The sequence below is a fragment of the Pedobacter sp. MC2016-05 genome (assembly GCF_026239735.1).
Lineage (GTDB): Bacteria > Bacteroidota > Bacteroidia > Sphingobacteriales > Sphingobacteriaceae > Pedobacter.
On record NZ_JAPIVT010000019.1, the window covers coordinates 1 to 57,671 of the forward strand.

General features: G+C 38.2%; 42 protein-coding genes (1 of these 42 running past the window's edge). 27 read left to right on the forward strand and 15 right to left on the reverse strand.

The window, feature by feature from the left end:
• The 8 genes from OQZ33_RS19430 to OQZ33_RS19465 all read left to right on the forward strand — a co-directional run.
• Window positions 1–403 (forward strand): DUF2264 domain-containing protein (locus OQZ33_RS19430; protein ID WP_265800995.1); only part of this gene is annotated, 403 nt, incomplete at its 5' end.
• A gap of 15 nt (window positions 404–418) precedes the next feature.
• Entirely contained in the window at window positions 419–1,774 is a 1,356-nt protein-coding gene (locus OQZ33_RS19435) for a BNR repeat-containing protein (RefSeq protein ID WP_265800996.1), read from the forward strand.
• A 359-nt stretch (window positions 1,775–2,133) separates the two neighbouring features.
• Window positions 2,134–2,394: a hypothetical protein gene (locus OQZ33_RS19440; protein ID WP_265800997.1), complete on the forward strand. Its 261-nt coding sequence runs from the start codon at window positions 2,134–2,136 to the stop codon at window positions 2,392–2,394.
• Between the two features lie 437 nt (window positions 2,395–2,831).
• Window positions 2,832–3,074, forward strand: coding sequence for a hypothetical protein (locus tag OQZ33_RS19445; RefSeq protein WP_265800998.1), 243 nt, complete (start codon window positions 2,832–2,834; stop codon window positions 3,072–3,074).
• A gap of 66 nt (window positions 3,075–3,140) precedes the next feature.
• Window positions 3,141–3,983, forward strand: coding sequence for a cyanophycinase (locus tag OQZ33_RS19450; RefSeq protein WP_265801000.1), 843 nt, complete (start codon window positions 3,141–3,143; stop codon window positions 3,981–3,983).
• A gap of 260 nt (window positions 3,984–4,243) precedes the next feature.
• The gene (locus tag OQZ33_RS19455) at window positions 4,244–4,885 is read left to right on the forward strand and encodes a DUF6766 family protein (RefSeq protein ID WP_265801001.1); all 642 of its coding nucleotides are present in this window, start codon (window positions 4,244–4,246) and stop codon (window positions 4,883–4,885) included.
• A 366-nt stretch (window positions 4,886–5,251) separates the two neighbouring features.
• A complete protein-coding gene (locus tag OQZ33_RS19460) occupies window positions 5,252–5,788 on the forward strand; it encodes a DUF4142 domain-containing protein (protein WP_265801002.1) in 537 nt (178 codons plus the stop codon).
• A gap of 71 nt (window positions 5,789–5,859) precedes the next feature.
• Window positions 5,860–6,048, forward strand: coding sequence for a hypothetical protein (locus OQZ33_RS19465; RefSeq protein WP_265801003.1), 189 nt, complete (start codon window positions 5,860–5,862; stop codon window positions 6,046–6,048).
• 147 nt (window positions 6,049–6,195) lie between these two features.
• On the opposite strand, the gene OQZ33_RS19470 is transcribed toward OQZ33_RS19465, so the two are convergent.
• Together OQZ33_RS19470 and OQZ33_RS19475 are read right to left on the reverse strand one after the other, a co-directional pair.
• Window positions 6,196–8,280, reverse strand: a complete 2,085-nt coding sequence (locus tag OQZ33_RS19470) for a hypothetical protein (protein WP_265801004.1) — start codon at window positions 8,278–8,280, stop codon at window positions 6,196–6,198.
• A 157-nt stretch (window positions 8,281–8,437) separates the two neighbouring features.
• A complete protein-coding gene (locus tag OQZ33_RS19475) occupies window positions 8,438–8,689 on the reverse strand; it encodes a hypothetical protein (RefSeq protein WP_265801005.1) in 252 nt (83 codons plus the stop codon).
• A 176-nt stretch (window positions 8,690–8,865) separates the two neighbouring features.
• On the opposite strand from OQZ33_RS19475, the gene katG reads away from it, so the two are divergent.
• The 3 genes from katG to OQZ33_RS19490 all read left to right on the forward strand — a co-directional run bounded on the left by katG (window position 8,866) and on the right by OQZ33_RS19490 (window position 12,028).
• On the forward strand, window positions 8,866–11,139 hold the full coding sequence (katG, locus tag OQZ33_RS19480; protein WP_265801006.1) for a catalase/peroxidase HPI: 2,274 nt from the start codon (window positions 8,866–8,868) through the stop codon (window positions 11,137–11,139).
• 145 nt (window positions 11,140–11,284) lie between these two features.
• On the forward strand, window positions 11,285–11,500 hold the full coding sequence (locus tag OQZ33_RS19485; protein ID WP_056850074.1) for a hypothetical protein: 216 nt from the start codon (window positions 11,285–11,287) through the stop codon (window positions 11,498–11,500).
• 18 nt (window positions 11,501–11,518) lie between these two features.
• Window positions 11,519–12,028 (forward strand): DUF421 domain-containing protein, encoded by a 510-nt coding sequence (locus OQZ33_RS19490; RefSeq protein WP_265801007.1) that lies wholly within the window; start codon window positions 11,519–11,521, stop codon window positions 12,026–12,028.
• A gap of 11 nt (window positions 12,029–12,039) precedes the next feature.
• Here the strand turns inward: OQZ33_RS19490 and OQZ33_RS19495 are convergent, their stop codons facing one another.
• The gene (locus OQZ33_RS19495; RefSeq protein WP_265801008.1) at window positions 12,040–16,866 is read right to left on the reverse strand and encodes a chemotaxis protein CheB; all 4,827 of its coding nucleotides are present in this window, start codon (window positions 16,864–16,866) and stop codon (window positions 12,040–12,042) included.
• Between the two features lie 5 nt (window positions 16,867–16,871).
• Window positions 16,872–18,401, reverse strand: coding sequence for a GAF domain-containing protein (locus OQZ33_RS19500; RefSeq protein WP_265801009.1), 1,530 nt, complete (start codon window positions 18,399–18,401; stop codon window positions 16,872–16,874).
• Between the two features lie 295 nt (window positions 18,402–18,696).
• On the opposite strand from OQZ33_RS19500, the gene OQZ33_RS19505 reads away from it, so the two are divergent.
• Window positions 18,697–19,470: an SDR family NAD(P)-dependent oxidoreductase gene (locus OQZ33_RS19505; protein WP_265801010.1), complete on the forward strand. Its 774-nt coding sequence runs from the start codon at window positions 18,697–18,699 to the stop codon at window positions 19,468–19,470.
• Between the two features lies 1 nt (window position 19,471).
• Here OQZ33_RS19505 and OQZ33_RS19510 read toward each other — a convergent pair whose 3' ends face one another.
• Both OQZ33_RS19510 and mnmA read right to left on the reverse strand, forming a co-directional pair.
• A complete protein-coding gene (locus tag OQZ33_RS19510; protein WP_265801011.1) occupies window positions 19,472–21,289 on the reverse strand; it encodes a glycoside hydrolase family 15 protein in 1,818 nt (605 codons plus the stop codon).
• Between the two features lie 157 nt (window positions 21,290–21,446).
• Entirely contained in the window at window positions 21,447–22,538 is a 1,092-nt protein-coding gene (mnmA, locus tag OQZ33_RS19515) for a tRNA 2-thiouridine(34) synthase MnmA (protein WP_056850069.1), read from the reverse strand.
• A 448-nt stretch (window positions 22,539–22,986) separates the two neighbouring features.
• Between mnmA and OQZ33_RS19520 the strand changes: the two genes are divergently transcribed.
• The 9 genes from OQZ33_RS19520 to OQZ33_RS19560 all read left to right on the forward strand — a co-directional run bounded on the left by OQZ33_RS19520 (window position 22,987) and on the right by OQZ33_RS19560 (window position 34,740).
• On the forward strand, window positions 22,987–25,272 hold the full coding sequence (locus OQZ33_RS19520) for a GH92 family glycosyl hydrolase (RefSeq protein WP_265801012.1): 2,286 nt from the start codon (window positions 22,987–22,989) through the stop codon (window positions 25,270–25,272).
• A gap of 344 nt (window positions 25,273–25,616) precedes the next feature.
• Complete coding sequence (locus OQZ33_RS19525; RefSeq protein WP_265801013.1) at window positions 25,617–26,156, forward strand: DUF4255 domain-containing protein; 540 nt, start codon at window positions 25,617–25,619, stop codon at window positions 26,154–26,156.
• Window positions 26,157–26,280: 124 nt separating this feature from the next.
• Window positions 26,281–28,065 (forward strand): phage tail sheath family protein, encoded by a 1,785-nt coding sequence (locus OQZ33_RS19530; protein WP_265801014.1) that lies wholly within the window; start codon window positions 26,281–26,283, stop codon window positions 28,063–28,065.
• Window positions 28,066–28,482: 417 nt separating this feature from the next.
• Complete coding sequence (locus OQZ33_RS19535) at window positions 28,483–29,559, forward strand: glycoside hydrolase family 76 protein (protein ID WP_265801015.1); 1,077 nt, start codon at window positions 28,483–28,485, stop codon at window positions 29,557–29,559.
• Window positions 29,560–29,571: 12 nt separating this feature from the next.
• Window positions 29,572–30,996 carry a glycoside hydrolase family 125 protein gene (locus OQZ33_RS19540; protein ID WP_265801016.1) on the forward strand — a complete coding sequence of 475 codons (1,425 nt, stop codon included), beginning with the start codon at window positions 29,572–29,574 and terminating at the stop codon, window positions 30,994–30,996.
• 157 nt (window positions 30,997–31,153) lie between these two features.
• Window positions 31,154–32,341, forward strand: coding sequence for a GAF domain-containing sensor histidine kinase (locus OQZ33_RS19545; protein WP_265801017.1), 1,188 nt, complete (start codon window positions 31,154–31,156; stop codon window positions 32,339–32,341).
• Complete coding sequence (locus OQZ33_RS19550) at window positions 32,338–32,529, forward strand: hypothetical protein (protein WP_265801019.1); 192 nt, start codon at window positions 32,338–32,340, stop codon at window positions 32,527–32,529. Before OQZ33_RS19545 ends, OQZ33_RS19550 begins: the two co-directional genes overlap by 4 nt.
• A gap of 311 nt (window positions 32,530–32,840) precedes the next feature.
• Window positions 32,841–34,058 (forward strand): sterol desaturase family protein, encoded by a 1,218-nt coding sequence (locus tag OQZ33_RS19555; RefSeq protein WP_265801020.1) that lies wholly within the window; start codon window positions 32,841–32,843, stop codon window positions 34,056–34,058.
• Window positions 34,048–34,740 carry a lysoplasmalogenase gene (locus OQZ33_RS19560; protein WP_265801022.1) on the forward strand — a complete coding sequence of 231 codons (693 nt, stop codon included), beginning with the start codon at window positions 34,048–34,050 and terminating at the stop codon, window positions 34,738–34,740. The genes OQZ33_RS19555 and OQZ33_RS19560 overlap by 11 nt, the downstream gene beginning before the upstream one ends.
• A gap of 248 nt (window positions 34,741–34,988) precedes the next feature.
• Here the strand turns inward: OQZ33_RS19560 and pbpC are convergent, their stop codons facing one another.
• A complete protein-coding gene (gene pbpC / locus OQZ33_RS19565) occupies window positions 34,989–37,361 on the reverse strand; it encodes a penicillin-binding protein 1C (RefSeq protein ID WP_265801023.1) in 2,373 nt (790 codons plus the stop codon).
• Between the two features lie 237 nt (window positions 37,362–37,598).
• Window positions 37,599–43,190 (reverse strand): alpha-2-macroglobulin family protein, encoded by a 5,592-nt coding sequence (locus OQZ33_RS19570; protein WP_265801024.1) that lies wholly within the window; start codon window positions 43,188–43,190, stop codon window positions 37,599–37,601.
• 345 nt (window positions 43,191–43,535) lie between these two features.
• On the opposite strand from OQZ33_RS19570, the gene OQZ33_RS19575 reads away from it, so the two are divergent.
• Window positions 43,536–43,922, forward strand: a complete 387-nt coding sequence (locus tag OQZ33_RS19575; RefSeq protein ID WP_265801025.1) for a nuclear transport factor 2 family protein — start codon at window positions 43,536–43,538, stop codon at window positions 43,920–43,922.
• 103 nt (window positions 43,923–44,025) lie between these two features.
• Here the strand turns inward: OQZ33_RS19575 and OQZ33_RS19580 are convergent, their stop codons facing one another.
• The 3 genes from OQZ33_RS19580 to OQZ33_RS19590 form a co-directional block, all read right to left on the reverse strand.
• Complete coding sequence (locus tag OQZ33_RS19580; protein WP_265801027.1) at window positions 44,026–44,430, reverse strand: hypothetical protein; 405 nt, start codon at window positions 44,428–44,430, stop codon at window positions 44,026–44,028.
• 175 nt (window positions 44,431–44,605) lie between these two features.
• Window positions 44,606–47,167, reverse strand: coding sequence for a type I DNA topoisomerase (gene topA, locus OQZ33_RS19585; RefSeq protein ID WP_265801028.1), 2,562 nt, complete (start codon window positions 47,165–47,167; stop codon window positions 44,606–44,608).
• A gap of 133 nt (window positions 47,168–47,300) precedes the next feature.
• On the reverse strand, window positions 47,301–48,371 hold the full coding sequence (locus tag OQZ33_RS19590) for a serine hydrolase domain-containing protein (protein WP_265801029.1): 1,071 nt from the start codon (window positions 48,369–48,371) through the stop codon (window positions 47,301–47,303).
• Window positions 48,372–48,509: 138 nt separating this feature from the next.
• On the opposite strand from OQZ33_RS19590, the gene OQZ33_RS19595 reads away from it, so the two are divergent.
• The gene (locus OQZ33_RS19595) at window positions 48,510–49,025 is read left to right on the forward strand and encodes a glutathione peroxidase (RefSeq protein WP_056850054.1); all 516 of its coding nucleotides are present in this window, start codon (window positions 48,510–48,512) and stop codon (window positions 49,023–49,025) included.
• Between the two features lie 46 nt (window positions 49,026–49,071).
• Here the strand turns inward: OQZ33_RS19595 and OQZ33_RS19600 are convergent, their stop codons facing one another.
• The 4 genes from OQZ33_RS19600 to OQZ33_RS19615 all read right to left on the reverse strand — a co-directional run bounded on the left by OQZ33_RS19600 (window position 49,072) and on the right by OQZ33_RS19615 (window position 51,891).
• Complete coding sequence (locus OQZ33_RS19600; protein ID WP_265801030.1) at window positions 49,072–49,578, reverse strand: hypothetical protein; 507 nt, start codon at window positions 49,576–49,578, stop codon at window positions 49,072–49,074.
• Between the two features lie 3 nt (window positions 49,579–49,581).
• Window positions 49,582–50,289, reverse strand: a complete 708-nt coding sequence (aqpZ, locus tag OQZ33_RS19605) for an aquaporin Z (RefSeq protein WP_265801031.1) — start codon at window positions 50,287–50,289, stop codon at window positions 49,582–49,584.
• Window positions 50,290–50,562: 273 nt separating this feature from the next.
• Window positions 50,563–51,402: an MBL fold metallo-hydrolase gene (locus tag OQZ33_RS19610; protein WP_265801032.1), complete on the reverse strand. Its 840-nt coding sequence runs from the start codon at window positions 51,400–51,402 to the stop codon at window positions 50,563–50,565.
• 45 nt (window positions 51,403–51,447) lie between these two features.
• Window positions 51,448–51,891: a MarR family winged helix-turn-helix transcriptional regulator gene (locus tag OQZ33_RS19615; RefSeq protein WP_056850051.1), complete on the reverse strand. Its 444-nt coding sequence runs from the start codon at window positions 51,889–51,891 to the stop codon at window positions 51,448–51,450.
• A 168-nt stretch (window positions 51,892–52,059) separates the two neighbouring features.
• On the opposite strand from OQZ33_RS19615, the gene OQZ33_RS19620 reads away from it, so the two are divergent.
• The 4 genes from OQZ33_RS19620 to uxuA all read left to right on the forward strand — a co-directional run.
• Entirely contained in the window at window positions 52,060–53,289 is a 1,230-nt protein-coding gene (locus tag OQZ33_RS19620; RefSeq protein ID WP_265801034.1) for an MFS transporter, read from the forward strand.
• 204 nt (window positions 53,290–53,493) lie between these two features.
• Window positions 53,494–55,323: a glycoside hydrolase family 2 protein gene (locus tag OQZ33_RS19625; protein WP_265801036.1), complete on the forward strand. Its 1,830-nt coding sequence runs from the start codon at window positions 53,494–53,496 to the stop codon at window positions 55,321–55,323.
• A gap of 170 nt (window positions 55,324–55,493) precedes the next feature.
• On the forward strand, window positions 55,494–56,960 hold the full coding sequence (locus OQZ33_RS19630; RefSeq protein ID WP_265801037.1) for a glycoside hydrolase family 30 protein: 1,467 nt from the start codon (window positions 55,494–55,496) through the stop codon (window positions 56,958–56,960).
• A gap of 171 nt (window positions 56,961–57,131) precedes the next feature.
• Window positions 57,132–57,671, forward strand: partial view of a mannonate dehydratase gene (uxuA, locus tag OQZ33_RS19635; protein ID WP_265801038.1) — the 5' portion only. 630 nt of this gene lie beyond the right edge of the window; the window shows 540 of its 1,170 coding nt (coding positions 1–540); the start codon lies at window positions 57,132–57,134; its stop codon lies beyond the right edge, outside the window.

Below are 57,671 nucleotides of genomic sequence, written 5' to 3' on the forward strand. Positions count from 1 at the left end.
ATTAATTAATGCAGATGGAAGTTATCCTGCTACGGGTCGATCTATTATTTATCGTGGTGCAGCTTTTCATCATCTGGCCGATGTTGCGCTAAGAAAGGCTTTGCCGAAACAGCTTAGTCCTGCGCAAGTTAGAGGTGCATTAACGGCGGTTATCAAGAAAACTCTAGAAAGCCCAACGACCTACAAAGCAGGCTGGTTAACTATCGGACTGTATGGAGCACAGCCATCGTTAGGCGATTTTTATAACAATCAAGGTAGCCCTTATATCGCTACTAACATATTTCTTCCATTAGGATTATCTGAAGATGATCCATTTTGGGCAAGTCCTGCAGAAAAATGGTCGGCACAAAAGATTTGGGGTGGAGAAGACTTTCAGAATGATCATAGTGCGAGTTTGAAGTAATATATATACAGTAACATGGATTTAAATTTCACTTTTCCTGCTTGCTTGAAGACCTTAATGAACAAACAATTGTTTATCTGTGTTTTAATGCTGTCTCTATTGGCGAGTTTTGCTGGTGCACACGCACAAGAAATCAGCACGATTGCTTCCAATGGTTGGGCAAATAACTCTATCAATGCAGTGATTTTTAGGAAAAATTCGCTGGTAACATTCAAGGGAAATCAATATGCCGCTTATTACGATGACGAACAATTTTTGGTTCTAGCTAAAAGAAAATCCGGAGGTCAAAACTGGACTATCGAAAAAACGCAATACAAGGGCGATGCTACAGATGCTCATAAATCCATTAGTATAATGGTTGATGGTGCGGGTTTTTTACATGTAGCCTGGGATCAGCATAACAATGCCTTAAATTATGCAAAGGGTATTTCGTCAGGTTCGATCAAGCTTGGAGAGAAGCAAAGCATGGTTTCGAAAAAAGAAGGAAAGGTGAGTTATCCTGAGTTTTACAATTTGCGTAATGGCGATCTTCTCTTTTTTTACAGAGATGGCGGTTCTGGGAATGGGAATTTGATGATTAACCGATATAGTGTTAAGGATAGAACCTGGAAGCGTATTCAGGATGGAATGATAGATGGCGAGGGCAAGCGAAATGCATATTGGCAGGTAGCCATCGATGAGGCTGGCACCATACATTTATCCTGGGTATGGCGAGAAAGGCCGGACGTGGCCAGTAACCACGATCTCTGCTACGCAAGATCGAGAGATGGGGGAGTAACCTGGCAGAAATCGACAGGTGAGTTGTATACCTTACCGATAAAGGCAACGAATGCCGAATATGCGGTTAAAATTCCTCAGAAGAGTGAATTGATTAATCAAACGTCAATGTTCGCCGATGATGCCGGCAGAGTTTTTATTGCCAGTTACTGGCGCAATGCAGCAGATAAAGTTCCTCAATATCACATCGTATTTAACAATGGAAAACGCTGGGCAGTGAACGACCTAGACTTCAGAAAAACAGCGTTCAGTTTGAGTGGAGGTGGAACAAAAAAGATTCCGATTTCACGTCCCCAAATTATCACCTGGAAAAATGGTAAACATCACGCTGCCGGCCTCCTTTTTCGAGACGTGGAAAGAGGAAATAAAGTTTCGATGGCGGTAAATAATGATATCATGAGCCGAAGCTGGAAAATTAATGACTTAAGCACCCAGGCGGTTGGAGATTGGGAACCCAGTTACGATACTGAGCTCTGGAAAAGTAAAAAAGTGCTCAACCTGTTTTTGCAAAACGTGGTACAGGTTGATGGAGAAGGTAAAACAAAAGCGGCGCCAACTGCTATACAAGTTTTGCAGTGGAAACCTGATAGATAACTAACTATAATTGGCTTGGGTCTCATATCTTTATTGATTATCGCTTTCCCGATAAATAAAAACCTGATGCATTAGCATCAGGTCAATCTCAACCAGAAAGTGTCATCCGTCTAAATTAAGGCTGGTTCAAAATAGCATAATTAATTATGCGCTAAATACCGAAAATACTTTTTCTATACTGCGCTAAATACCTGGCCTAACCAATTATAAAGTAATTTTATCTAGAGATTTGCCGCGATGATTTGTAAATAGGCAATTGTGCTTTTAATGCTGTTTTAGAGCAGTTTATAGGGTAGGAAAAACCACAATTATTAGGTGTTTGGCACGGTTTTGGGTTTAAGTATATAAACAAATTAATTATGGAAAGAATCTTAAATGCTGAAAAGGTTTTGTTTAATCAATTACACCTTTTATCAACTAGTTTTCCAAACATAAACTTAGAATTGAACAGCGATGCGATTAATGGGTTAATATCAGCAATGAACATCCATACTTTGCAATACCTAAATCCTGTAAAAGATTTACTAAAGCAATTATCGAAGTTGAAGCATATTGATTTGCCAATAGATGAAATAAATCATTTGCAGGATACAATTGCGACGTTTTTTAATAAGCTATAATAGCTAGAACCAATTAGGCACAATCGCTCATTTCGAAATTTCAATATCCAGGCGCCCTTTGAAGGGCGTTTTTCAGTTAACACAAAAGCCTTCAATATTATTGAAGGCTTTCTAACGTAAACTAACCAAAGTATATGTTTGTCATAGGTAATGACGTGTTAATAACCATTAATTTATCTTTTTGTTTGAGAATTTCTCATTTCCCGATAAAAAATTTTTAGAAGTCGAGGTTTGATGCTCTTTTTCAGCATTTTGATTTACAATCAAGCAAGCTGTCGACTGACTTTATATGTATTCCAATCTATTTTTTCTTGTAAAAATATGCTTGTGGTAGTTATTTCATCTCAGACCTTCATTTACCATTAGCCAACAATTTTTTTTCTGACAAAACCGGGCGACCTTTTCTAATGTTGTTATCATGACCAAAAAAAAGGAGCATGATGAACAGCGCAGAAGGATGGTTTGCGGATTCCACACAACATCAAGAGTTGCTTCATACGGAGGTTAATAAGATTTTAAAATTAACTCCTGTTACGAAGAAAAATCCGTCTTTGGCCAGGGAAAACGCCCTAACCCAGACAAAGTGTCTAAACAAAGAGACCAGCAGCAAGATGATCAGCGGTAAGTTTAAACCATTGATCACTTTGGCAACAGTAAATGGTCTTCGAGGGCTACTTTAAAGGCGTGGGCGGCAAGACTGCCCATGTTTTTTATTAACTGCAAATTGATTTTCTAACCAAATGCGTATGAAGAATAATGCTACTTCGGCCCCGGTTCCTAATGGCAAGCTGATGGTCATCGGCGGTGCAGAGCAAAAAGAAAGTAATAATCGACCGGAATCACACAAGGATCTTTTACTCCAGTTTTTAGAGTTGTGTGGAAAATCCAAACACATTGAAATTATTACTACGGCTGGTACAGAAGAAATAGATGAAACATACAAGCAATACGATGACTGTTTTCGGAAACTAAGTGCAAAATCAACCGGCCACATTCATCATGATTTCAGAGAGCAGGTTAGTGATGACCTATTGGAACGCATAAACCTTGCAAACGGGTTCTTTTTTACCAGTGGAGATCAGTTAAAATTGACCTCGATTTACGGAGGAACTAAAATGATGAGTCAGCTTAAGCAACGCTATATCGAAGATAAAATCATTATTGGGGGAACTAGTGCAGGCGCTATGGCCATGTCGACACCCATGATTTTTGCAGGAAGTGGTGAAACTGAAATGGTGGCAGGGGAAGTCAAAATTACAACTGGTTTCGAATTTTTGAAAGATGTTTGCATTGATACTCATTTTGTACATCGAGGTCGTTTTGTTAGAATGGCTCAGGTAATTGCAACTAATCCGGCCTGCATTGGGATAGGGATAGAAGAAAATACCGCAATTATCATCAGCGAAGGGTTGAAGGCACAGGTAATGGGCTGTGGTGTGGTCATTAGTATCGATGGCGAAAGGAGCCGGGGTAGTAATATTACCAGGTTTGATGAAAACAGAAAAATAACCATCCGCGATCTGAGGGTTTCCATCCTTTCCGATGGCGAAACATTTGAGCTACCGGTAAGAAATCCTCCGCATTTGTAAATAGTTGGAGATCTTTCAACTAGGCGATTATGTCCATTCGCTTTTTAGCAAAATCTAAACTCAACATTTACACATCAAAAATTTAATAGAGATGTTCAGAAAAAAAACAAATCACAAAAAATCCGGAAATAAAAAGAGTGATACAGGGGCGGTTTTGGCAGCGAAAAGTTCAAGCGTGTCTTTTCCAGTTTTTGATCTTAAACAATTACTCAACTTAAGCCAAAACTCGAATTACGATGGCCAATAAACGCAGGTCTTTTTTGTACAAGAACGGTCTTAGTATCGTTTTTATATCGCTTTTTTTAATTACACTGGTTGCACAAGCATTAACCGGCTGGAAACAGCATAATCAGGAACTGATGGAGTTGAAGCAAGATCAGCTAGCGTTTTCAGTTTATTTACAAAGCGGACACTTTATATCGGCCACTTTTGAAAATTTCGAAAGCGAGTTTTTGCAGATGGCATTATATGTGCTACTTACGATTTTTCTTCGGCAAAAAGGGTCAGCCGAATCCAAAAGCCTGGAAGACAAGGAGGAAGTTGACCGCGAGCCAGTTAACAGACCAGATGCTCCGTGGCCTGTGAAAAAGGGCGGATGGGTGCTAATGGTGTACAAAAATTCTCTTTCCATTGCCTTTGGAATTTTGTTTCTGTTCAGTTGGGCAATGCATCTTTATGGAAGTTGGGAAAACAACAACATTGAACAGCTTGCGAAGAACCTTCCTCAACAAAGTGTTTTCCAGTACCTCACAGAACCTGAGTTTTGGTTCGAAACTTTTCAAAATTGGCAGAGTGAGTTTTTATCTGTTTTTTCAATCGTATTTCTTACCATTTATCTGCGGCAAAAGGGTTCGCCCGAATCTAAGCCTGTAGATGCACCTCACATGGAAACTGGAAAATAAGTTTTTTCTAAATGTGGTGATGGCCTTATATAAGCGAGAGCAGCGTTGATTTGTCTTCAAGTCAGCACATCTGTGTGGTTATAGAATCTGGTTTAGCATTAAGCTTAAGGTATTTCCATTCATCCATTGATCCTTATGCAATGCCTTAAATCCTGTATCAAAAAAGGTATTTATGCGGTAAACCAAGTCATTCTCATGCTTGTTTTTAGTACAGGCAGTTCCAATGATCCATTTGCAGGGAAATGTCCATCTCATTTAACCGCCAGACAATAAAGCAGTTCAGTGGAAACAGTTTGCAATGCAAAACGCAGTTTCGAGACTGTATAAAAGAGGCTAAATGATTTGAAATAAGATAATACAATCACTATGAAAACAACAAAGACCAACACCCGCCGGGATTTTCTGGCAACATCGATCAAAACAGCAATTGTACTGGGTGCCGGTGCATCCATTGTAGGCAATGCTTTAAATCCAATTGCAGCCTTGGCTCAAAGTGCCGATTTGACCTTACAAGCGAAGATTGCGGTATTGGGTACTGCATCGCTTCAAACCAGTCAGCTTGCATCAACCAAGGCCTCTAATCCCGATGTGAAGCTCTTCGCTAAATTCGAGGCAGCCGAACAAGAGGTGATGGGCAAGATTTTGAAGGACATGGGAACGCCAACACCTGCACCAAGTGAAGAGGGAAAGGCGATGCTCTCCAAACTACAAACATTAAGCGGGGCTGCTTTTGATAAAGCATTCATGCAAGGTCAGGTAGACACTCATAAAAAACTGAAGGATGCTGTAAGTGCACTGATGAATGCCAGCAGCAATAAACACATCAAAAATGTAACGGCACTTGCTTTGGCAACTATTCAAGAACATACCGAAAGAGGGCAGATGCTTTTGGGTAAGCTATAGTGGAATTTTGCTCAGTTTTTGGCCGGTAACATGAGCTACTTCACAATTAAGGTATCTATAATAAAAATTAAATGAAAAAGCAGATGAATGATGAAAACGAACAGACTCCGGAGCAAGATAAGGAGTTGGCGGAGGAACCTGATTATCGTGGTATAGCCGGATCAGGTAGTTTAAATTCAACAAAAAAGAAACTCCATTTGGATGATATCGAAGATGAGCCTAGTCAAGATCAAGAGAATCCGCTAACCCGTGGAATTTAGCATTAAAACAAAAACTAGCTTGGCATTTTAGTTGAGGTATGCAATAGGTTCTAGTCAGTCGACGATCACTTTAGCAGTGTAAACCATAATGAACTCTCGTTTCAATCAACGATTTAAGCGAGAGTTCATTCAAAAGACTTTATCTCCTTAGTTTTCTAACCAAACCATTTGGGTATAGGCGCCATTGGCTGCAATATCCCAGGCTTCAACTCTTATCCATTTTCTTCCCGATAAGTTTATTGGCCAGATAAATTGTCGTTTTCCAAACGCTCGTGTATTGGATAAATCAATTCTCTCCCGGTAAATTTCTTTTCCATCGCCAGAGACAATATCTACGTGATTTAAAGGGAAAGTCCAATCAAGATTCATATTCACTTTTACATTTCCATCCTTGTTTAGGCTTAACGTTTCTCCAGATTTTTTTCCATTTACATTGAAAGCTGGAATCAATACTTCACCAGTTGACACGAAGAATTTCCCCTTACGAATAGCATCCAATACGCTTTGCCATCCTTGCTCGTAATTAGGCAGTTTATCCATTTCCAAATAATTCACATTGAGGTGGGCATACATTTCATTTTGATGCGTGATGGTAAATATATCCGCCTCGGAAATTACATGCTTTTTCAATCCCCAATTGGCCATGTCATCCATTAATTTAAGTACCCGTTGACTGAGCGTTGGAATCGAAAGGTCTGCTGGAATAGCTTTCCAGGCAGCTCCAAGAAACGTTTCTGATTTGAAAAAGGCTTCGTCTTTGTAGGCGTCGGGATATCCTGTAGAAGCTTTAGTTCTGGCGTGAGCGGTCCAGGCTAAACCTTTTTCCAGTTCCAAGAGTTTCAACATTTCGGCTTTATCCCCGATGTGATATACTTTCCCTAGTTTAGGATCATTCATCACAAATTGCTCATTTCCTTTTCGCGACATCACCCAATACACTGGCTTAGGGAAAAACGCAAGCCAATGACCTCCGTAGAAGTTATTTGCTTCTTCTCCCGGAAGCAAAAGAAACTTATTATCTGATAATCTTTTGGTTTGCTCAAATAATGCCGTTAACTCTTTCAATCGATCATTATCTGGTCCTTTTGGATGCCCTGGTCCATGAAATTCTGCCAATTTCACAATATCTAACCCATGTTTTTTAAGTACATCAACAAATTCGGGTTTTTCCGGGATAGGTTTTCCTGCAAGTACCACATCAGATATAAATTCATTATGGAAATGTGTAGCCATTGTTTTATATCCGGAAACTGGTTTGTAAGCATCCTCGTGGGTAAATTTTTTCACCTCTGCCAACGCAGATGCTGCATTTCCTAAATCAAGTAAGCAAAAGAAATTTAATCGCTGCTGGGTTTTCGGTGGCGCATTAAACCATGGTACATATCTGTTATCACCGTAAGGATCCTGGCGGATACCCATCCCAAAACCTGGAATTAAATTATGAAAGTTATTTCCGTACCAGGTAAACTTCAAATTAAAGGCTTCATCCAATGGATAAAAATACTGATGTGGCGCAGGAAACAACGCCAGACTACCTGTAGCATTTTCACCAATAATTGTGCGGTACTTTACTTCCAGATTCCGACTACTATCTGCCGCTTGTGGCGTAGCTTGTTGCAGCTCATCCTGAACGTTTGCCCAAGCCATCTTTTTCCAGATTGCCTTTTTATTTACCAATCCGGCATCGTATAAAATTGCTGTAGAATCTATGTCGGTCGCCACTACCGCGGCAAAATTAAAAAGCGGACTTCCATTATACAGCGTAATTTCAACAGTACCTTCAAAACGATCAGCATTTGCGCCATCTATGGTAATGATAGTCCTTTGCCCTTTCGTGCTTACCCTAGCGTACTGCTTGTCTATCTTAACTTCATAAGATTGAAATGGTTTCTTTGGCACCCGATCAAAAAAAACATCCCATCCGCCGCTTGATGGACTTAAAGAACGTTTTCCGATGGTAAGTACAAATGCAGGATCCAGATCAGCTCCGATTTCCTTAAAAGCTTTATTATTTCCCAACTGAACGCTCTTTAGCATCGGGCGGTCTTTCTCTAAATCGATAAGCATTTTGCCGGTCAAATTGTTTCCGGCAGGCCATGTTAAAGTAATTACTTTTTGGTTAACAGTAACTTCAGAGCCATTTTTTTTAAATGCAGAAAGATCTACGGATTTGGTTTGTGCACAAACTTTAAGAGAAAAAATTAGTGCACAAATAAGGATAGGTTTTCTCATAATAAACTAAAATAGATAAAATATAAAACAGATAAGATTACCTCGTGTAATAATCTTATTATACAGTTTTAATACTTCCTAAATCGTTTTTATGAGTGATTTTTGAGAGAGATAAATCTGTCCATTCAGGGACGACATTTAACTCTGCGAAATCAGCTTACTCTTCTTTTTCGTTTCCTTGCTCATAACGCTCATCTCCTTTTTTATCTTCATGTACAATAAGAGAATCGGGAGCTGCGGCAGCATTATTTGAGCCAGTTCCTGAAGTTTTTGGAGTGCTCAGGATGTCATTGTCGCTCTGATCTAGTTGATCATTAACATCTATATTACCTAGTGCTTTTTGGCTCAATTGCTCTTGATCTGATCTTTCATTTTTAAGATCGACATTGTTTTCATTATCGTTTTCCATATTGATAAGAACAGTTAGGAAAAGTTAAAGTTTCAGAAAACCTCCAATTATGATAATAGATTTTGGCTATCAAATTATAGAATTAAATGATTGGGATTATCAGTGTTAATCCGTTACTTTTATAATACTATCAAAACAAAAGTAGTTAGACTGTAAAACCTTAATGTATTATTATAATGGAGAATGACTCAAACGACATCAGTAAGTGCCCTTTTCATAATGGCAGCATGAAGCAAAATGTAGGTGGCGGCGGAACCAGAAATCGCGACTGGTGGCCAAATCAACTGAAAATTAATATTCTACGTCAGAATTCTTCTTTGTCTGACCCACTAGGTAAAAATTTTAATTATGCTGAAGAATTTAAAAGTCTCGATTTAGAAGCGGTTAAACGTGATCTTCATCAGCTGATGACCGATTCGCAAGAATGGTGGCCAGCAGATTTCGGTCATTATGGTGGTTTATTCATCCGGATGGCTTGGCATAGTGCGGGTACTTATCGGGTTGGCGATGGCAGGGGAGGCGCAGGTGCAGGATTACAACGTTTTGCGCCACTAAACAGCTGGCCAGATAATGTAAGTTTGGATAAAGCCAGAAGATTGCTATGGCCTATCAAGCAAAAATATGGTCAAAAAATCTCTTGGGCCGATTTAATGATTCTTGCTGGTAACATGGCGCTAGAATCAATGGGTTTTAAAACTTTTGGCTTTGCTGGTGGACGAGAAGATGTTTGGGAAGCCGACGAATCTGTCTATTGGGGTTCCGAAAAAACCTGGCTTGGAGGTGATGTTCGTTATGCGCATGGATCTGAGGGCGTTAAGGATGAGGGTGTTTTGGTTAGTGATGATAATGCGGATGGAGATGTGCATACCAGAAACCTCGAAAAACCTCTTGCTGCAGTTCAAATGGGTTTAATTTATGTTAACCCTGAAGGACCTGATGGCAACCCTGATCCAATTTTAGCGGCGAAAGATATTCGTGATACATTTGGAAGAATGGCTATGAATGATGAAGAAACGGTTGCTCTAATTGCAGGCGGACACACGTTCGGCAAAACCCATGGGGCGGCATCATCAGATCATGTAGGCAAAGAGCCAGAAGCTTCTGATATCGAGAGCCAGGGATTCGGTTGGCATAACAGTTACGGTTCAGGCGCTGGTAAAGATACCATAACAAGCGGTTTAGAAGTAACCTGGACCACTACTCCAACGCAATGGAGTAATAATTTCTTCGAAAATCTATTTGGGTTTGAATGGGAATTGAGTAAAAGTCCGGCGGGTGCACGCCAATGGATCGCAAAAAATGCAGATGATATTATTCCTGATGCCTTTAATGCGACGAAAAAGCACAAACCTACCATGTTAACTACAGATCTTTCTTTGCGTTTCGATCCTGCTTATGAAAAGATCTCCAGAAACTTTCTGGAAAATCCTGATCAGTTTGCGGATGCTTTTGCTAGAGCCTGGTTTAAATTAACGCATCGAGATATGGGCCCGGTTGCAAGATATCTTGGTCCTGATGTTCCAAAAGAGGAATTACTTTGGCAAGACCCAATTCCAGCAGTTAACCATGCTCTGGTAACTGAATCAGATATAGAATTATTGAAATCGAAAGTATTGCAATCGGGCTTAAGCGTTTCCGAATTGGTTTCTACTGCCTGGGCTTCAGCCTCAACTTTTAGAGGATCTGACAAACGGGGCGGCGCCAATGGTGCACGTATTCGTTTGGCGCCACAGAAAGATTGGAAAGTGAATAACCCGGCGCAACTGCAAAAAGTATTATCTGTTTTAGAAAATATTCAAAAAGATTTCAATGCTTCACAGGTTGATGGTAAACAAATTTCTATCGCCGATTTAATAGTTTTAGCTGGTTCGGCTGCTGTTGAAAAAGCGATCAGCGATGCTGGCTTTACCAATAAAGTACCTTTCACTGCAGGGCGGATGGATGCTTCTCAGGAACAAACTGATATAGAATCGTTTGGATACCTGGAGCCACAAGCAGATGGTTTCCGTAATTATAGCAAAACGCGTTTCACCGTTTCTACTGAAGAGTTATTAATTGATAAGGCGCAATTACTTACGTTAACAGCGCCAGAGTTGACCGTGTTGTTAGGCGGTTTAAGATCACTGGATATCAATTTCGATGGATCTAAAAATGGTGTTTTAACGCTAAAACCTGGCCAGCTGAGTAACGATTTCTTTGTGAATTTGTTGGATATGAATACCGCATGGAAAGCCGTTTCTGATGATAAGGAAGTTTATTTGGGTAGCGATAGAAAAACTGGCCAACCAAAATGGACGGCTACACGTGCCGATCTTGTTTTTGGTTCAAACTCAGAGTTAAGGGCAATTGCCGAAGTTTACGCTGGTTCGGATGCTAAAGAACGGTTCGTTGCTGATTTTGTGGCAGCCTGGGCTAAAGTAATGAACCTGGATCGTTTTGATTTGGTTTAAAATAAAGGCTTAGAATAATAAAAAAGGGCGCCATTCAGGTGCCCTTTTTTGTTTTATAGAGATCTTATTATCGGTGTAATATCGCTAACCTTTCGAGATTATTACACTTGAAATTCAGATTATAATAAACATTTTTTCGTTCATTATGTTAGAAATATTAATCAAAACATTTTTAACTATGGATATCAATCACGAGAATCACTACAACAATAGTCAGGAAAATGAATCAGTTTCTAATTCACACAATAAGGAACAAAACCGAACGGTTGCAGGTATTAACGACATCAGTAGAGCATTTTGGGATGAGATTAACAACGAAATCGCATCAAATGATTTGCCGCTCTGGAGAATGTGGCGCTAAATTTTATGCAGGGAACATTTGTTTTTTAAAGATTGGCCAGCTGTATTTCACATCATCATCTGTGCGGTAATATCATATATTGTCCTTTTCATATTTATCCGGATTTCAGGGAAAAGAACACTTGCCAAGCTTAATGCATTTGATTTTGTGGTAACCGTTACACTTGGTTCCACATTATCGTCGATGATTTTAAAAAAGGTACCGCTTGTCGAGGGTTTTGTTGCCCTAATCACCATTATTGCCTTACAATATCTCCTGGCATTCCTGGCTAAAAACTCTTCAAAAATGGAGGATATGATCAATTCTACTCCTACACTCTTGTTTTATAATGGAAAGTTTATTCTACCCGCCATGAAGAAGGAAGTGATTACCGAAGAGGAGATTTACTCTGAAATCAGAAAATATCGGCTTGAAAGTCTGGAAGATGTTCAAGCGGTGGTAATGGAGTTAAATGGAACTTTTACGGTAGTTAAAAAATCAAATAAAGTTGGCCCAAGTTCGCTTGATGATATTGAACTTGAGCACTAAAGTAACCTTCATTAAAGAGGGATTTCAAACCAAAATTCTGACCCTTTATTTTCTTCGCTAATTACGCCAATCTCGCCTCCATGTCTTTCAATAATTTCTGCCGAGATATATAATCCCAAGCCCAGTCCAGAGAATAAGTGTGAGGATTCTTCGACTCTAAAGAACCTGTCGAAAATATAATCGGCTTTGTCTTTCGGAATTCCAATGCCAAAATCTTTTACAGCGACCCGTAAACTTGCTTCTTTTAGCTCTGTTTTAATAATAATTTCGTCTGAATGTGGCGAATATTTCAATGCATTAGAAAGGAAGTTAGAAACCACTTGCTCAATTCGGTTCTTATCAGCATGTACAATAACATCTTTTTCCATTTCCATGGTTACCGAATGTTTTCCCAAACTTCCTTGCATGCCATCAACTGATTCTTCAATTACCTCATTGATATTAAAGTCTGAAAATGTAAATACCATTTTCCCAGCTTGAATCCGGGTAACATCCAGTAAATCATCAACCAGCGAAGTCAATTTGCCTATTTGTTTAGTGGCCTTATCAATAAAACCCGAAATATGTTCGAACTTTTCTTGTTGAGCCATTTTAAGCGCAAATTGTAAATAACCTTTAATGCTGGTGATAGGGGTTTTTAATTCGTGGCTGGCAATACTCATGAACTCATCTTTTTTGTTCATCAGATCTTTAGTCGCCTCTTGCGCAATCATTAAATCGGTCACTTCGAAGGCAAAAAATGCTACACCATCAATTGCACCATTATCAGAGAAAACAGGGTTAAGGATAATATCGAACCAACTGTCTTTTATTGCTCCGGTATTTTCGTCCTTTTGCTGAAGTTTGTAGGAGTTCGCAATAAATGTTTCTCCGGTAGCTAATACCTTCTTTTCGATATTTTTAAGCTCTTCAGTTTCAAATTGCGATCCTTCCTGGAGCTGTGTTTTTCCAATGTAATTGCTGCCCCCGTCAAATTGAATAAAAGCTTCGTTTACAAACTCATAAACTAAATCTTTACCTCTTCTGATGGAGATTAAAGCAGGAGCTTTTTTGAAAATACTGTAAAACTCATCCTGCTGCTTTTTGATTAACTTTTGAAGTTCGTTCCGGCGTTTTTCATTGTGTTTCTGCTTGCTAATATCAATAATGTAAGAAACAGCATCTTTTCCATCTTCATCATCTAAAATGGCAGAGCCTACCAATACATCGATCGTTTTACCGCTTTTAGTAATGTATTGCTTTTCAAATGGCGGACAAAAACCTTCGTTCTTAACCATATCAGCCGATATTTTGCTAATCGGAATAAAATCAGGAGGGATAATGTCATTCCATTTGATTATACCTTTCTCTAGATCCTTCGAAGTATAACCGAGCATATCAATGAAAACTTTGTTAGCTGTTTCAATTCTTCCGGTTTTAACATCAGAGAAGATCATCCCGATTACGTTCGAATCGAAAATTTTGCGGAATTTTTTTTCTGTTGAATTCAGTTTTGTTTCTGTGTCAATTAAAACAGTAATATCCAATATAGAGCCTACCATTCTATATGGAACTCCGTTATCATCTAACAAAATGCTTCCCCGGTCGAGAATGGTAGCATAGCTTCCATCGGCTTTTTTAAGTCGATATTGCGAGGTCCACTGCGTTTCCGAATTATTAATGGCTTCGTAAACACTGTCTTTTACCCGTTTTCTGTCATCAGGATGAATGTTTTCAAAGAAAAATGAAATGTTCTGACTACCTGGATTATTTTCATAACCAAACATTGTGGCAAAATTATCGTTTCGCCACATGGTGTTATTGGCCAAATCCCAATCCCAAATGGTATCATTGGTAGCCTGAGATACAAGATTAAAACGCTCTTCGCTTTCGGAAAGCCTAACTGTACGCTCCAGAATTTTTTGTTCCAGTTCTGTATTTAATTCTTTTAGGTTCTCTCTGGTGCCTAGTAACTCGTTATAGTTGCGTTTTAACTTTTCTTCTGATAATTTCTGTTTTGTGATATCAGTTATGGTGGCAGCAAAACCATCAGCCATTTTCACGGCAACAATTTCTAACCAAACCTTATCGTTAAGTTTTAACTCAAACTGTAAAGATGTGCCTTTCTCTACTACATTGATGTATTTATTAAAAATATTTCCTTCAGCAATTTCAGGCAAATGTTCGAGAAGTTTTCCGCCAGCAAGTTCTTTTTCATTCTTGCCAAGAATTTTTAAGGAAGCCTCATTAAAAGATAAACATTCAAAGTCGGTGATGAAATGTTGCTTATTTCGAACTGCTTTAAAAGCAATTACACCATTTAAACTGGCATTAAAAACTGCAGTAATGATGTTACTTAGCTCGGTTAGTTTCGAGATATCAACAAATGTAATCACCACACCATCCATTTTCTTGTCTTTTCTGATGTATGGCATAATCCGCATCAAACTGCTATTGCCATTTTTGATGTGGATTTCTTTTTCTACAATCTTGCCTGTTTTGATAACCGAATCTATATCCCTATTTAAGTTGTCCGTTTTAATGTTGTTAGAAATATGTTCAATTGAGCGACCGATATCAGCCTCAATTAAATTAACCATACTAATTGCAGCCGCATTAAACTTGCGGATGTACATCCCTGAATCAACAAAAATCTGCCCGATATCGGTACTTCTGAAATAGTTATCCAAGTCATCATTGAGTTCAATTAACTCCTTTATTTTAACCTGATGCTCGGTGTTTAGGGTATGCAATTCCTCATTCAATGATTGTAATTCTTCATTACTCGATTGCAATTCCTCATTTGCAGAAAGCAGTTCCTCGTTGGTAGATTGAAGCTCCTCATTGGTGGTTTCCATTTCTTCAACCGCCAATTGCAGATTGTTACGGGTTTCGTTCAGCTCTGCCTCCAGCTCAAAAATATACTCATTTTGATCGCCGGTATGGTAATTTACCGAGCCTAAATCATCTTTATCAGGAATAGTTTCTAAAGTGCTTTCTCCAAAAACTACCAGGGTGAAGGTACTGGTATCTGTAGATTGTGGGGGTTGAACCGAAATATTTAAATAGGTTTCTTTGTCGTTTGAAGAAAATCTAACTCTTTTTAAATGGGTAATTTTATTGTCTTTCCAGGCGCTTCTCAAAGCCGTATTTAAAATGATAGAAATTTCTTTCGGTACCATTTTCAATATGTTCAGCTCCAGTTTATCTTCAGGGAGAAAAAGAAATTTGCGATAATCACCAATCGCATCTTGCATCAAGTACGATTTATCTATGTAAATGCCCACGTAGCCTAAATCTCTGGTTAAAAAGTTATTGAAACTTTTTTCAATTGGGCTAATCGCAAAATCGCTGGAGCTGCTTTTCTTTTTGCCTTGATCTGAAGTCTGTCTCGATCCGGTGTTGTAGGTATTATAGCTGGAATAGTTGATCACTCCAGTTTTCTGGTAAATTTTCCATTTGCTCGAAACCTCAGTTAATCCAGCTCGCAAAGACGATGCAGTTTCACTTGAGCCCAGCATTAAATAACCGTTCGATACCAACGAAAAGTGAAATATGGATAGTATTTTTTCTTGTAAAACACTATTCACGTAGATCAGCATATTTCGGCACGTAATCAAGTCATTCTTAATAAAAGGAGGCGACTTAATTACATCGTGCTTGGCAAAAACAACTTGCTTCCTAATGCTTGGAATTACTCCATAGAACTTGCCATCCTGATGAAAATATTTTTTGAAATATTTCGGTGGCACTTCTTTACTGATACTCGCAGGATATTGGTTTCTGGAAGCAATTTCGATGCTTTTATCATCAATATCAGTAGCAAAAATCTTAATATCAATTTTCTTTTTCGATTTCTCTACACATTCATTGGCTATAATGGCAACAGTATATGCTTCTTGTCCGGTGCTACAGGCACAAACCCATATTTTCAGCGTGTCACCAGCAGATTTTTCTTTTAAAACTTGATTAACCTGATCGGCAAATGCTTCAAAGGCACCTTTATCTCTAAAAAATTTAGTTACTCCAATTAAAAAATCCTGCCCTAAAATGGCAACTTCCTTTTCGTTTTTTCTCAGAAATGCGACGTATTGATCGAGCGTTTTGATACCATTCTCGTTCATCCTTCGCCCAATTCTCCTGATGATTGTTGGCGTTTTATATAAATTAAAATCGTTGCCACTCTGTAAATGAACGAGTTTAAAAATCTCATCCAAGAGCTTTTCATTTATTTTACCATTCTCAAGCACTTTCACAGGCTCCTCATTAACATAATTGAAAAGTTCCTTGTGCATATCTGGCGCAGCAAGTATATGATCTACATTGCCAGATGAGATTGCACTATTGGGCATTCCATCAAACTTTGCGGTTGAGGGTTCTTGAACGATAACCATACCGCCATTTTCTTTAATGGCCTGAATCCCTTTGGTGCCATCAGTACCTGTGCCTGAAAGTATTACGGCGATTGCTTTTTCTCTTTTATCTGTGGCTAGCGTGTATAAAAAATTATCTATAGCGGTATTAGGTGCTTTGATAACGGACTTGTCTGCCAGTTTTAATCGCCCCTGGCTTACGGTCATTAATTTATTGTTGGGGATGATATAAACACAATCTTGTTGAATAGCCATGTTATTGGCTGCTTCAAAAACCTTCATGTGGGTATGCTTGGCGACAAGTTCTACCAGCAAACTTTTATAATCTGATGAGAGATGTTGAATAACTACAAAAGAGAAGCTGGTGTTGCTAGGCATGTGATCAAAAAACTCATGTATAGCTTCTAAACCACCTGCCGACGCTCCAATTGCAACAATATATTTATCGTATCTTTTTGAAGTTTCTTTAACTACTTGCTCAGTCATTCCGTTTAATTATAAATTTGTTTAGCCCTAAATTCAAAAAGGAAGTTTCTTAAAGATTCCGCCATTTCCAACTCAGTATCTTGCCAATCGCTAGATTGCCCGTAAATAGTTTGTAACCATTGCTTAAATGAATTTCTTGGATGATAATTAATACCGTCTTTTTCGAATTTGATCGCCTGATTAGGATCTCCGCCCCACTTAATATCTTCTATTACCTCAGGCCTAAAGCAAATCAAAAATTCTCCTTTGCTTGATTCAATTGGAATAACCAGTAAACCACTCGCTACAGCAGCATAGTTTTTCGCCTCCTCGTAAATTTCTCCTAAATTTTCACTCGCAAAAACTTTATTAATCCCTTTTCCTTCAAGCCAAAGTACAAGATTTTCCAAATCATCCATATCTGGTACAGTGCCTAAAGTTTTAATTTTTCCGTTTAAGCTCAAGGCCGCACCAGTAGCATTAAACAACGAAAGCAGGTTTTGGTTTTCGTCTGTTAAAATTCCTTTAACGATGTCGTTTTCGGAGTAAACTAAGTCCGTGATTACACTTCGTTGATGCAACAATTTAGCGTGATCCATTAACTGCTCATGTTTTATAATGGACGAAATTCGATAGGAAATTTCCATGCTTAACCAATCAAAAACTGATCTGCTTTCTACGCTGAGGTATTTGCTGGTAATGTGGTGGCAGGAGATTAAACCCCACAAGGTACCATCGACCATAATGCGTATAGACATAGATGCGGTTACATTCATATTGGCCATATATTCCAAATGTACGTTGGCTACACTGCGTAAATTACAATCCGAAAGATCTAAGAAACCATTGGTAATAGGATTAATAACCGGGAAAAGTTTAATGGTTTGATAATTTCTATTCGGAATCAAACGAAATGGATTTTTCAAATACAGTGCTCTGGCTTGCTTCGGAACGTCAGAAGCAGGAAACGTTTGTCCTAAATAACTTTCTAAATCACCAGTTATCTCTTCGGCTATTACGGTTCCGTTCCAGTTTTTATCGAAACGATACATTCTAATCCCATCAAAACCAGAAATTCTTCGAATCTCTTTAATACTCGCCTCACAAACATTTTGCAGGCTTTCGGTACTTTCTAATGTGGAAATAAACGATCTTACTTCTTGAAATACTTTGGTAAAACTTCGCTCAGGTTCGTCATCTATCTTTTCTATTTCAAGGATGATAAATTCTTTCTTAACATGAGCCAGAATATTTACTGGTTCGGCAAGCGATCCATTTTTTAGTGAATACTGGAAGGGCAAACGATTTCTTAGGCCTTTACTCACTCCAGCTTTAAAATGTTCAAAATCTTCATCAGATAAATACTGCTGAAAAGCATTAAATATGCATTCTTTGGCGATACAACCAATTATTTCGTTGACATTTTCACTGGCTTGAATGATATTAAGATTTTCGGTATCTAGAACTAAAAGATATCCGAAATCTTGTATGGAGTTGGTTTGATGGATGGCAAGATTTCCACAAAATTCTGCATCGTAATTATTTTGTTGACTCATTTTTTTATTTTTCACGCCCCGTTTTCGGCAACGTTTAGGAGATAGATTTAATGTGATTGAACTACATATTATTAAATAGCAATGAATTAGGTTTTTAATTAATAGCATTTGAATGATGAGCAGCTCTGAACGCATAAAAATATACAAAAGCTATCTAAAAACCATTCTTTATATCTAAAATGGTACTCCTCTTAATTTTAGAAAATGTGCTTCCGTTATCTAAACCAAGCGCTAGGCATTTTTTAAATCTTTTAAAACATTATAGGCTAAACAGACCTTTAGTATTTAAAATTTGATGATGAATCGTTACGAAAATAAAATAGCGCTGATTACAGGAAGCAGCCAGGGAATAGGAGAGGCTTGTGCATTGAGATTGGCCAAAGAAGGTGCTGACATTATTTTAAATGGACGTAAATTTGACGAACGCGGAGAAAAATTGATCGCCGAAATCGAAGCAATGGGCAGAAAAGCCAAATTCTTAGCTGCTGATGTGAGCAAAACTACCGAAGTTTTAAAGCTGATTGATGATGCAACAAAAGTTTTTGGATCGCTGGACATTTTAATCAATAATGCAGGCTTAGAAAAAAAAGCAGATTTCTGGGAGGTAACAGAAGAAGATTACGACATTGTAATGGATACGAATCTCAAAGGTGTTTTTTTTGGCATTCAGGCTTTTGTTAAATATTGTAAAAGAGAAAAGCGGGCGGGTACCATTATTAATATGAGTTCTGTTCACGAAGAGATCGTATTTCCGCACTTTGCCGCGTACTGTGCCAGTAAGGGAGCATTAAAAATGTTATGCAGGAATTTAGCGACTGAACTTGCACCTCTAAATATTCGAATTAACAATGTTGCACCAGGTGCAGTAACCACCCCAATTAATCAAGATTTGTTAAATAATAAAGCACAGCTGGAGAGTTTGTTAGAGAATATTCCGATGCGGCGCATGGGTAAAGTGGAAGATGTTGCTGCAGTGGTGGCCTTTTTGGCTTCTGATGAAGCAGGTTATGTAACAGGCTCTACTTATTTTGTTGATGGTGGTTTAACTTATCACTATGAAGAACAGTAAGCTAAAGCTTGCTGGTTCTTCTTTCTATTTGTTTATTTAATTCTACTGCTGCACTAATTAAAGCCAAATGGGTAAAGGCTTGAGGAAAATTGCCTAGGTGTTCGCCTTTTTTTCCTAATTCCTCACTGAACAAATGCAGGTGATTGGCATAACCAATCATCTTTTCGAAGTTTTCTACTGCCCGCTCCAATTCTCCACTTTTAGCCAAAGCTTCAATGAACCAAAAAGAACACATATTGAAGGCGCCTTCTTCCCCTTCAAGGCCATCGATATTTCTTAAGCCGTTATTGTAGCGATAAACCAGAACATCAACCAATAATTCTTCATCAATAACCTTCATAGTTGAAAGCCAACGCGGTTCTATAGGAGAAATAAAATGAGTCAAAGGCATCAGCAGAACGCTTGCATCTACATGTGTCGCACCCTTATATTGTACCCACGCACCCAGTTTTTCACTCCAAAAGTTGTGATAAATATCGTTGTAGATGTCACTCCTGATTTGATGCCATTCATTTTCAGGATAGGGAAAAGAGCGATGTTCAGCTATTTTAATTGCCCTATCGAGTGCAACCCAACACATTAAACGCGTATGGAGAAACTCTTTTTTCTCACTTCTGATCTCCCATATTCCATGATCAGCCTTTTTCCAGTTTTTGATCACCTGGGCAATTTGTTTTTCAATAAGGGTCCAAAACTCATACGTAATTGGTTTATACGATTTATTATAGATGTAAATCGTGTCAATCAACTCTCCGTAAATATCAATTTGCAATTGTTTTGCTGCAGCATTACCGATCCTGACGGGCTTAGAAGAACGATAGCCTTCAAAATGTTTCAGCTCTTTTTCTTCGATGCTTGTTTCTCCATCGATCTGATAAACCAACTGCAAATCAATTTGTTGGCAGAGGCTAAAAATCCAGTCGATGAATGCGGTTGCCTCATCATTAAATCCTAATTTTAAAAAGGCATACATGGTAAAGGCCGCATCGCGAATCCAGGTATAACGATAATCCCAATTTCGGTTGCCTCCAATGGCCTCTGGAAGGCCAAAAGTAGGAGCGGCTACAACAGAACCATGTTTTACAGAAGTAAGGAGCTTTAGTGTGATAGCCGATCGCCGTATCAGTTCACTGTATCTTCCGGTGTAACTGGTTTTGTTAATCCAGTTAATCCAAAAGTCTTTCGTTTGGTGATAGGATTGCTCTTTATAAAACTCAAAGTCTTGCCCTTTTTCATCATTTTCTAAAAATTCGATAACGATTGTGGCCACTTCGCCCTCCTTTAAGGTAAATTCACTATAACCGTTTTTCTTGTTCACCCTTAGTGCTTTATCCGAAATCATATTGATTTGCAGATTTTCTTTCTTGCAGGTAAACTTAATTTCTGTTTCCAAACATTCGGTTTCGTAGTCGCTTTCCGAATAACCAAAGCGAGGAACGCAACTCACCTTAAAATTGATACTTCCACGTACAGTTTTTATTTGTCTTACAATAGCACTATTAAGCGCAACATTCCCTTTTTCAATAGGCATGAAGTCGGTTAGCTCCGCTATTCCTGCATCAGAAAAATAGCGGGTCAGTAAAATTGCAGTGCCAGGCAAATAGAGTTGTTTGCTGGTGAAATTTTCTAAATCGGGTTCAACGGCGAAAAAACCACCTTTTCTCGAATCGAGCATGGTGGCAAATACGGTAGGAGAATCAAAATTTGGTGCACACATAAAATCAATCGACCCTTGTAAGGATACTAAAGCAACGGTTTTGAGGTTGCCGATGATGCCGTAATTTTCAATTGGCTGAAAAGGTCGTTTTGTGTGATTCATATCTGCTAATAATGGGTCAATTCCTTTAATAAATAAGTTTAAACGTTTTTTTGTTTGCTTACCTCAGCATTTGGCTAGCACCTGCAAGAATGTTTGGGCAAAAAAAAATCCCGACTAAATTTTCATTAGTCGGGATCATTATATCTTTTGGAGGTGTTTACACTAAGAAACCGCCACCCAGTAAATCGTTTCCTTCATAAAAAACTGCAGATTGTCCTGGTGCAATTGCCGATACATTATGATCAAAAACTACACGCATTCTGTCTTTTTCTTGTACAATGGTACTTAACATGCCAGCATCTTTATAACGGATTTTGGTAATTACATCGTTCATTGGTTCTTCAATGCTTGCATATTTAATCAGGTTAATGTTACGCACCATTGCTTCTCTACGTTCCAATTCTTCAGCTTTTCCTAACACAACGGTATTACTTTCTGGCAATATCTGAGTAACAAACATAGGTTCGCCAAATGCTACACCTAAACCTTTACGTTGCCCTATGGTATAGAACGGATAACCTTTATGCTGGCCAACAACCATTCCATTGCTTAGAATAAAATTTCCGCCGGCAACTCTGTCTTCCAAATCTTCAACTTTATGTTTCAAGAAAGCCCTGTAATCATTATCAGGTACGAAGCAAATCTCGTAGCTTTCTGATTTTTTAGCCAACTCTTCCTGACCCATATCCAATGCCATTTGTCTGATTTCGGACTTCGCAAAACTTCCTAAGGGGAATTTAGTTCGCGAAAGATTTTCTTGCGAAACACCCCAAAGCACGTATGACTGATCTTTATTTTCGTCTTTTCCTTTTGAAATAACATATCGCCCGCTATCTTGCTGGCGGATGTTTGCATAATGACCAGTGGCAATAAATTCGCAATCCAGTTTATTGGCACGTTTTAACAAAGCTTCCCATTTAATATGCGTATTGCACAAAACGCATGGATTTGGAGTTCTTCCAGCTAAGTATTCATCAACGAAGTTATCGATTACATAGTCGCCAAATTCATCGCGGATATCTAAAATGTAGTGTGGAAAACCATAGTTTACCGCAAGTGTACGGGCATCGTTAATACTATCTAACGAGCAACAACCGGTTTCTTTGCTACTTCCACCTGCACTGGCATAATCCCAGGTTTTCATGGTTAATCCAATTACTTCATAGCCTTGCTCATGCAACATTACTGCCGCAACCGAACTATCAACCCCGCCACTCATGGCTACCAGAATTCTACCGTGTTTACTCATTTCAAAATAATTGGATGCAAAAATAAGGTTTATTTACCTCAATTTTTTTAAAGCAAGTCAGTTACTTGTAAAAAGCAGATCGTACGTCCTTTCAAATCTTGACTCAAAAAGCCTTTCTGAATGCCTATTTCCTTATGATTCGCTATTTCTCATTCTACTTTCCCTAAACAAGGGTTTTGGACGCTCGCTAGCAAACCTGATGTTTAGCAGGCCACTTTGTGTCTAAACCTGATCGTCAGCGGTTCCCGATTTTTCATCGGGATAAGCAAAGAGCAGGACTGAAATAAACTAAAAGCACAGAAACATGCTTTCCAAATCGAAAATAGGCTTCCATGTCAATTGTATTTTTTCTATTGATTAAACGATTTAGTTTAAGATTTTATGCAGATTAGTTTTTTAATTAATACCTTAGAATCTTCAAAATATAAAGTTTCAATTTTAAACAAATATGATTAAAAAAGTTATCCTGCCTTGTTTGTTATTGTCGTCATTTATGGCCTCGGCACAGCAGAATTTAGTTCAATATGTTAAACCTATTATTGGTACCTCAAAAATGGGACATACGTATCCTGGAGCTACAGTTCCGTTTGGTGCGGTACAGTTAAGTCCGGAAACAGATACGCTATCTTACGAGGTAAATGGTAAATATAATGGCGACGTTTATAAATATTGTGCAGGTTATAAATATGAAGATAAAACGATAACAGGCTTCAGTCATACACATTTTAGCGGTACAGGTCACTCAGATCTAGGTGATTTTTTAATTATGCCTACCCAAGGAAAGCTCCAGTTAAATCCGGGTACGGCCGACAATCCAAAAGGTGGATATCGCTCTGCATATTCTCATGCAAACGAAAAAGCTGAAGCGGGTTATTATAAAGTAAAGTTGGATGACGACAATATCACTGCTGAATTAACAGCGACAAATAGAGTCGGGATGCATCAGTACACCTTTCCGAAATCAGATCAATCGCACATCATTCTCGATTTGATGGCTGGGATTTACAATTATGAGGATAAAACCGTATGGACTTATGTTCGCGTAGTTAACGATACTTTAGTTACAGGCTATCGCCAAACCAATGGTTGGGCAAGAACACGTACCGTTTATTTTGCTATGAGTTTTTCTAAACCTTTTAAAAGCTATGGCCGTAAGAGTTACGATGCTAAACAGGCATATCGCGGTTTCTGGGGTAAGTTTAACCAGGATCAAAACTTCCCTGAAATTGCTGGTAAAAAGCTAAAAATGTATTTTGATTTTGATACGCAGGAGGGAGAGAAGGTAAAAATTAAGTTTGCGCTATCTCCGGTAAGTCAGGAAAATGCCTTGCAAAATATGCGTGCTGAAATCTCAGGCTGGGATTTTGATAAAGTTAAAACGCAGGCACAAACTACCTGGAATAAAGAATTGAACAAAATTCAAGTTAGTACTTCGAACGATAATAAGATTAATTTTTATACTGCACTATATCACTCATTTATTAATCCAACAACTTACACTGATGTAAATGGAGAATATAAAGGTTTGGATCAGGGCATTCATAAAGCAGAAGGTTTTACCAATTATACTACTTTTTCGCTATGGGATACCTACCGGGCTTTGCATCCCTTCTTTAACATTATGCAACCAAGTAGAAGTAATGACATGGTAAAATCGATGATAGCCCATTATGATCAGAGCAGTTTAAAAATGCTGCCGATTTGGTCGCATTATGCAAACGATAACTGGTGTATGAGTGGCTACCATAGTGTTTCTGTTTTGGCGGATGCCATAATTAAAGGTACCTACAACGGCGATGCAAACAAAGCTTTAGATGCTTGTGTAACAACGGCTAAACACCGCGATTATGAAGGGATTGGTTACTATATGGATAAGGGTTATATTCCTGCAGAAAAAAGTGGCGTATCAGTTTCAAATACTTTAGAATATGCTTATGATGATTGGGCGATTGCACAATTGGCAAAAAAATTAAACCGAATGGACGTTTATAACGAATTTATTAAACGCTCTAATAACTGGAGAAATAACTACGATGCTGCCTCGGGTTTTATGCGTCCACGTTTAGCTGATGGAACTTTTAAAAATGCATTTGACCCGAAAGACACAGAAGGGCAAGGTTTTATTGAAGGAAACAGCTGGAATTACAGTTTCTTTGTGCCACATGATCCCACTTCTTTAGTGGAAGTGATGGGCGGAAAAAAGAAATTTGCAGCTCGTTTAGATTCTTTATTTAGCATGCATTTGCCTGATGAGTTTTTCGCTCATACTGAAGATATTACACGTGAAGGCATTATTGGCGGTTACGTTCATGGAAATGAGCCCGCACATCACGTGGCTTACCTGTACAACTGGACGGATGAGGTTTACAAAGGGCAGGCACAAATTCGCCACATTCTAAATATGCAATATAAACCTACTGCTGATGGCTTAGGTGGAAATGACGATTGCGGCCAAATGAGCGCCTGGTATATGTTCTCAGCTATGGGCTTTTATCCGGTTGCACCAGGTTCAGATGTTTATTCGTTAGGAAGCCCGCTGGTTAATAATGCTGTGATTAATTTAGAAAACGGAAAAACCTTTACTGTTGAAGCAATTAAGCAAAGCGATAAAAATGTATACGTTCAAAAAGTAATGTTGAATGATAAGGAAATTACAAACCATCAAATAAAGCATACTGACATTACCAATGGTGGAAAGCTCACTTTTTATATGAGCGCTAAACCTAAGAAATAAGATTCAAAATCATCTTTATTGATGTTTAAACCGCTGGCTAAGGCCAGCGGTTTTTTTGTGGGGCAAGCGCCCGAACGATCAATTGGCTGCGTAAAAATATTTTGCGATAATCTATCACTAACAGATTTAGAGAAACTCTTCTAATTTTAAGATAACCAATAACATTCGATCAAAAAAAATGAAACGCCCAATGAAGCTACCCATTTTTAATTGATGGAATTCTCTAGGTAAACAAAGATTTTGATTGATAATTTTCAAATAATTGTAGATAAATTTCACTATTTTCACAGGTAAGTTTATGGTAATCATTTAATTACAAGTATAATCTTACATGAAATTTGCCTATGATCAACACTGCTCTAGATTTCATTTCGAAAGAAATTAATGGCTATTTCAACCATCTTATCGGAACAACAAACGAAGATTATATTGTTGTTTCGAATCTCGTTTACGATGGTAAATTAGCTATTCCTCATCAAAGCCTGGGCTTAACCTTAATTAACATTGAAGAAGATCTTATTGCCAAAAATCAGTTTGTAACTGTAAGAAACATGCCGGGTGAGAGTGAATCCAGAAATCCTGGTATGGGTCTTAGCTTATACATCCTAATCTCCGCAAACTTTCATTACGAAGCAACTATAACGCCCCGAACGGATTATCTGGAAGGTTTGGAAAGGTTATCGCAGGTAATTTCTTTTTTCCAGAATAAAAATGTTTTTACACCGTCCAATTCGCCTCAATCATCTATCATCGATTCTAACACTGAACAATTAAGTATAGCGCTTGTGAATCTTAATTTCGAACAAATAAACCATTTATGGAGCGCTATCGGACACAGTTATCTTCCGTCGGTGATGTACAAACTCCGTATGTCAAGCGTTTGAGAGCACGTACAGCAGGTTACGCATGGAAGAGTTGCATTTATTTCCATTAACAAATTTGAATACCTGGAAATCAACACTTTTAAAAGAAATGCAACATAAGCTTGAAAAATCAATCACTTAAAAAATGGCTTTAAAATACAAAAATCCGGGAGTTTATGTTGAGGAGATTTCAATTTTTCCACCCTCCATTGCCCAGTTAGAAACTGCTATACCGGGTTTTATTGGTTATACCGCTAAGCGGGAAAAAAACGGAATTGCTTTCGATGTAAACGTACCTCAACGCATTACTTCGCTTTTAGAATTTGAGCAATATTTTGGGCTAGCGTATCCTGAGCTTTTGGAAGTTACTATAGAAAATCCGGATAAGGGTTCTACTATGCCGAAGATTGCAGTAAATCCAACAACTACAGTTTCGGGCTATCTACTTTATTATCATGTAAAAATGTTTTATGATAATGGTGGCGGTCCATGTTTCGTTGTTTCTGTAGGTGATTTTGCCGAAACACCAGTCATAGTTAAAAGCGATTTAAAAAATGGATTAGACGCGTGTGAAAAAGAGGATGCGATTACTTTACTCGCTATTCCAGAAATTACAGCGCTATCATCGGCATCGGAAATACTAGAACTGAACGATGCCATGCTTGCCCAGTGCGCAAAGTTGAAAGATCGATTTTCCATACTGGATGTACCACAATCTGGCTCGGCTACGCCTATTCGCGATGCCGATACATTTCGCAGTGATTTTGTTAGCGCTGCTCATTTAAAGTATGGAGCAGCTTATTATCCGAAAATTCAAACAAAAGCTATCTATAATCATACCGCTGATGATTTTATTAAGATTGCAGCTGATAATAGGGGTATAGGGACAAACAATGGTATTTACAAGAAGGTTGGCGATACTAAACAGTCAATTACCAAAATAATTGATACATCTAATCCCGTTACTGCATTGAAGGCCTCTGGAACTATAACTTTCGAATCTAATGATCTTGAAAATCATTCTATTTCCATAGCAGGGATCAGTTTCAAGTTTGGAGGAAGTGATGGTATCCCTTTAGGAAGCGGGGAGGTATCTGCCGAATCACTTAGGGCAGCTATTGCTGCTAACCCCGATCTTTCTGCTCTGGTAGTTGCAACTGTAGATGGCACTATTGCTACCTTAACTGCGGTTACCGCCGGAAATGAAGGCAATAACATCACTATGGTTTATGACCCTAAAAGAAAAACACCCGCTGTTACTTTGAGTGGCCCAGCTTTAACTGGCGGTTTTGATAGCATTGATTTTACCTTATTTCACGAAATTAAGGCTGCATTAAATGCATATACCGTTCCACTCTATCCATCAGGAATGGTAGCTGGAGTAATGGCTAGGGTAGATAACAATAGAGGCGTTTGGAAAGCTCCGGCAAATGAGAGCATCATAACAGTTGATAAACCACTAGTTACAATTAGTAATGAGGAACAAGATTACCTCAATGTCGATCCGACCGGAGGAAAAAGTATAAATGCCATTAGAAAATTTGATAGTAAAGGCACTTTGGTTTGGGGCGCCAGAACGTTGGCGGGAAATGACAATGAATGGCGATACGTTCCTATTCGGAGATTATTTATCATGGTGGAGGAATCTATCAAAAAAGCAACCGAGTTTGTTGTATTCGAACCAAATGATGCCAATACCTGGATTCGGGTAAAAGCCATGTGCGAGAACTTTTTAAATCAATTATGGCGCCAGGGTGCACTTGCAGGGGCGAAACCAGAACATGCCTATTTTGTAAATGTAGGTTTGGGCGTAACCATGACATCCCTAGATATTTTAGAAGGAAGATTAATTATTGAAATCGGTTTGGCTGCGGTTCGGCCGGCCGAGTTTATTATATTGAAATTCTCTCTTTTATTAGTAAAATCCTAAAACAATGAACCCGAATACAAAACGCTGTGATGAACATGGAGAATCAGTGAAACACCTGACATAACCTTTCTCAAATTAGATCAAGCCGTAATTTTCAGCATGTGTTTAGGGCTAACTTTACAAATTCTCGAATTCTGTCCATTTTTTTTTGTACCAATCCAAATTTCACTCGGCTTAATAGAATTATCCCATCAAAGCAAAAAATAATTTCATACAAAGTCAAATTTATCCTCATCAAGAAAATCGATTTAGGAATAGCTTAACTGGCTTTTTTATTTTGATGTTAATGAAATTATACTAATATTTGTTTTTAGTGCTAACCGAATATTTTTATAGCTTATTATTAAACGATGGAATTAATTATTAAGTGAAAATTACTTAACACTGAAAAAATAGCCCGCATAAAAACCGCCATTAATGAGATACATCTTTAGACTATTCTTTTTAACATTCACTGCACTTTTTTATGTTGCCTCAAGTTATTCGCAACATAAAACAGAAAAGTATTTGAAGAGGGTAGATATTATCGAAAATAATATCAACAGATATTTTTTAGTAAGAGATAAAGGCTTGTATTTGGAAAACATTGGGAATCACGATAAACCGTATTCCTACTTGTGGCCTTTATGTGCTTTAATCCAGGCGGCAAATGAAAGTGAGGCCATTGGACGAAAGCAAGCCATGAAGCCTGTAATTTCTGCGATAGACCAATATTATACCACAGCATCTCCCTCGCCATCCTATCAATCGTATATCAACAAAAGTTCACGCTTTTACGATGACAACCAATGGATTGCAATCGCATATCTGGACGCATACAATCGGACAAAAGATTCGATTTATTTAACAAAAGCCAAAGAGATTTACCAATGGCTATTAACCGGCTACGATGAAAAAATTGGTGGAGGATTATACTGGAAAGAGGATGAAAAAACATCTAAAAATACCTGTTCAAACGGACCGAATGTTCTGGTTTCACTACAATTATACAGAGCCACTAAACAAAAGAAGTACCTGGATACCGCAATGCTTGTTTATAATTGGACGAATAAAATGCTTCGATCTCCAGAAGGCATATTTTATGATGCCATCAGCATAAAAAATTCAAAAATAGACTCGGCAACATACACATACAACACTGGTACAATGTTGCAAGCCAATGTAATCCTTTATCAAATTACAAAAGATAAAAAGTATTTAAATGAGGCGAAGTTTATTGCCGGTAATGCCCAAAAATATTTTTACAGCAATAGTAAACTTGGCGATCATTATTGGTTCAATGTTGTTTTAATGCGTGGTTATCTCGATTTGTTCGAGGTTGAAAAAGATCCTCGTAGACTATCATTTCTAATTAATGAAGGCGAGCGAATTTGGGCGGAAGAACGAGATGACAACGATCTCTTAGGAAAACAAAAAAACAAATCGCTAATTATGCAAGCGGCAATGCTGGAATATTATGCCCGGTTGGCGCAACTTAAATTAACCAAATTATAATAAACATCCATAATGAAAAGACGAACATTTATACAAAACACCAGTTTATTAGGCGCTGGGGTTTTGGCATCAAAATTTTCTCTGGCGGCAGATCTTGTACCCGAGTTTCCAGTAGTAAGGGTTGCGGCTGGGAAGAGACATTTTCAAAGCAAAGCAGTAGATTCTGCTATCAAAACATTCCAATCGAATGTTAAAAATCCAGAGTTAGCCTGGCTCTTCGAGAATTGTTTTCCAAATACTTTGGACACTACTGTTTATTACGAGGAAAAAAAAGGCAGACCCGATACTTATGTAATCACTGGTGATATCGATGCGATGTGGCTTCGCGATAGCTCTGCGCAAGTTTGGCCCTATCTTCAATTTATTAATGAAGATGAGCCACTAAAAAAACTTATAGCTGGGGTAATTATCCACCAAACTCAATGTGTGTTAAAAGATCCATATGCCAATGCTTTTTATGGCGATCCAAATAAGGTAGGTGAGTGGAAAACTGATAAAACTGCCATGCAGGCTGGTGTGCATGAGCGTAAATGGGAGATCGATTCTTTATGTTATCCGATTCGTTTAGCTTATCATTATTGGAAAAAAACTGGTGATAAAACTCCATTCGATGCCGATTGGAAAAAAGGCATTGAAGCCACCTTGAAAACTTTCAAAGAGCAGCAACGCAAAGCGGATAAAGGACCATATCACTTTCAACGTGAAACCACTCAACCGACAGATTCATTGCCAATGGCAGGTTATGGTTTTCCGGTAAATCCTGTTGGCTTAATTTGTTCGGCTTTCCGTCCGAGTGATGATGCAACTATTTTCCCGTTTTTGGTTCCATCCAACTTTTTTGCGGTATCAAGTTTAAAACAAGCTGCAGAAATGATCAAGGCATTACAACCTGATAAAACATTAGAAAGCAGTCTGTTAAATCTTTCAAGTGAAGTGAGTGCTGCGCTCCAAAAACACGCCATTATCAATCATCCAAAATATGGCAAAATTTATGCCTTCGAGGTTGATGGTTTCGGGAGTGCCTATTTAATGGATGATTCTAACGTGCCAAGCTTACTTAGTTTACCCTATTTAGGCGCCATGAGTGTTGATGATCCTATCTACAAGAACACCCGAAAATTTGCACTCTCAAAAGATAATCCATACTTTTTTAAAGGCACCGCTGCGGAAGGTATTGGCGGTCCTCACGCTGGTCAAGATATGATTTGGCCAATGAGTATCACCATGAGGGCTTTAACCTCAAAAGACGATAAAGAAATTAAATATTGTATCGATACGCTTCGTAAAACTCATGCAGGAAAAGGTTTTATGCATGAATCGTTTAACAAAGATAATCCGGCAAACTTTACCCGTGCCTGGTTTGCTTGGTCAAACACGCTATTCGGCGAGTTATTATGGAGAACTTACCATGAACGACCGAACTTATTAAAAGCATAAATATTTGGCTGCCTGATTGTTTTAATTCGGCAGCCAAATTTTATTTGGGTTTTCAGAGCTGATCGGGTATCTTGTGTAAAACGAATGTTATAAAAGTAAGCGGCTTTTCTTCCCGAATTTATTTTTGTAAATTGTGCAACATTATCCCCATTAACACTTGCAAACAAATAACAATAACATTCTTGCTGATATAGAATCAATTGGCAAAATTCCTGCAGTAGCAAACATATTAGAAATAGTTTGCAATGCTACAGGCATGGGTTTTTCTGCAGTTGCGAGAGTAACCTCAGACAAATGGGTGGTTTGTGACGTTAATGACAAAATAAATTTTGGTTTGGTTCCTGGCGGGGAATTAGATTTAAAAACCACAATTTGTAATGAAATCAGGCAACATCATGATCCGGTGATTATCGATCATGTTTCCGAAGATGAGCAGTTTGCTAACCATCATACGCCAAAAATGTACGGCTTTCAAAGTTATATCTCTGTTCCAATCGTAAGAAAAGATGGTGATTTCTTCGGTACACTTTGCGCCATCGATCCTAGACCAGCAAAACTTAACAACCCTACTATAATAGGGATGTTCAAGATGTTTGCTGATTTGATTGCCTTTCATTTAGATACGATGGATCAATTGGCGGCATCAGAAGAGCTTCTAAAAATTGAGAAGGAAACCGCTGAAGTTAGAGAACAGTTTATTGCCATTTTAGGTCACGATCTACGCAATCCATTAAATGCAATTTCTAATAGTGCGCAATTGTTGGCCCGTATCAATCACGAAGACCGAACGCAAAAGTTGGTTAACATTATTAAAGATTCTTCATTCCGGATGAATGGTTTGATCGAAAACATGCTCGATTTTGCAAGCGGCAGACTAGGAGGCGGGATTAATATTTCTCTAACTCCTGATGAAGATTTAGAAAAGATTTTGTACCAGGTTATCGAAGAGATTCACGCCATATCTCCTGATAAGAAAATGAAACTGAACTTTGATATTGCACATCCCATTCATGCCGATGGAAAGCGGATTGCGCAACTGTTTTCTAATTTGTTAGGCAATGCCCTGGCTTATAGTTCAGCAGATTCTACTATCGATATCTCGGCGGTAACCAATGAAAATCAGTTCACACTTTGCGTAGCTAATCCTGGTAAAAAAATACCTGAAGCTGCAATGCAAAGGTTATTTCAACCCTTTTCGAGGGGAGAAGTAGAGCCAAACCAAAAAGGACTTGGTTTAGGTTTGTACATTTCTTCTGAAATTGCGAAAGCACACGGTGGATCACTTGAGGTTACCTCTAACGAAGATAATACTTGTTTTACGCTTATTCTACCGACTCTAAAATGATTGTAAATGATGATCTTCCTACATCAACACTGTTAGAACTCAAATTAGGGCAATACATTGAAAATGCGAATGCTTCTGGTAAAATTACGAAAATAGAAATTCAGGAAACTGACGAGTTTTTACAGTTTTTATTCGGATTGGATAGTCAAAAGCAAATTGTAGTAAGAAAGCTAAAACAAGTTTGCTAATTAAATCCCGTAGGCGAAAACTAAAAACATTTGTTACAATTTGATAGGTAACAATAGCGAACTGCAAGTCCATCAGTTAATTATGCCGATAATTTTATTCGCTCAGCTTGTTTTGCCTACTGTTTTCAAAAAGCTTCCTCTTCAAGGATTGTAATTCTAATAAAAAATGGTGATAGTATTTTTAAACTTCATCATATTTGATTTTTTGATGAAGTTCCAGCACAAAAGCATCTGATATTCTGATCGATATAATTTAACTAATCGCAAATATTTTTTAAATTGTAAAAATATTCTAACCAAATATTTTACTCATGAAAGTAGATTACATCGCTTTATCTGTGCCTGTATTTTTTATTCTGATTGGGATAGAGCTTGCTTATAACTTTTATAAAAAGTTGAATTTTTACAGGTTAAACGATAGCATCTCGAACTTAAGTCAGGGGATAGGGCAGCAGCTTACAGGTATTTTCATGAAAACAGCCTTGTTCTTTGGTTATAAATATATTTTTGAAAATTGGCGCTTGTTTGACCTGCCGAAAACCATTTGGATTTGGATTATACTTTTCATAGGTGTTGATTTTTTCTATTACTGGTTTCATCGGATGAGCCATCAGGTAAATGCACTTTGGGCGGCACACATTGTTCACCATCAATCAGAAGAATATAACTTGACGGTAGCGCTTAGACAAAGCTGGTTTCAAGGTTGGTTTAGCTGGGTTTTTTATTTGCCTTTAGCCTTTGCAGGTTTCGACCCAATTATGTTTTTAACATTCAGCTCGTTCAATACATTGTACCAATTCTGGATTCATACAAGAGCCATCAAATCAATGGGCTTTCTAGAATGTATCTTAAACACGCCGTCCCATCATCGTGTTCATCATGGCTCCAACCCAAAATACATCGATAAAAATCATGCAGGTACGCTCATTATTTGGGATCGTCTTTTTGGCACGTTTCAAAAGGAAGAAGAAGAAGTTTATTATGGGATCACTAAGCCTTTGGCCAGCTGGAATCCCTTTTGGGCAAACCTCCATTATTGGGATGATTTAGTTAAAACAGCTCGACAATCACCAAAAATAAGCGATAAGATCAAAGTTTTTATCAAGCCTCCAGGATGGTTTCCTGATCATTTGGGAGGTTTTCAAAATGCACCTGAAATAGATGCAACAAGCTACAAAAAGTATAATCCCGAATTTCAGTCAAAGCTTATGGGATATGTTTTAGTACAATTCCTAATAGCCTTGACTGCTGGATCAGTAATATTGTTTTCTTATACCAAATTAGATACGATATCACTCGTTTTAGGTGCTGTTTTCACACTTTGTACATTAACAACATGTGGCGCTTTGTTAGAGCAGAAGCAATGGTTAGTAAAATTTGAATATTTTAGATTAGCACTCGGTTTTCTCTTGGTGGTAGTTTTGAAATTTCCAATAGGCTATCAAGTAATATTTGCAGGCATACAGTTAATATCCGTAATTTGGTTCTTCAATTTGCAACAGGCAAACCCTAATACTGATGAAAACTAAGCTATTCTCTTTTATTTTTGCAATTGTATTTATTATTCAGCTTTATGCAGAAACAGTCGGCAATATCCAATTGCTCAACTTCTCCAAACCGCTAATTGTTATTACTCTTCTGGCATGGCTTTACTTAAGCACAAATCTTAAAGGCAGGTTTCATAAACGTATTTTTACAGGTTTAATTTTTGCCCTCGCAGGCGATATATTTTTAATGCTGCAAACAGGTCGATCTGGTTTTTTTATATACGGATTAATCGCTTTTTTACTTTGCCACATTTTTTATATCAGGGCATTCATTCTAGATCATAAATCAAACCCTAGCCTAAAAAATGGATTTTTTTTATGGGTTGTAGGTGCTTTAATAATTTTTTGTGTTGGCTTGTTTTTCTACCTACAACCCTTCATTGGCGCCATGCAATTTGCCGTTTTATTTTACGCCATTATTATCACCTTCATGGCGATAATGGCAGTAAACCGGTACGGTAAAGTAAATATTTTTAGCTACAAATTAATTCTTTACGGAGCCTTGTTTTTCCTGTTGTCAGATAGTGCGCTGGCCGTGAATAAATTCGCACTGCCCATTCCACAGGCAGGCGTTTTGATTATGGCAACTTATATGATTGCTCAATATTTAATTGTCTACGGAACAGTAGAAAGGAAGTTAGTGGTTACGAAGACGGAAATTTAAGAAATGCTTTTAGTTTTTGGAAAGCAGTGTTCTGCAATTATCGGTTACAGCAGTCCCGCTATCCTTTCTCCCGAATTCATTCTATCGGGTTTATTAAACTCAAGAAATCGCAAAAAAAATACCTCTTCATAGCCAACAAGCAAACGTCGACGGCAATGAATAGTAAAACGGCAAAAAATAGCTGTAAATCCGTGCTTATCTATGAAAATCTGTGGTTTAATTTCTGAATTTTGATCTTTAAACTCTCTCTACTTTTTCTCCTTATCCAAGACAGTAAAAACCTGTACTAATCTTTCTCCATTTTCATCAACTAAAGTTAAGATATGTTTCCCTGGTGCCGGACTAATAGCCAATTGATGGTAATTGCTGGTAGTGGCTACGTATTCATTATCGATATGCCAATAAATCTTGGAATTTTGACTCCGATGTGCGGCATTTAATACGATTTTACCTCTGGTTCCATTGAGTTCTAAAGGGATATAAACAACTGCACCGTTTTTAGGATAAATCAATTCCATTACATTATTACCGCCGTTGTTCTCACAGCCAATCATAAATGCAGGTAAGCTTTGGTAATCGCTATTTTTAATTTTATAATAATATTCCATCGCCGGCGGTAAAATAAACCAGCTTTTGTGTTGCATATTGGTTACGCTTTCGCACTGGTCGGTTACCCGGTAAGTTCCAGTTCTATCCAGATGAACCAGCTTGTGAAAAGGGCAGGCTGCTGTTTTCTCGCCAGAAGTTGGGATCCATTCATTCACAACATCAGGGCAATTTTCTCCTGCCTTGTAACCGCTCTGTTTGCAAACTTTAGTTTTTCGAAGTTTTGTAGTTGGGGTTTCAAACCATTTTCCGTTAGGCAGCAACCTAAAAATATCAAATAAAACTGGTGCAGCTGCCTCAATACCAACCAACCCCGGGCGACCCTCACCATCGGCATTGCCCACCCATACGCAGACCACATAATTCGGTGTCAGGCCAACCGCCCAGGCATCACGAAAGCCAAAACTCGTTCCCGTTTTCCACGCCACTCTTTGAGAGGATGAAAATTGCTCCCATAACCCTTCATCACCAGGGCGCATTACTTCTTCCATGGCACTAAAAGTGGCCCAAATCGCACCATGGTCTAAAAATGAGTTGCGTTGATAATCTTTTTCATCCTTTGTTTCGGAAGCAAAATAAGTAGCTTGATTATAATCGTTTGGATTATACAAACCTTTATAAGTGTTGAAGTGGTTCAAAGTACGAACCATGCCCATGTACGTATTGGCTAAATCCCACATGGTCACTTCGCTGCCGCCTAAAATTAGCGATAAACCGTAATGGTCGGCAGGTTGATTTAAAGTACTGATTCCGAGTTTTTTTAACTTATCATAAAAACGTTCATACTTATATTGCTGCAACATTTTTACCGCTGGAATATTCAGGGAACGGCTCAATGCTTTATCAGCTGAGATTGCACCATCGTATCCTAAATCATAATTTTGTGGAGAATATCCGGCAATCTGCGTTGGGATATCAGGAACCAAAGTGTGGGGCAAGATAAATCCGTCATTAAGCATGCTTGCATAAAGGAGTGGCTTCAATGTACTGCCCGGACTGCGTGGTGCTTTAATCATGTCTACATGACTCTCCAGATCCGCATTTTCAGGTTGGTAGATATTTCCAACATAACTAACCACATGCCCGGTTTTTGCATCCAGCACCAACGCAGAAATATTGTTAATGTCGTTTGCTCTATATCGGTTATTGTATCGCTTTAAAATTGAATTGATTTCCAGTTGAATATCTTCGTTCAGTGTCGATCTAATTTTGGTAGAACTTATCTCAAGACTTGCTCTTTCTGCTTTAAATCGGTTAAGTAAATGGGGTGCGTTTTGAGGTAAGGGGAGCGGTTTGCCAGGAACAGGTTCGAGTTTAGATAGGTTCGCAGTAGCTTGGTCTATGTATTTCAGCCTAGCTAATTTATCAAGCAAATCGTTTCGTTTTTTTATTAAACGGGCAGAATTTTTCCCTGGATGAACCAGTGACGGACTATTTGGAAGAACAGCCAAAGTGGCCATTTCACCCCAGGAAAGTGTCTTAGCGTCACGGCCATAATAGCGCCAGCTTGCGGCTTCCAACCCGACAACATTACTGCCAAAGGGTGCATTGGCCGCATAAAGATTGATAATCTCTTCCTTTGAATACTTTAATTCTAAGCGTAAAGCCAAAATCACTTCTAACAACTTTTGCCAAATGGTTCGGTCTTGCTGTCGCGACAATCGAATTACCTGCATGGTTAGCGTACTGCCTCCGCTCACTACACTTTTGGCTTTGAAGTTTTGTCGCATAGCTCGGCCCATCGCTAAAAAATCAAGGCCAAAATGATCGTAAAACCGTTTATCTTCAAAAGCAATAATGCAGGTTTTAAATTTTACCGCAACTGAATCAGCCACGGGGAAACGCCACTGACCATCGCTTGCAATAGCAGCACTCAGCAAATTCCCATTGTTGGCTTCAATAACAAAAGAGGTGGGAGATTTGAAGAGTCTTGAAGGTAAAGAAAAAAGAAAAACCAAAAGCATGACGAAACAAGCGATATCGGCAATTAAAAATGCTTTTGGGATTTTGTTCATTGGTTTTGTAAGAATCGATTTGCTTTACCACCCCTAACCCCTCCTAAAATAGGAGGGGAATTGTAAGAGATAAGGGTAATTTTCTGCATTTATTATTGGTTTTGGGATTAAACCCACCAACTTAAAAATTATTGTAAAATTTTCAACCCGCAGTGTCTAATTCCCCTCCTTATTTTCAAGGAGGGTTAGGGGGTGGTTTTTTATCTCCATTATGGCGTGATTTTCTTAAAGAAACCACTATTTCACCACCTGTACCCATTTTCCAGCTTGTGTTGCTGAAATATCGTTGTTATACATCGCCTCACATTGAACTGCCGATAGATAATATTTTCCAACATATGACGCGTTAAGCAATACTTTGTACACCAGGCTTTCGTTTTCTCTGATATTGAAGTAGGTGAAAACCCGATCGTCACGAATATCTTGATAAGTAAACGGAGATGAAGCCAGGATACTTTGGTTATCATTAACACGGGTATTAATAATTTCCCAACCAGAAGGGAAGATTTGGGTTAATGCCATTTGTTCGTAATAGCCCATTCTTCCTGGATTTTTTACGGTTACTTCAGCATAAAAATCGGTTCCCTGTTTTAACGTTGTCGGATCTAAAGTTGTTCCGTTTAAACGTTTGTAGCTTACGTTCATGTCCAAAACTTCAGGTCTGTTTGGTAAAAAGTTGTTCTGACCTGCAACAGGTTGTCCTTCTAAAACTAAACGAACAAACAATACGTTGTTGCCATTATTGGTGATTGAAGCGGTACTGCCTTTGAAGCTAACTGGAGTGCTATTCAGATATTGATTTGAATTGACAGGCGCTGATTTTCCATCTAACACGTATTGATATTGTAGTTTATTTGATGACTGATTAGAACCGCAGAACTTACCAATAGCCAATAAACTATAGGCAGTTGTTTGCGTGCTGTACCAGGTATTTTCACCCAGTTTGGCAGCCAATGGTTGCAGTAAACTGGCCGCTTTTGTTTTTTGGCCAAGCAATGTAAGTGTCTCCAAAATCATTGCCTGATCGCGAACGTCAGAACCATAGGTGCCTCCGAGCTGTTTGTAAGGCTGAATTGAAATGTCTAAACCACTAATCATATTTGAGGCAACATTGCTTTGTCCGGCCAATTTATACGCCGCTGCTAATCGCCATTTTGCTGCCACTGATAGATATTCGAATGCTTTCAAACGGTTCATTGCAGCCATTTCTGGTTTTTTTGCCAGCGCAAGCATGTATAAACGATATGCCTGAGATAAATCTCCACCATAAAAATTATTACTGTTAGGAGCCCAATTTGCAGCTTTCGTTTTTTGATAACGTAAAAGTTCATCCAGTAAACCAACCGGTAATGTATAGCCAGCATTTTGCGCTTCCACTAAGAAATGACCAGCATAGTTAGTTCCCCATTCATCAGAACTGCCTTCGCCAGGCCAGTAAGATAAGCCTCCATCAGTGGTTTGGAAACCTTTCAATCGGGTAATTCCAGCCTTGATGTTTTTCTCTGTTTTGGCTTTTTGCTGTTCATTTAAAGGACTTAATCTATCCAGATACAATTGAGGGAAAATACCCGAAGTAGTTTGCTCAATACATCCGTGAGGATATTGGATTAAGTAACCCAATCGCTTGCCTAAATTAATGGCTGGAATTGAAGAAACCTCCAGTGAACCCGAGTTGGTACCTGCCATCCCGATAGGTTGATAGTTTACGGCCCATTTGGTATGCGGTTGAACGGTAGCTGAAACCACATTGGTGATGTAAGGATTAGGATTTCTGATGTCCATCTCTACATCGTAGTCTGTTTTTTCGTTGCCACTTTGAGCGGTCACTTTCACTTTTGCGATGCCCACCTTATCTGGTGCTTTAACTTCAAAATAAGCCATTTGTTCACCAGTTTTTTGATAGTAGAGTTGTTGTTTATTAGTTCCTTGAACGATTAAGTTACTCGCTTGAAGTTGGACAGAAACGTTTTTCAAGTTGTTTTCTGTTGCAAAAACAGTAACCGGTAACGTAAACGTTTCACCCGGACCAATAACCCGCGGTAGGGTAGCTAAAACCATTAAAGGCTTTTTAACCTGAACAGATTTTTCTGCAAAACCATAGGCGGCATCTTGTCCGGCAACTACCATCGCTCTTACTGCACCAATGTATTGTGGTAATTTGAATTTATGCGTTTTGCTTTCGCCTTTACCAATCGTATACGGGCCCATAAATTTCACCACCGCTTTAAATCGATTTGCCTTTGCAGGGTTTAGATTTTTATTAATGCTTCCATCGCCACCAATACTTAGTATGCGTTCCAGATTTCCGCCCCAAGCACCTAACACATAATCAAATAAATCCCATGTTTTAACACCTAAACCTTCTCGGGCATAAAATGCACCATGTGGGTCTGGAGTTTTAAAACGTGTTAAATCCAATAGGCCTTCATCAACCAAAGCAATGGTATAAGTCATGGCTTTACCGTTTTGTTCACCAACGGTGATGGTATTTTCGGTTTCAGGCTTAATTTTATCCAACATTTTGATTGTTGGTTTCAAAATTGTTTGCGGGTCTTCAACAGAAATAGGTATTGCACCGTACATTCTTATTGGTAGATCGTTAATCGTTTGCGCATGAGGCTGTAACAAAGTAATGTTCGCAAAAACGTTTGGCGCCATTTCTTTTTCTGCCTTAAATTTATATTGCGTTTGGCCGGCTTTGGTATCAATCCAAAAGGTTTTTAAAACGCGACTTCCATTCTCGATAGAAATTAGTGCTCTACCATCTTTTGCAGTTGGGATAGTTAAAATAATGTCTTCCCCAACGGTAAATTTTTCTTTGTTAGCTGTAAACGATAACATCGATGCCTCTGTCGGATTTGCACTTTGTTCACGCTGTGCCCATCCCGGCCAATCTACATAAACTGATTTTCCGGTTACGTGACCACCATTTTCATCCCGAACTAGAATCAAATAACGACCCCATTCGGGTTCATCGATCCGTAAATTCCAACTGCCTTTTCCGTTTGATAAATTCACCTCGTGCGTTTCGACCAACTTATTGTATTGATTTTGAGTAAAATTTGAATAGGTGTATTGGTTATCTTGTTCCCACCACCAACGCCATTGCGTTTTATACAATTCTATTTGAACAGTTTTACTTCCAGCCAATAATTTTCCATCAGTATTTACATTTACGATTTCAATTTTATGGTCTTTTCCAGTTACCAGCATACCGCTTAGCTTATCGCCTTTTTCCGGACGGACACCAAGATAGCTCTTATAAACATGGTAAGGAATGCTGAAGTTATCAATACTGAAATTACCACCTGGCTCGAAAACTTTTGTAGTAAAGTTGGCTCTTAAAACCCCCGGAGCAGTATTGTTCTCATTTAAATTGGTGTTGATTTGGGCACTTCCAGCTCCATTTAAAGAACCCTCGAAAATAGTTTTTACCTGAGATTCGAAATTAATGGTAGGGTTATCAAAACTGAAGCCTTCAAAACCTTTGAACTTGGTCTCGGTAGTATTTAAGTTAACATCAACCTTAGCTTTTAAATTTTGCGCCGGAGAACCAAAAAGCCATTTAGCCGTTAAGGTAGCGGCAGATGTACCAGAACTTAAATAAGTTCTGTTGCCTACATTAAAATCAATTTTTAAACGATTTGGCATTACCGTTTCAATCTTAAGCGTTTTCGTAAATGTGGCGCCACCGGCTTTTACTTTAGCCATCCAGTTTCCGGTAGGAGCGGTATTTTCGGTTGCAGTTTTGAAGCTGTAAAATCCATTTAACGGTTTGCCGTTAATCAACCGTTTATACAACTGCCCTTTCGGGTTATAGAACTCCATGGTAACTGGATAGTTGGCAGGTAATTTTTTCTGCTTGTCTTCTAATATAAATGACACAAATAAACTATCGCCCGGACGCCAAACGCCGCGTTCTCCATAAATAAATCCTTTCAAACCACTTTGAACTACGTCACCACCCACATCAAAGCGACTCAATGGCAATGAACTTCCGTCATCTAATTTTAAATAGCCACGTTCCGAGCCATTTTTTGCAATTAAAAGAAATGGTTGTCGTTTCAAATCGAATCTGGCAAAACCATCTCCATCTGTTTTGGTGGTAAAAATAATTTGCTTTTGATAATCCATTAATTCCAGATCGACACCGCTTAATGGCTTTGCCGTTAATAAATCAGTGGCTACAATGAGCATGCTATTGTCATTTCCACGTTTGGCAACCAAACCAATGTTCGATGCAATTAAATTTCTGCTGGCCCAACGTTGGGTGGTATAAAATGATGAAGTACATGGATTATCCTTATCAGCCCAACGATAGTTTTGTGGGTAATAATTGTTATAACGCATCCAAAAATCGTCATCTTCGTCAATTTTCTCCCCGTAACTATCGCCATCTCCATATTCTTCTTCGCCGTCTCCATCGCCTGCCGTTTCTTCACCGGCTTTACAGTTATAGGCATTATATTCTCGGCGAAAAGCAATGGTAACCCGATACATAGCGCCAGGTTCAGTACGAATCATCTTATCCAAATCTAAGGTGAAACGATTTTTCTTATGAAGATTTAAAGATTTATCCTCATCTAAACGAACTGTTTTTTGTAGGATTGGCTTAGCTACCCGTCGGAGTTCATTACCATCTTTGTAACTATTGGTTTGGAAAAATTGAGGGATGTTATTTTCGTATATTTTGATTACTGTTACATCTACAGCTTTTAAATTGATGGCCTCAAAAGGTAAAACCAATTTGCCTGAATTTGGTAAGATTGTTCCTCCACCGGCTATAGTTACCGAAGGAATTTTATCCTCGAAAACCAGATTTGCCGTTTTTCCACCTGTTAACGTTTTGCCATTAATATTTTCTACGCCATTGTTCACGTTGAGAGTATAATCGCCTTTCAGCTCTTCAGCGGCGTAAACTTTAACCTGGCTGGCATCTATGGTATAACGCAAATTACTCAGGTTACCAAGTGAAATCAATCCGGTTAAATCTTGCCCCACACCAATCGGCTCCGAAAATTGCACCAAAGCGTAATCTTCTTCACCTTGGATGGCTTTCATATCCAAAATTTCGAACTTGTTTAAAGAAGGAATTCTGATTTCTTTTTCACCTTTTTGGTCAGCATCAATGGCATCTCCGTCCCATTCAATTTTCAAAGTTTGATCGGATGCCTTTTTCTTAATACTATCGATAGTGAATTTCGAAATGTTCTTCGCAGGGTCATGCTGCCATTTTACTTTTAATTTTTGGTCAAAATCCAGCTCAATGATTTTTTCAATCTTTGAAGTTTCTTCGGCATCTGCAGTTGCTACTTCTCCGGTTAACTTCATATAATCCATAGAAGTATTATTTTGAGAAACCAAACCATTTTGCGAGAGCATCACGCCAGGTGTAATTACCTTAAACTCAAAATCGAAATCTTCCAAACCTTTTTCGGTGGCAGAAACTTCAGAGAGTTTAAAAGTCGCTTCATATTCTTTGCCTGGTTTCATAGGTTCATCTGGACGGAATTCCACAGTTTGCGGATCTATCCAATAGGTTTTTCCAGAGATGGATGGCGAAAAATCGAATAAATCTCTTGAATCAGCCTTGCCTAAATCTTGCATTCCACTAGCAGCATTGGCTAAATGTACCCGAATAAAACTCTTTTTTGAGATGGTACCTGAGGTATAAGCCTCAATGTATTTTGCATAAGCCTGGTTCTCTTCATTTGTTTTTTTCTTGCGACCGAAATAAATAAAGAGAATTGCGGCAATTGAAATCACCAGTAATCCTATAAAAATAAATTTCTTTTTAGAGGATGATTGATAGGTAGAGGGCTGTTCCATTTTCTGAATGCTGATTAGATGTGATTCAAAATAAACTAAAATTCCCGTTAAACTGAATTTTGTTGAAAATTAGGGTCTTGTTGGGATTTAGCTATTTAAAATTTGTATATCCATAAAGCTATTCTTTTTTAATTATCAATTTTTTCCAGATGTATATTTGTAGAAACTGCTTTATTTTTTGCCAGCTTCGAACTATTATTTGTATTGATTTGCTTGACGCTTTTACACATTTGAACTTCCTTTAGCGTTTTCTATTTGTACTTTTCGTTGGATTTAGATAAGTTTACAAATCACCTAAAGAAACCAGATATGTTTAAGAAACTTTTCATTTTTTCCGCTCTCATTATGATAGTAAATTTTTCTTTTGCGCAAAAAAATGAAGTGGAGAATGCAGTAAATAAGCTAACGGAACTGATGATTACTCCTGATAGTTTAGCGTTAGATAAGTTGATTTCGAATAATTTAAGTTATGGCCACTCCAGCGGGAAAATAGAAACCAAACAACAGTTTATGCAATCGCTGTTGTCTGGATCATCTGACTTTATCGATATTAATTTAACCGATCAAACGGTTACCATTCAGAATAAAACAGCTTTAGTGCGCCACACGCTAAATGCGAAAACCAACGATAAAAATGTTCCTGGAAATGTGAAATTAAATATCCTGCTGGTTTGGAGTAAGGAAAAAGCAGGGTGGAAGTTACTTGGTAGACAAGCGGTTAAGGTACCTTAGTTGGTCTAAAGTCTCTAGTCCGGAGTCTTGCGTTTTGGGTTCAGATAGTAATCAATCGGTTTTTCTGCAGCTAAGGTTTGACTTCTGACTCAGCACTCACGACTCATTTGATCATCACTCCAGGTCTGTTAACCAGCGGAATTTTAATCAGATTAGAATCGATAATACTTTCAGGCAGAAAAATAAATTTTTTATCGAAAATGGTTGAACCGACATAATAGCTTAACCAATATTCATTCGTTAACCCGAAAACTTCTGGATCAATGGCTTCAACGCCCTTGAAATCCTGAGCTTTCATATCGCCAATGAAATGCCTTAAAATAGAGGTTTTTACTTGCTTGCCATCTTTTTCACCATAACCTTTTGAGCTGATTAAAACATTTGTAATTGGCTCGTTTTTTAAGTTAACAAGATAAACAGTCCAGTTTTTTACTTCTGGAGTTTCACTCATTAATACAACAGCCATTGCAATATCTTCAACTGAATTTTCTGGTAAATCGGCTTTCATTGAGATTAAGGATAAAAGAACAAGGAACAAAGACTAGAGACTTTTAGGGTTTTACTTCTAATCTTAAGTCCTTGTTTTTTTTTGTTCTAAATTATTTTTTCTTGATAAAAGAACAAGGACTATATATTTTAAGGTATTTATCCTTAATCCTTGTTCCTTACTCTTTATTCGAGGTTTACTTCTTACTTGCTACAGTCTTTTTTGCCGGAGCTTTCTTCTTAGCAGGTGCTTTTTTCTTCACCTCGAAAGCTTTAGGTACCTGTTCAACAATCATTTTTTTAATTACTTCCAAATCTACATCAGCTAATTCTTCAGCTGTATATTTTTGTTTAGTAGCTTCGTTGTTTCGCAATTTCAGCATCAATTTGCCAAAACGGATGAAGGGTCCCCAACGGCCATTTTCGATTGAAATTTTTTCAGCATCCCAGGTTTTGATATAGCGGTTAGCCTCTTTTTCGACTTTTTTGCCAATTAATGTCTCGATATCAGCCTGCGTTAGATTATCAAAATCGTAACCTTTAGCTGGAATATTAATAAATAAGTCGTTCCATTTGATGAAAGGACCAAAACGACCCTTGCCTTTAGTTACACCTAAACCCTCATAGTAGGCGATAGGTGCATCGGCATCCATTTTCTCTTGTATAATTTGAACAGCTCTATCATAAGTAACAGAAAGAGGCTCTTCATTTTTAGGTAGCGAAATAAAAGCCTCGCCCCATTTAACGTAAGGTCCGAAACGGCCAACACCAATCATTACCTCTTTGCCTTCAAAATCAGGTAATTGCATTGGTAATTTAAACAATTCCAGTGCTTCATCTAATGTTATAGTAGCTACTGATTGGCTACGCATTAAACTAGCATAACGTGGTTTCTCTTCTTCATCAAGCTCGCCAATTTGAACCAGCGGGCCAAACTTACCAACCTTTGTGTAAACATTTTTACCTGTTGCGGGATCCAGCCCTAATAAGCGTTCGCCTGTGGCACGTTCTGCAGTTTCTAAAGTCGTTTCAACTTCTGAGTGAAACGGATTATAGAATGAGTGTAGCATTTTGGTCCACTCTTGCAAACCTTGGGCAATCTCGTCAAACTCTTTCTCCACCTTAGCTGTGAAGTTGAAATCTACAATTCCTTTGAAATGTTCAACTAAAAAATCATTTACTACTTCGCCAATATCAGTAGGGAAGAGCTTCTGTTTTTCAGCACCCGTAATTTCTGATTTCGTATCCTTGGTTACTTTTCCATCAGCCAAAATAATGGCTGTAAATTTACGCTGTTTACCATCTCTATCTTCTTTAACCACATAACCACGATTTTGAACCGTCGAAATGGTTGGTGCATAAGTAGAAGGACGGCCGATGCCCAGTTCTTCCAGCTTCTTAACTAAACTGGCCTCCGTATATCTTGCCGGCGGACGAGAATAACGTTCCGTTGCCTGCATTTCTTTTAAAAATAATTCTTGCCCTTTGGCTAAGGGAGGTAAAATTGAACCGCCTTCTTTTTCTTCGCCTTCTTCATCATCCGTAGATTCTAAATAAACTTTTAAGAAACCATCAAACTTCAAAACTTCTCCCTCTGCAACTAAATGCTCTTTTCTGGTAGATGCCGTAATTTGGGCAGTTGTTTTTTCGAATAACGCTTCGCTCATTTGCGATGCGATGGAGCGTTTCCAGATTAAATCGTACAAACGTTTTTCAGAAATATCGCCATCAACAGTATGTCGATCGAAATAGGTGGGGCGGATGGCTTCGTGAGCTTCCTGTGCACCTGCCGATTTTGTTCTGTAAACTCTTTGTTGGTGGTATTTGTCGCCATATGCCGATTTAATTTCAGCGGCAGCAGCGTTTAAAGCAGTTTCTGATAGGTTTACAGAATCTGTTCTCATGTAAGTAATCTTTCCAGCCTCGTATAAGCGTTGCGCAACCTGCATCGTCCTTGCAACCGGGAAACCCAATTTACGGGATGCTTCCTGCTGTAGGGTAGAGGTGGTAAACGGCGCAGCGGGATTACGTTTTGCCGGCTTGGTTTCTAAACTAGTGATGTCAAACTTAGCAGAAGCACAATCTTGAAGGAATTTTTCTGCATCGGCTTCACTCTCGAATCGTTGTGGCAATTCGGCCTTAACAACCTCTTTTCCTTTACCTGTAGAAAATTGAGCAGTGATTTTATATGCAGCAGCAGCCTTGAAGTTTTGAACTTCTCTTTCTCTATCAACAATTAAACGAACTGCTACAGATTGCACACGACCTGCTGAAAGAGAAGGTTTAACCTTTTTCCACAATACAGGAGAAAGTTCGAAACCTACTAATCTATCTAAAACACGACGAGCCTGTTGGGCATTAACTAAATTATAATCAATGCTTCGTGGGCTGTCTATCGCTTTTAAGATTGCAGGTTTTGTTATTTCATGGAAAACGATACGTTTTGTTTTTTCTACTTTCAGTCCTAAAGTTTCAAACAAGTGCCAGGAAATGGCTTCCCCTTCACGGTCCTCATCGGATGCTAGCCATACCATTTCGGCATCTTTGGCAAGTTTCTTTAATTCGGCTACCAATGCCTTTTTATCGGCTGGCACTTCATAGGTCTGGGCAAAATCGTTTGCAATATCAATCGCCATATCGCCTTTAGCTAAATCCCGAATATGGCCATAGCTCGATTTCACAAGGAAATCTTTGCCTAGGTAGCCTTCTATAGTTTTAGCTTTTGCGGGAGACTCGACGATTAATAAGTTTTTAGCCATGAAATAACGATTTTGTGCAAATAAAGCTATAATTAAAGTATAAATCCAAACTTGCGCATTATTTAATACAATTTTTTTTTGAATTTCTCTTAAAATTTAACGTCAGAAAAGCTTGATTGACCCGAATCATCACTTAATTTATCACAGCATTTATTTTTTGCCAAAGCGCATTATCAAATCCCGAAACGGCGAACGATGGATTGGCTGGGTCGGATGCATTACCCATACGCACGATAACCATACTTTTGCTCGGTATTACATAAATACGTTGGTCTGATGCGCCCATAGCAGTATACATATCGCCTGGCGCATTCGTAACTAAACTGCCTTGAAAAATACTTTGACTTCCCGGTATCATATAACTCCCTTTACCATTTAACCACCATAAATAACCATAAGAAAGATTTATATTTTGTGATGTATTTGTGCTTTCAGAGAAGAAGGATTCATTCAAAATTTGCTCGTTGTTCCATTTTCCCTTGTTTAAGGCTAGCAAACCAAATCTTGCCATGCTTCTGGTACTGCTGTTATATATTTTAAAAATAAATCCGTCATTCCAAAAACCATCCATGCCTAGTTTATTTCTTATTTTAGCATTGAAATAGTTTTCAAAATTTTGCTTGCTTGCTGCAGAAACCACATCCATCAGTTTTTGAAAAACATTAGCATAAGCCCACCGATTCCCAGCATCAGCTACATAAGTCAATTTCGATTTGACGCCTAATTCGCTGCTTTCATCCAATCCTGATGTCATAGTTAAGAGGTGTTTTACGCTAATTAGATTTTCTTTAACGAGAGGTTCGCTGGTCCAGCCCGTGCCTAGATACTGAGATACTGCATTGTTCACCTTTAATAGGTTTTCTTGTTGGGCAATACCGGTTGCGGCAGAAACGAGTGTTTTACCGGCACTATTCCATTCCCAGGTGGCGTCTTTTGTATGGCCATTAAAATATTCTTCCAATACAATCCTTCCGTTAACTAAAATCATAAATGATTTAGAATTTTTCTCTGCAAGACATTTTTTTAAGTCCTCTACAGCATTTTGTTTCCAGCCGAGACTCGAAATCGATTTTGTTTCCCAATCGCTTGTATTAGTAGGAGGAAAATACATGTGCTCAGAATTTGTCGGAGCTGGTTCATCAATTTTCTTTTTGCATGCAAGAAGTGATACAGATATAATTATAAGTATGAGCTTAATTTTCATAGCAACAAAGTTTGGTTCATTGGTACGACATAGATTTATACTTTTGGTTTAATTTTGAGGATTATCATTTAATTTACATGCAAATCACATGAGTGAAAACTATTTGTGTCTATATTCGTATATAAAAACAAAAAAACAATGATCAATACTATCCTTATCCTATTAAACTTTTTGGTGCCAAATCCGCCAAAGAATGTTTACGATTTCAGCTTCAAAACTATTGATGGCAAAGAGGTCAAATTATCTAAATTTAAAGGCAAGAAAATTTTAATTGTCAACACGGCCTCCAAATGTGGATTTACGCCGCAATATGAAGATTTAGAAAAACTCCAAAAGCAATACGGTAAAAAAGTGGTGCTAATTGGCTTTCCAGCAGGAAATTTCGGTGGGCAAGAGTTTTCTACCAATGCTGAAATTAAAGAGTTTTGCACTGGCAAATACAATGTATCTTTCATGCTTGCCGAAAAAAGCAGTGTAAAAGGCGATGATATTAGTCCGCTGTTTAAATATTTAACTTCGCAAACCAACACAGAAGAACAAGGTGATATTAAATGGAACTTTGAGAAGTTTTTGATAAATGAAAAAGGGGAGTTGGTTCACCGTTTCCGCTCAAAAACAAAACCAATGGATCAGGCGATTGTGAAGAATTTATAAAAAATAAACATCTGTGGCTTCAAAACCACAGATGTTTATTTAAAAATTAATTTTCGCTGTCGAGTTGCTCGTTTATTTCTCTTAGATAATCTTTCCTCATAAAATAAAAGACACTAACGCTTATTATTAGGAGAAACCATCCCAAAAATGATCCTGATACGTTATTAAGTTGTTTTTTCTGGTATTCCAGATCGTCGTGAGCATTTTCAGAATGAATATTTGGATTACTGGGAAGGTAAACTACCGATAGCGTATCGCTTACCGGGACCTCTAATATCTGTTTATCTTTTTTGTATATTTTATCCTTTACCTTATAAAAGTAGGAAATTGTCATGTATTTGCTTGTTTGACCTCTTCTATGGTAATCACTATACACCGTGTCGTACGTTGCAAGAATTGTTTTTCCTTCTTTAATAAGTAATTCAGAAAAATGAATCTTAGCAGTTATATCGTTTTTCTCTGTATTCATGTAATGTCTAATCAATAAAAATATTGATAGGGAAAATACAGCAACACAGAGAATAAGTATTTTTAGTTTTGCTTTGCTATTCATTCTTTAGCTCTTCTCTAAAACGCTTTTCCAAACTAGTGCGCTCAATACTGCACCTACAATTGGCGCCGCAACAAATAGCCAAACTTGTTTTAAAGCTTCTCCTCCAGCCAATATCGCCGGACCGATGCTACGAGCAGGATTCACAGAAACTCCTGTTATTTTGATGCCTACAATATGAATGAGTACCAATGAAAGACCGATGGCTAAGCCTGCGAAACCACCATTGATATTTTTAGTAGAAGTTGCTCCAAATATCACCAACAAGAAAATAAAGGTAAATACAGCTTCAGCAATGAATGCAGCAGTAGAGTTATACTCTGCAAAATAACCTTTTCCCCAGCCGTTCGAGCCTAAAGCCCATTCTTTCATTTCAAAATTTTCCTGGTTACTTACAATTAGATAGAGCAAACCAGCACCTGCAATAGCACCCAAAATCTGGGCAACAATATAATATGCTGCTTCTCCGGCTTTCATACGGCCAGCTACTACCATACCAATGGAAATTGCCGGGTTAATGTGACAGCCGGAAATGTGCCCGATCGCGTAAGCCATCGCAACAACAGATAAGCCAAATGCAAAAGAAATACCGAGTAGGCCAACGCCCGTAGTGCCGTCTGCTCCGGCTATTACGGCGCTACCGCAACCCATTAAAACTAATACTAAAGTGCCTAGAAATTCGGCGCTAAATTTTGAGAATTTACTTGTCTCCATTTTATTTTTATTAAAAGATTTAAAAAAAACAATAGGGGGAGATTTTGCTCAAATGTAAATTAAAAATTATGATTTTAAAATTAGGGCTTGATATATTCTGAATTGAAGTGGTTTGGAAAGAGAAAGGGGCTTAAATCCTTAAGCCCCGAATAAACCAAACAAACTATTTATGAAGTATATAGATAACCAATAGCTCAAAAAAAAGTTTGAAAAAAAATAAATTTGCTATTTTGCTTTGAGAGATTTTTTTCTAAGCCTATAAACCCCATTTTGTCAACTAAATAAGTTTAGCTGATCAGGAACGTATTCCGTTGGATTAAAATGGTACGTAGATTTTTGAACATTGTTGTTATTTACATAAAATAACGGAGTTTCCTGATCACGCGATGCTACCTGAACAAACGTTTCTCCGGCTACGTTTTTGAAAATTTCTTCAACTAAAACAGGGTTATTATTATCTTTTGAAAGGTGACTAAGCAATAGGTGGGTCATAAAAGCAGGCTTATGATTTTGAAAAAGCTCAAGGGCCTGTGTGTTGCTTAAGTGCCCGTGGCCACTTGTAATTCTTCGCTTTAAAAAATAAGGGTAGCTTCCGTTAGCGAGCATATTGGGACAATAATTTGCCTCTAAAAATGCTGCATGGCAGGTTTTGAACTGCGTAACCAATCTATCGCAAATGGCGCCAATATCAGTAAAAACGCCAACCCGCACATCATTGCATTCTATAGTAAAGCTATACGGATCTGCAGCATCATGAAATTTAGAAAAAGCAAGAATGTTCAATTTGCCGATTTTAATTTCTTGTAAATGAGAAATAGTGAAAACATTATCTTCAATTAAAGTCAGCTTGCTGCTCTTATAAGTAGGCGTACTAATATAAACAGGTAGCTGATGTTTTTTTGCAAAAACGCTCAAACCTTTAATGTGATCGCTATGTTCGTGTGAGATGAAAATGGCTTTGATTTTTTTTAAAGATAAACCAAGCCGATTGATTCGGGTTTCTACCTCTTTACAAGTTAATCCGACATCTACCAAAACGGCTTCGTCATCGTTACCAATGTAATAACAATTGCCGTTGCTGCCAGAATTTATAGAAGTAAAATATAATGCCATTTTGAACTTGCAAGGTACGGCTTATTTGCATAATCATAAAGTAAATTATACCCTTGCACCATTATGTTCTACCAAACGAGATAGTAAGGGGAGAAAAGCTTGTATAAGCATAATCTCTTCTGATGAGAAAATCTTTTCCATAGTTTGTACAAGCCACTCTTCTTTAATTTTTCTTGTGGCGATGATATGTTTTTCGCCCAGTTTAGTTAAGCTGATGAAGGTTTTTCGTTTGTCGTCTGCACTTGGTTGGCGTTCAACACATTTCGCCTCTACCAACCGGTTGATGATTTGAGAGATTGCCTGCTTAGAAACCCGTTCCAAATCTGCCAGCTCTGTAGATAACATTTTACCATGTTGTTCCAGTAACGACATCGTCAGTAATTCAGCATTACTAAATGAAGAACTCACATTCTGTTTCCGCAACTGTCTGGTTAAACGGGTAACTGTGCTTCTTAATTTAGCGGCAATTTCTTGAGTTTCTGTTGGCATTTTTAGTAAATAAGCTTTACAAATATACGGTAAATATTAATTTATTATTCTCTCCTGATCCAAAATAATGTCTCTTTTATGATTTTAAAATGATTAAATATCCTGTTTACAATTTCTTGTATCCCGTTTAAAATCTTACTTTTGTAAAGTTACTTTACTATTTTAGATATGGGTATTTTTCGTTCATTAAAACATTACAATTATAGATTATTCTTTACAGGCCAAGCCATTTCGCTGGTAGGCACCTGGATGCAGCGTGTTGCGGTAAGTTGGTTGGTGTACCAAATCACCGAATCTGCATTTTTACTGGGTTTAATTACTTTTTTGAGTTTGATCCCATCTTTGGTTTTGGCGCCATATGCCGGGAGTTATGTGGATAGACATAACAAGTACAAAATCTTAATGATTACTCAAATCATCCTGATGCTTCAAGCTGGAGCGCTTGCGGTAATGATTTGGTTTAAAGTTTATGATATATTTTGGATTGCTGCTTTATCGCTTGTTCAAGGCCTGGTAAATTCGTTTGATGTGACTGCCCGACAATCGCTTATGGTTAATTTGGTAGAGGACAAAGAAGATTTACCAAATGCTATTGCGCTTAACTCTTCGGTTTTTAATGCAGCGAGATTGGTTGGGCCAGCCTTGGCAGGAGTAATTTTAAGTACTCTGGGAGAGGATATGTGTTTTTTGATTAATTTCCTCAGTTTTATTGCGGTAATTGTTTGTTTAGTGATGATGAAATTGAAACTACAAGAGCACCCAAAATCAAGAGAAAATATATGGATTGATCTTCGAAAAGGTTACGATTATTTAAAATCATCGCCAGATTTAGCATCAATGATTATAATGATGGCAGCGTCAAGTTTGTTAGTCATCCCATTTACAACCTTATTACCTGTTTTTGCAAAAGATATTTTCAATGGAACAGCCACCACTTTCGGCTGGTTTGAAAGTGCTGCAGGTTTCGGTGCCTTTTTCGGTGCAATTTATATGGCCACACTAAAGGTTAATCAAAACTTACAAAAAATAGTGATGGTTTCAGGCATCCTGCTGGCTGTTTCTGTAGTGGCTTTGGCCATTAGTCCTTCGTTAATTTTAGCATTAATCTGTACAGGTTTGGCTGCGCTAGGTTTAATGGCGCAAACTTCATCCATAAATACTTACTTGCAAACGCATGCTGATGATTTAATGAGGGGAAGGACCTTGAGTTATTACATTATGGCTTATCAGGGCGTTTTACCAATAGGAAGTTTACTTATGGGGTATCTTGCACATCAATTTGGCACACAAACAGTTGTAGCTTTCGAGGGCCTAGCCGGGTTGCTTATTGTTGGTGCTTTTATTTACAATGAGAAACATCGAAATGAGATTAAAAATAATGCTGTTTCGCTTACGTAAACAAAGGAAACTTCCTGGTAGAAAACTTGTTACTTTGTCCTTTTAAAATCAAATCCAACTCAAAGCCTTTCAAATAATTCAATATATTTGGCATTGTTATTTGCGTTAAATTACTTTATGGGGGTAGCTTAATCGTCTAAAATTGCTTTTATACATTCCGAAAGCATGATAAGTAAGTACCGCTACCCTGAAAATTAAATCATTATGCCCAATTTAAAATTTAGAGTTTTTTTACTTCTATTTACGCTTCTTTCATCCATTTGCTTCTCACAAGTTAGTTCAATACAAAACATTCAAGGTAGAAATATTCAAAGTCTAAACGGCAAATGGAATTATATTATCGATCCCTATGAAAATGGATACTATGATTATCGTCATCAGCCGTATGATCAATCCAAAACAGGAACAGGCGGTTTTTTTGACGATCGGGAGCAGAAAGATAAATCTGAATTGATAGAATACAATTTTACTGGTTCTCCTCAAATGAATGTGCCCGGCGATTGGAATTCGCAGTCGGAAAAACTCGAACTTTATGAAGGCACAATCTGGCTGCGTAAAAGATTTGACGCCAAACCAGAGAAGGGTAAGAAATACTTTGTCTATTTTGGAGCTGTTAATTATGAAGCCCATGTTTATTTAAACGGTAAAAAACTCGGTGTGCATAAAGGTGGTTTTACGCCTTTTCAATTCGATGTAACCAATAAATTAAAAACTGGCGAAAATTCACTCGTTGTGAAGGTTGATAATACCAGAAGGCCGGATGAAATTCCAACTGTAAATACCGATTGGTGGAATTACGGTGGCATCACACGAGAGGTGTATATAGCTGAATTCTCTGATCATTTTATCAGCGATTATAAATTGCAGCTGGTAAAAGGAAACAATAATTTAGTTAGTTTTTCTTTAAAATTATCAGATGCCACTGCTGGACAAGATATCACACTATCAATTCCGGAATTAAAGCTTGAGAAGAAATATAAAACAGATAGTGAAGGAAAAGTTAATGATGAATTTACCTGGAACAATTTAAGTTTATGGTCGCCTGAAAGCCCAAAATTATATGCTGCAAACATTAAATCTGATAAAGAAAATATCGATGATAAGATTGGTTTCAGAACGATAGAGGCAAAAGGCGATAGTATTTTGTTAAACGGGAAATCTGTTTTTTTAAGGGGTATTTCGCTTCATGATGAAAATCCTATACTGGCAGGACGCCTGCGTTCTGATGGAGATATGCGAATGATGCTGCAATGGGCAAAAGATATGAACTGCAATTATGTTAGGCTGGCACACTATCCTCACAATGAAAAAATGCTCCGTTTGGCCGATGAAATGGGCCTAATGGTTTGGGCTGAAGTACCGGTTTATTGGACCATCAGCTGGACAAACCCAGCCACCTACGCCAATGCCAAACAGCAGCTTACAGATTTAATTGTTCGTGATAAAAACCGGGCAAGTGTAGTTATTTGGTCGGTTGGTAATGAAACGCCGTTAAGCGATGCCCGTTTAAGTTTCATGAGTAATTTGGTGGAAACTGCCCGCACTTTAGATGATACCCGTTTAATAGCAGCTGCACTCGAGGTGCATCGCGAAGGAAACACAATGATTTTGAATGATCCGCTCGGTGAAAAAATTGATTTAGTAAGCTTTAACGAGTACGCAGGTTGGTATTTCGGCGGTGTGCCAAGTGAAATTACAAAATACGATTTCAATATTAAATATAATAAGCCAGTGGTAATAAGCGAATTTGGTGGTGATGCATTAGCGGGTTTCCATGCCGATGAAAATACACGTTGGAGCGAAGAATATCAGGAAGCTTTATACAAAAATCAAATTACGATGTTGAGCAAAATAAAATCATTAAGAGGGATTACCCCTTGGATTTTAACGGATTTCAGATCGCCGCGTAGGCAGCATCCAGTTTACCAAAATTTTTGGAATAGAAAAGGCCTTATCTCTGAAACTGGCGAGAAGAAAAAAGCTTACTTCGTATTGAAAAATTTTTATGGTGAAATGCAGGAGAAGTATAAGTAATAATCCAGCTTAATATTCATAGACGTTGATACCTAAATAGTTATCTTAAAACGTTTAAAATAATAAGTAATAATTATCATTTTGTGACTTTAATGAATCTTTTATTCGGAAATTCGAAGTTTCAAATGAATGATAGCCAAACAATCGGCTGTTGATTTAAAATATATAAAATGAAACAAAAACTAAGTATCCTATTGGTTTTAGCAACTGCATTTACAGCAGTTGCACAACAAAAAAAATCTGGTCAAACAGTTGAAAAGTATAACATCGGAAATAAAAAAGTAACGGTTTATACTACCGCTGAAAAAACGGACTATCGAATAAGCAAAACAGAAACTTTAAATTTTGTAGAGAATAAGCAGCCTTTTGAAACAGAGCCGACTATTTTTGTAGATCCTACAATTAAGTATCAAACACTGGTAGGCATTGGTGGAGCACTTACGGATGCTTCTGCAGAAACATTTGCCAAACTTTCTAAGAAAAACCAGCAAGAATTACTAGCAGCATATTACAATAAAGATAAAGGTATTGGTTACACTTTAGCACGTACCAATATAGCTAGTTGCGATTTTTCGAGCGGAAGTTATGCTTATGTTCAGGATAACGACAAAGATTTAAAAACATTCAGCGTTGCGCATGATGAGCAATATAAAATCCCGTTAATAAAGCAGGCAACTGCTGCTGCCGGAGGAAAGCTAGCGCTTTATGTAAGTCCGTGGTCGCCCCCAGCTTGGATGAAAGATAATAACAGTTTAATTAAAGGTGGACATTTACTGCCTCAGTATCGCCAGAGTTGGGCCAACCATTATGTAAAATTCATTAAAGCCTATGAAGCCATGGGCATGCCAATTTGGGGTTTATCTGTTCAAAATGAGCCAATGGCGAAACAAATCTGGGAATCTTGCGTGTACACAGCAGAGGAAGAACGTGATTTTATTAAAAACTTTTTAGGCCCAACTTTGCAAAAATCAGGATTGAGTAGTAAAAAATTAATCGCTTGGGATCACAATCGTGATCAGATTTTCCAACGAGCAAGTACAATTTTAAACGATAAAGAAGCTGCAAAATATGTTTGGGGAATTGGGTTTCACTGGTATGAAACATGGACAGGCAGTGGAATGCAGTTCGGAAACGTTCGCCAGGTGCATGAAGCTTATCCCGATAAAGCGTTAATTTTTACTGAAGGATGTAAAGAGAAGTACGATGTGAATAAGTTGGACGACTGGACTTTGGGCGAGCGCTATGGTTATTCAATGATTAACGATTTTAATGCGGGTACAGCTGCCTGGACAGATTGGAATATTTTGTTAGATGAAAACGGAGGTCCAAACCATGTAGGCAACTTCTGTTTCGCTCCGGTGCATGCAGATACCAAAAATGATAAGTTGATTTATACCAATGCCTATTATTATATGGGGCACTTTTCTAAATTTATTCGTCCTGGAGCGAAAAGAATTGGTTCTGCATCCAGCCGTGACCTATTACAATCTACGTCGTTTTTAAATTCCGATGGAAAATTAGTTGTTGTGGTGATGAATCAATCGGATGAAAAGCTAAAGTACAGCTTATGGATAAAAGGTATGGCAGCGACAACAACTAGCTTGCCGCATTCCATCGCTACATTAGTGGTAGAATAATAAGATAGAAAAACTAATAGCAGAAATATCCAGCAACGGTTTTCTATCAAAAATGAGGTTGTTTTGCTAGCCGGACTTTTAGGCAGAGCATTTAGAAACAGACTTTTCGCTGTGCAAAAAATTAAGTTTGACGGTGGTTTTAGTGCTTTTTCGGGAGTTTAAATTATGGAGATGAAATATAAAAAACTGGAACAAACCTGGCGCTGGTATGGTCCGAATGACCCGGTGAGTCTACAGGATGTTAAACAGGCCGGTGCCACCGGAATCGTAACTGCTTTGCACCACATTCCACATGGTGAGGTTTGGCCTTTGGAAGATATCAGGGAACGCAAAGCGATTATTGAGGCCGCAGGTTTAACCTGGTCGGTAGTGGAAAGCGTACCGGTTCACGAGGCGATCAAAACCCGCAGACATGATGCGGAACACTACCTGGAGAATTACCGGATTTCACTACGCAACCTGTCGCAGTGCGGCATCAAAACGGTATGCTATAATTTTATGCCCGTTCTGGACTGGACACGTACCCAACTCGATCTGGAAATGGCCGACGGATCAAAGGCACTTTATTTCGACTGGATCGATCTGGCGATCTTTGATCTCCATATCCTGAAAAGAGAAAATGCGGAGGCTGATTACAATTCATCCATCCTGAAAAGAGCAAACGAAAAATTTGCCACACTGAACGAAGCGGAACTTCAGGATCTGCGCATC

Coding starts and splice junctions, on each gene's coding strand:
- OQZ33_RS19500 (WP_265801009.1), bottom strand. CDS start 18,401: ATGAGTCAACAAAATAATTACGATGCAGAATTTTGTGGAAATCTTGCC.
- OQZ33_RS19520 (WP_265801012.1), top strand. CDS start 22,987: ATGATTAAAAAAGTTATCCTGCCTTGTTTGTTATTGTCGTCATTTATG.
- OQZ33_RS19560 (WP_265801022.1), top strand. CDS start 34,048: ATGAAAACTAAGCTATTCTCTTTTATTTTTGCAATTGTATTTATTATT.
- OQZ33_RS19570 (WP_265801024.1), bottom strand. CDS start 43,190: ATGGAACAGCCCTCTACCTATCAATCATCCTCTAAAAAGAAATTTATT.
- pbpC (WP_265801023.1), bottom strand. CDS start 37,361: ATGAACAAAATCCCAAAAGCATTTTTAATTGCCGATATCGCTTGTTTC.
- OQZ33_RS19600 (WP_265801030.1), bottom strand. CDS start 49,578: ATGAATAGCAAAGCAAAACTAAAAATACTTATTCTCTGTGTTGCTGTA.
- OQZ33_RS19610 (WP_265801032.1), bottom strand. CDS start 51,402: ATGGCATTATATTTTACTTCTATAAATTCTGGCAGCAACGGCAATTGT.
- OQZ33_RS19525 (WP_265801013.1), top strand. CDS start 25,617: ATGATCAACACTGCTCTAGATTTCATTTCGAAAGAAATTAATGGCTAT.
- OQZ33_RS19475 (WP_265801005.1), bottom strand. CDS start 8,689: ATGGAAAACGATAATGAAAACAATGTCGATCTTAAAAATGAAAGATCA.
- OQZ33_RS19615 (WP_056850051.1), bottom strand. CDS start 51,891: ATGCCAACAGAAACTCAAGAAATTGCCGCTAAATTAAGAAGCACAGTT.
- OQZ33_RS19450 (WP_265801000.1), top strand. CDS start 3,141: ATGAAGAATAATGCTACTTCGGCCCCGGTTCCTAATGGCAAGCTGATG.
- OQZ33_RS19470 (WP_265801004.1), bottom strand. CDS start 8,280: ATGAGAAAACCTATCCTTATTTGTGCACTAATTTTTTCTCTTAAAGTT.
- OQZ33_RS19625 (WP_265801036.1), top strand. CDS start 53,494: ATGCCCAATTTAAAATTTAGAGTTTTTTTACTTCTATTTACGCTTCTT.
- OQZ33_RS19575 (WP_265801025.1), top strand. CDS start 43,536: ATGATAGTAAATTTTTCTTTTGCGCAAAAAAATGAAGTGGAGAATGCA.
- OQZ33_RS19630 (WP_265801037.1), top strand. CDS start 55,494: ATGAAACAAAAACTAAGTATCCTATTGGTTTTAGCAACTGCATTTACA.
- OQZ33_RS19580 (WP_265801027.1), bottom strand. CDS start 44,430: ATGAAAGCCGATTTACCAGAAAATTCAGTTGAAGATATTGCAATGGCT.
- OQZ33_RS19535 (WP_265801015.1), top strand. CDS start 28,483: ATGAGATACATCTTTAGACTATTCTTTTTAACATTCACTGCACTTTTT.
- OQZ33_RS19445 (WP_265800998.1), top strand. CDS start 2,832: ATGATGAACAGCGCAGAAGGATGGTTTGCGGATTCCACACAACATCAA.
- OQZ33_RS19440 (WP_265800997.1), top strand. CDS start 2,134: ATGGAAAGAATCTTAAATGCTGAAAAGGTTTTGTTTAATCAATTACAC.
- OQZ33_RS19590 (WP_265801029.1), bottom strand. CDS start 48,371: ATGAAAATTAAGCTCATACTTATAATTATATCTGTATCACTTCTTGCA.
- OQZ33_RS19540 (WP_265801016.1), top strand. CDS start 29,572: ATGAAAAGACGAACATTTATACAAAACACCAGTTTATTAGGCGCTGGG.
- aqpZ (WP_265801031.1), bottom strand. CDS start 50,289: ATGGAGACAAGTAAATTCTCAAAATTTAGCGCCGAATTTCTAGGCACT.
- OQZ33_RS19460 (WP_265801002.1), top strand. CDS start 5,252: ATGAAAACAACAAAGACCAACACCCGCCGGGATTTTCTGGCAACATCG.
- OQZ33_RS19465 (WP_265801003.1), top strand. CDS start 5,860: ATGAAAAAGCAGATGAATGATGAAAACGAACAGACTCCGGAGCAAGAT.
- katG (WP_265801006.1), top strand. CDS start 8,866: ATGGAGAATGACTCAAACGACATCAGTAAGTGCCCTTTTCATAATGGC.
- OQZ33_RS19555 (WP_265801020.1), top strand. CDS start 32,841: ATGAAAGTAGATTACATCGCTTTATCTGTGCCTGTATTTTTTATTCTG.
- OQZ33_RS19485 (WP_056850074.1), top strand. CDS start 11,285: ATGTTAGAAATATTAATCAAAACATTTTTAACTATGGATATCAATCAC.
- OQZ33_RS19620 (WP_265801034.1), top strand. CDS start 52,060: ATGGGTATTTTTCGTTCATTAAAACATTACAATTATAGATTATTCTTT.
- OQZ33_RS19595 (WP_056850054.1), top strand. CDS start 48,510: ATGATCAATACTATCCTTATCCTATTAAACTTTTTGGTGCCAAATCCG.
- OQZ33_RS19505 (WP_265801010.1), top strand. CDS start 18,697: ATGATGAATCGTTACGAAAATAAAATAGCGCTGATTACAGGAAGCAGC.
- mnmA (WP_056850069.1), bottom strand. CDS start 22,538: ATGAGTAAACACGGTAGAATTCTGGTAGCCATGAGTGGCGGGGTTGAT.
- OQZ33_RS19550 (WP_265801019.1), top strand. CDS start 32,338: ATGATTGTAAATGATGATCTTCCTACATCAACACTGTTAGAACTCAAA.
- OQZ33_RS19530 (WP_265801014.1), top strand. CDS start 26,281: ATGGCTTTAAAATACAAAAATCCGGGAGTTTATGTTGAGGAGATTTCA.
- OQZ33_RS19495 (WP_265801008.1), bottom strand. CDS start 16,866: ATGACTGAGCAAGTAGTTAAAGAAACTTCAAAAAGATACGATAAATAT.
- OQZ33_RS19510 (WP_265801011.1), bottom strand. CDS start 21,289: ATGAATCACACAAAACGACCTTTTCAGCCAATTGAAAATTACGGCATC.
- topA (WP_265801028.1), bottom strand. CDS start 47,167: ATGGCTAAAAACTTATTAATCGTCGAGTCTCCCGCAAAAGCTAAAACT.
- OQZ33_RS19435 (WP_265800996.1), top strand. CDS start 419: ATGGATTTAAATTTCACTTTTCCTGCTTGCTTGAAGACCTTAATGAAC.